Source organism: Qipengyuania profundimaris (genome assembly GCF_030717945.1).
Lineage (GTDB): Bacteria > Pseudomonadota > Alphaproteobacteria > Sphingomonadales > Sphingomonadaceae > Qipengyuania > Qipengyuania profundimaris.
In genome coordinates this window covers 1074977-1130094 of sequence record NZ_JAVAIM010000001.1, presented here as the reverse complement: position 1 = coordinate 1130094, position 55118 = coordinate 1074977, and the positions used below count along the sequence as shown (strand labels likewise).

Genomic DNA, 55118 nt, shown 5'->3' with positions numbered 1-55118 from the left:
GCCTCGTAGAGCGTCGTCAGCGCGATGCCGACGATCGACAGCGCAAACGACCACACCGCAAACCGGCTGCGCATCAGCAATAGCACCGATCCGATTACTGCGCCCCAGACACCCAGCGCCCAGCCGCTATGGGCCCAGATCGGAAACGCATCGAGATAGGCGATGCCTTCCGCCGGATAGCCCATGGAATCGAGATAGGCTTGGTTCCGCAGGTTGGTCATGGTGTAATCATACGCGCCGAAGGCGTTCCACAGCAGCGAAACCACGCCGACCAGCCACAAGTGCCACGGTGTCCTGACAGTTTCCGTCATACTTCACTCTCCCCTCTGCCGACCCTCGTCACGCAGCGTAGCGAGGATCGGCCGGGAGGCAAGCGAGACGAAGGTCAGAGGCGCTCGATCTTCTTCGCCAAATCGTCCACCAGATCGACGATTTCGCGCATGGTATTTTCGTCGAGCTGGCCGCTCTTGGCGCGGTTTTTCAGCACTGTGGCGAGATTGCCGACGGCGCGGAACATCTCGGGTGTGGCGAAGGCCTTGCCGGATTTCGCGCGGCGCTGACGCTGGCCTTCGATCCGTTCGATCAGGCTCTCGATCTCATCCTTGCGATCGACCAGCTCGCCACGCCCTTTCTCGGTCGCGCGATAGGCCTTGCGGGCTTCGTCCCCATCGACCTCGCGGATCAGTCCCTCGTCCTCGAGCAGCGAGAGCGTCGGATAGACCGTGCCCGGGCTCGGCGAATAATTGCCGCCGGTCATGTCCTCCACCGCCTTTATGAGCTCGTAGCCGTGGCGCGGTTCCTCCGCGATCAGGTGCAGCAGCAACAGGCGTAATTCGCCTGCGGCGAACATGCGACGCCGGCGCGCGCGGTGCTTCCTGCCGGACCTGCCGGAGCCGCTACCGAAGGGACCGTTCGGGCCGAAGGGGCCACCCGGTCCGAAAGGCCCATCGGGGCCGAAGGGGCCCTTGGGTCCGAACACGCCATCGGGTCCGAAGAAGCCCGAGGCGCTATATGTGCGGCTATACGAGCCGTCGCGGTCGGGATCGACGTCCACCTCGATATCTACATCGACATCGAAGTCCTCGCCTTCGGGATGATCGGGGATATTGCCTTCCAGCGGTTCGTCTCGGTCGTCTTTGCCAGTCATATCGTAACTCCTTTTAGATATGCCTAAGATATATCTTTCATCGTCTCTCGCAAGGACCCCCTGCAAAAGCTCGACGAAACCCCTATGTCAGCCGACCAATGGCCGACCTCTTCCCCGACAGCCTCCCGGCGACCGCCGATACCGATCCGCCTCGCGAGGACGCGCCGCTGGCCGACCGCCTGAGGCCAAGAGCGCTCGACGAGGTGGTCGGGCAGGATCATTTGACCGGCCCCGAAGGCGCCATCGGACGGATGGTGGCGGCGGGCCGCCTGTCCAGCATTATATTGTGGGGCCCGCCCGGCACCGGGAAGACGACGATCGCGCGGCTGCTGGCAGACAGCGTCGGAATGCGCTTCGAAAGCGTCAGCGCCGTGTTCAGCGGCGTCGCCGATCTAAAGAAAGCCTTCGCCGCCGCCGACAAGGCCGCCGCAGCCGGACAGCGCACGCTGTTGTTCGTGGACGAAATCCATCGCTTCAACCGTGCACAACAGGACGGCTTCCTGCCTTTCGTCGAGCGCGGTACCGTCACGCTGGTCGGTGCGACGACCGAGAACCCGAGTTTCGCGCTCAACGCCGCGTTGCTCAGCCGCGCACAGGTGCTCATCCTCCAGCGGCTGGACCACGACGCGCTGGGTTCGCTGCTCGACAAGGCCGAGGAGCTGGAAGGCCCCCTCCCCCTTGCTCCAGAGGCCCGCGATGCACTGGTCGCCAGTGCCGATGGCGACGGGCGGTTCCTGCTCAACCAGGCCGAGACGCTCTACAATGCCAAAATCGATGAGCCGCTCGATCCGGCCGCACTGGGCCAGTTCCTGCAACGCCGCGTCGCCGTCTACGACAAGGACCGTGAAGGGCATTACAATCTCATCTCCGCACTTCATAAAGCAGTGCGTGGCAGCGACGTACAGGCGAGCCTCTATTACCTCGCGCGCATGCTGACCGCGGGCGAAGAACCGCGCTTCCTTGCCCGCCGCCTGATCCGCATGGCAGTGGAGGACATCGGTATGGCCGATCCGCACGCGCTGGTGCAATGCATGGCGGCGAAAGACGCCTACGAATTCCTCGGCAGCCCCGAAGGCGAGCTCGCCCTAGTTCAGGCCTGCACCTATCTCGCCACCGCGCCGAAATCGAACGCGGTGTACAAGGCGCAGAAGGCCTCGTTCAAATCGGCCAGGGAAACGGGCAGCCTGATGCCGCCGCAGAACATCCTCAACGCGCCGACCAAGCTGATGAAGGATATCGGTTACGGCGCCGGCTACAGCTACGATCACAATTCCGACGAGGGCTTCTCCGGCGACAATTACTGGCCCGAAGAAATGGAGCCGCAGGAATACTACGAGCCTGTCGATCGCGGTTTCGAGCGCGAGGTAAAGAAGCGGCTCGATTACTGGGACAAGCTGAGAAACGAGAGGCATTAGTAATTCGCAAGTTCGACAATTTCCTGGCCATCGACTGGTCGGGCGCAAAGGGGCGCAAGCACAGGGGCATCGCGTTGGCGGTGGCGAAAGCCGGAGGCGGCGCGCCCGTGCTGATCGACCATCGCTGGAGCCGGGAGGAAGTGCTCACCGTGCTGCGCGAAGACCTGCCGAAGAACACGCTTGTCGGCCTCGATCTTGGCATAGGCCTGCCCCACGCCGATTGCGGAGCATATTTTCCGAAGAACAAAGTCTCTCTGCCCGACGCTCCGGCGCTGTGGGCGCTGATCGACGACATCTGCCGCAAAGACGAACATTTCGGCGTCCAGTCCTTCGTCGACCATCCGGACTACGCGCCCTATTTCCGCAACGGAACCGATACCGGCGCGCATTTCGGCTGCGACGATGCCGCGCATGGCCGCGGGCGCTTCCGCGTGACCGAAAAGGCGCAGGCAGAGATGGGTTGCAAACCCTATTCCAATTTCAACCTCGTCGGGGCGGCGCAGGTCGGGAAGTCGAGCCTGACGGGCATGCGGATGCTACACCACCTGCGCGGCCTGCTGCCGGTATGGCCGATCGACCCGCTGCCGCGCAAAGGCTCGGTCATCGTCGAAATCTATACCAGCCTCGCTGCGATGGAGGCCGGGCGCAGCGCATCGCGCGCCAAGATGCGGAGCCATGAGGATTTGAACGAGGCCCTCGCCGCGCTCGGCTCGGCCCCGGTGTCGGGCAAAGGGCCGATCGACGACCATTCCTCCGACGCACTGCTCAGCGCCGCCTGGCTGCGCAAGGTCGCTGGTGAAAAGCGACGCTGGCAGCCCACGGCGATGACCCCGCACATCGCGCGCACTGAGGGCTGGACTTTCGGCGCGTTATGTCGCAGTGGCGCGCCACGTTACGACGCTTGTCATTGACCTCTTGCAGGGCACCAACGCCCTCATGTGGCGAAGCGCTAGGGGGAAAGACGTGCCGGCTTAGCTCAGCTGGTAGAGCACCTGATTTGTAATCAGGGGGCCGCGGGTTCGACTCCTGCAGCCGGCACCAAATTTAACTAAAAGCAACATCAAGCATTTTGCCTTGGCCATCGGCCACTTGCCACCTAGGTAAATGCGCGATGGATACCTTCTTCACCAGCGCCGAACTCCCTGAAGGTCTGCGCAGTGCTTTCGCCGAAAGCCGCATTTCGCTCAGCCTGGCGGATGCGAAGGCTGAAGACATGCCGTTGATCGCAGTGAACCAGCCGTTCTGCGATATGTCCGGCTATGGCCCGGACGAGGTTCTGGATCGCAACTGCCGCTTCCTTCAGCCGAACGAATCCCCCGACGCTGTTCGCAAGGATATGCGGGAATTCCTCTACGATTCCGACAAGCCCGATGGCCGTTTCGTCATTCCGAACGTGACCAAGGACGGGCGGAAATTCCTAAACCTGGTGTATATGGCCAAGCTCAAGAAAGACGATGAGGTCACCTTCGTGCTCGGCTCGCAGTTTCCGGTCGACCCGGAGAAGGCGTCCGAGCCCGATCTCTACGACCGCGCGCTCAAGGAGAGCCTCAAGCAGCTCAATTTGCTGAGCGGCGACGACAACTGGGCCCTGCTCGGCAGTTTCGACGCGCTCGCATCGAGCCACTCCATCATTGCAAGGGCACGGATGGAATGAAGGAGGGCGCACCTGCAGGCAAGCCCGCACGGTCGGGCAAATTCGCGATCGTCGGCGTCGGCGCATCGGCCGGCGGGCTGGAAGCCTTGCGCGAGATGTTCAGCGGGTTCGACGGCCAGAGCGGCATGGCCTTCGTGGTCGTCCAGCATCTCGATCCGACGCACGAATCGCTGATGGCGCAGTTGCTCGAACGCTACACGCCGATGGCCGTGAAGCAGGCGGAAGGCGGCGAGCGGCTCGAACCCGACCACATTTACGTCATTCCGCCGGCCCATGGCCTCGCCGTGAAAGACGGCGTGCTCGAGCTGACCGAGTTCACCGAACAGAGGGGCATGCGCCGCCCGATCGACGATTTCTTCGAAAGCCTCGCGAAGGACCAGGGCGAGCGCGCGGCTTGCGTGATCCTCTCTGGCACCGGCGCAGACGGCAGCCGGGGCCTGCGAGCGATCAAGGAGCATTCGGGCATCTGTATCGCTCAGGATCCCGACACGGCCGCCTATGACGGCATGCCCACCGCCGCCATCGGCACCGGGCTGGTCGATATCACCTGCGACCCGCGCGACACGGTCGAGCACCTGTCGAAATTTTTCCAGCGCGCCGGCCTCGCCGACGTTGTCGAGAGCGATCTCGAAGATGCCGATACGCTGCTCGATATATGCGACGTCTTGCGCGAAGCGGTCGGCCACGATTTCTCCAACTACAAGCGCAGCACGCTCAACCGCCGGGTTGCCCGCCGGATGCAGGTCCTCGGGATCGATGACACCAAGGCGTACCTCAAGCACCTGCAGGAGAACGGCAACGAGTGCAGCGCCTTGTTCAGCGATCTGCTGATCAATGTCACTCGCTTCTTCCGCGATTCCGAACACTTCGAACAGCTCAACGAGCTCGTCATTACGCCAATGGTCAAGGAGGCCAAGAACGGCGAGGAGCTGCGGATCTGGGTGCCGGGCTGCTCCAGCGGCGAAGAGGCTTACAGCATAGCGATGCTGTTTGCGGATGCTGCCAAACGTTTCGACAAGCGCCCTTACGTGCAAGTGTTCGCCACCGACATCGACGACAAGATGCTCGATATCGGGCGATCGGGGGTCTACCCGCTGTCATCGCTTCAGGACATCCCCAAGCAATTCCAGGATGAGTACATTTATGGTAGCAAGGAGAAGTTCACCATCGCGCCGCAGATCAGGGACATGGTGCGCTTCAGCGTCCACAACCTCGTGCGCGATCCGCCCTACTCCAAGATCGATCTCGTCGCCTGCCGCAACGTCCTGATCTATTTCGACGATTCCCTGCAGAAGCTGGTGTTCCCGCTGTTCCATTTCGCCACGCGCGAAAGTGGTTACCTGTTCCTCGGGTCGTCCGAGACGATCGGGCGGCATGAAGACCTGTTCGAGTCCGTGGAACAGACGGCGCGCATTTTCCGGCGCAAGAATGTAAAGGGCAACTACACGCTCAATCTGGCCAGCGATGTGTCTCGGCAGATCAATCGCAGCCGGCAAAGGTCGAACCGGGAGGAAACGACGCGGCGTGGCGGCGTGGAGTTGCGCGCATTGGAAAAACTTGCGCAACGCTATTCGCCCGTCAGCCTGCTGCTCGATCGCGAGGCCATGCTGCTGGAACGGTGGGGATCGGCCGGGCGCTATCTCGATTTCCCCGAGCGACTCGAACGTTCGATCCACGTGCCTTCGCTCGCCCGACCGGGCCTGCGCGAACTGTTCGCTCCGATGATCCGCCAAGTGTCGAACACCGGGCGTCGGGCCATCGTGAAAGAGGTAGAGATCGTCACCGACTTCGGCACGCTGGAGGCGACCGTCGTCTGCGAACCGATCGACAATCAGACCTTCCTGTTCGTCGTCAACGAGACCCGCGGCCTCGAACCCGACACTGGCGACGATTACGACGAATTCGATCCCGAGGACGGCCAGCGCCAGTTCCTCGAAGAAGAGTTGCAGGCCACCCGGCATCGCCTGCGTTCGACGGTCGAGGAACTTGAGACGACGAACGAGGAGCTGAAAAGCTCCAACGAAGAAATGATGTCGATGAACGAGGAGCTCCAGTCCACCAACGAGGAGCTGACGACGGTCAACGACGAGCTGAAAAACAAGGTCGATCAGCTGACCACGGCCAATGCCGATCTGAAAAACTTCTTCGACAGCACCAAGCTGGCGGTTGTCGTCGTCGATTCCGAGCTGAAGCTACGCAGCTTTACCGATGCAGCCGAAGATCTCTTCCCGCTGACGAAGGAGAATATCGGGCAACCGCTCGCCACCCTGCCGCACAATCTCGACAATGATCACTTTGTGGACATGGCGAAGAGCGCCGCCAAGCAGGGAATGCAGGTCGAAGAAGGTATGCATTCCCGTGCTTTGGATCGCGAGCTGGTGCTGCAGGCAATCCCCTACCGCTTGCTCGACGGGCAGCTGGATGGCGCTACGCTGATCTTTACCGACGTCTCTGAGACCCTTTCGCTGGAACGGGATTTGCGTGAAGAGCGCGAAAGGCTGCGCCTCGCCCTCGAAGTCGCCAAGATCGGGATCTGGGAATACGAACCCTCGACCGACAAGACGGTTCTGGATCCGACCGAACGTAACCTGCTCGACCTCGACGAGGACGATCCTGGCGATACGCTCGAACCCATCATGGCATCGCTCCCGCCCGAGGATCGTGATCGTATCAACCGGGCGCTGCGCATGGCGATGGAAGGTGAAAGCGATTTCGACGAAGTCTTCCGCTTGCCACTGGACGATGGCGAGACACGCTATCTCCATGGGCTCGGCAAGGTTATCGACGTGTCGGGCACGCGCAAATTCATCGGCGTGACCTTCGACGTGTCGGCCGAACGCCGCCTGCTCGATCAGCGCGAATTGATGATCCGCGAGATGAACCACCGGGTGAAGAACCTGTTCTCGGTCATCTCGGCCATGGTCTCGATCGCCGCGCGCGACGCTGACGATGTCGCTACCTTCGCCGAGGGCCTGCGCGATCGCATCCATGCGCTCGGCCGCTCGCATTCGCTGACCAACGAGGCTGGCGACGCGGCCGATGGCGGCATTGCGCTATCGAAGCTCGTCGATACGGTCCTGCGGCCTAATCTCGCCGGTCAAAACGTCGACATGTCCGGACCCGACACGACGATAAGCAACGACAAGATTACCTCGATTGCGCTGATCCTGCATGAGTGGGCAACCAATTCGACCAAGTACGGGGCGCTGGCCACCCGCGACGGGTCGATCGACATCGGTTGGACCCATCAGGATGGCGAAGTCGCAATCGATTGGCGGGAAGACGGTCAGGCAGCGGGTGACACGGTCGACAGCAGTCCGGGTTTCGGCACCAAGCTCGTTCAAACGGCAGCGCGCCAGCTTCGCGGGGAAGCCAGCGGCAATGCGATCGAAGGCGGTTATCGCCGGACCTTGAAGTTCCCGACCTAGTCGGGCGAAAGCGTCAGGCGGCGCAGCTCTTGATTTCGCCAGCCATTTCGAGAGCCTTCCCGATATCGGCTGGCGACGCCGGCTTTTCGAGCTTCGGGCAGTCGGAAAACTCTTGGCACAACTCTTTGTGCGAAAGGTTCGCGCTGACGAAAATCACCGGAACGCCCTTCGCAGTCAGTTCACGGGCGACCGGCCAGACCGGCACTCCTGCGACATCGATATCCAGCAGGGCGAGGTCGGGGGCTTCGCTATCCAGAGAGGCCAGCGCGCCCTCCACGCTCGTCGATTCCGAGTGGATCGCGTAGCCGAGATCTTCGACGGTATGGACGAGGTCGAGCAGCACCAGTGCCTCGTCGTCTACAATCATAACATTCTGCATCGGGGCGACTTTTAACCTTATCCCGCCTTAATCGTGTGGACCGAACGGCCCAATCCCGAAAACTGTTCCACGCTTCGTCGATTTTCGTGAAGTTTCGTTAACCATTGGGTAACCCATCATATCGGCGCATTGCGATCTCGCCTTGCCAAGCAAAACCGACTAGGGGCCGCGGCATGCATTTTCTCGATCAGGCCAAGATCTATCTCAAGTCCGGGGCAGGCGGCCCCGGTGCCGTCAGCTTCCGGCGCGAGAAGTATATCGAATATGGCGGTCCCGACGGCGGCAACGGCGGCAAGGGCGGCGATATCGTGTTCGAAGCCGTGCAGGGTCTCAATACGCTGATCGACTTCCGCTATGCCCAGCACTTCAAGGCGAAGCGCGGCACGCATGGCCAGGGCAAGGACCGCACCGGCGCCGGCGCGCCCGATCTCGTGATCGAGGTTCCCGTCGGCACGCAGGTGCTGAGCGAGGACAAGGAAGAGGTGCTCGCCGATTTCACCGAAGTCGGCCAGCGCGTTGTCTTTCTCGAAGGCGGCATGGGCGGGCGCGGCAATGCCAGCTACAAGTCCAGCACCAATCGCGCCCCGCGCCAGCACCAGCCGGGCGAGCCGGGCGAGGAGATGTGGGTCTGGCTGCGGCTGAAGCTGCTCGCCGACGTCGGCCTGCTGGGCCTGCCCAATGCGGGCAAGAGCACCTTCATCAATCAGGTCTCCAATGCGAAGGCCAAGGTCGGCCACTACGCGTTCACCACGCTGGTGCCCAAGCTGGGCGTGGTCAGCCACAAGGGCCGCGAGTTCGTGCTGGCGGACATTCCGGGCCTGATCGCGGGCGCGGCCGACGGCGCGGGGATCGGCGACCGGTTCCTCGGCCATATCGAGCGCTGCCGCGTGCTGATCCACCTGATCGACATTTCGGGCGACGACCCGGCTGCGGCCTATCGCACGGTAAACGACGAACTCGAAGCCTATGGCGCAGGTTTGGATGACAAGGCGCAGCTCGTTGCGCTGAACAAGCTCGACCTTGCCGACCAGGAGCTGGGTGAGGGGTTCGCCGAAGAATTGCTAGCGGCGGGGGCCGACAAGGTGTTCACCGTTTCGGGTGCGACAGGGGCCGGCATTCCTGAGCTGCTCGATGCCGTGCTCGGCTATCTGCCCGACCGGACGGCGACCGAAACGCATGCCGAAGAGGTCGAGGACGATGACCAGACGCCCGACTGGTCGCCGATCTAGACGGAAGACTTGCAGGCACATGGTACGGGCTGTCCCTCTCGATCTCACCGCGAGCCGCCGCCTTGTCGTCAAGGTCGGCTCGGCGTTGCTGGTCGAGAACGGTGCTCCTCGCGCGGACTGGCTGGCAACGCTGGCACACGACCTCGCAGCCCTCCGCAGCGGAGGCACCGAGATCATCGTGGTGTCCTCGGGGGCCATTGCGCTCGGCGCGGCGAAGCTCGGCATGGCGAAGGGCGGACGCGGAAGCCTGGCGGATGCGCAGGCGGCAGCGAGTGTCGGCCAGGTCGAGCTTGCGCGGCTGTGGGCGGAGAACCTCGGTCGCCACGATGTTACTGCCGCGCAAATGCTCGTCACGCTCGGCGATCTGGAGGACCGGCGGCGCTACCTCAACGCCTCGGCCACGCTGCAGCGTCTGATCGAAGCCGGCGCGGTGCCGGTAGTGAACGAGAACGACAGCGTCGCCACCGAGGAAATCCGCTTTGGAGACAACGACCGGCTGGCCGCGCGCGTGGCGCAGGCTGCGGGTGCCGATGCAGTGATACTGCTGTCCGATGTCGACGGTCTCTACGACCGCGATCCGCGCGAAGACGGCGCGGTTCGTCTGGAGCGTGTCGAGGGCGTTACGCCGGAGATCATCGCCATGGCGGACACCTCCTCTACTTCGGGACTCGGCTCGGGCGGGATGCTCGCCAAGCTGCAAGCAGCGCGCATTGCGGAGCGGGCTGGAATCTCGCTGGTCATCGCCAATGGCACCCACCTCTCGCCGCTGACACGGTATCGAGATACCGGCATCGGGACTGTGTTCGTCCCGCAAGCCGATGCCAGCGCGCGGAAGGCATGGTTGGCCGGACGGCTCGCGCCTGCAGGGGTGCTGACCGTCGATGATGGCTGTGCCGAAGCGCTGGCCAAGGGTGCCAGCCTTCTCGCCGCCGGCCTCGCGGAGATCGAAGGCGAATTCGCGCGAGGCGACCTCGTCGCGATCTTCGGGCCGAAGGGCGAACGGCTCGGCCAGGGGCTCGTCGAATACAGCGCCGCCGAATGCCGTGCGATTCTTGGCTTGCGCGAAGATCAGCAGGAAGCGAAGCTCGGCTACGCCCCTCGCGCCGCCGTCATTCATCGCGACCACATGGTGCAGGCATGACGATAGCACTGACCGGTGCGACCGGCTTTGTCGGGCAAGCCGTGCTCGATGAGGCGGCACAGCGCGAGGTCGCGATGTGCGCCCTCACCCGCCGCGCGCAACAGCATCGCGCCGGAGTCGAATGGTTCGAGGGAACCCTGGCCGACACTGCGTCGCTCGAAACGCTCGTGCGCGGAGCCGACGCGATGATCCACGTCGCTGGCCTCACCAATTCGTCCGATCCCGCCGCGTTCGACGCGCCCAATGTCGACGGCACGGCCCATGTCATCGCCGCAATGAAGGCGGCGAAATGCAAGCGGCTGGTCTTCGTCTCCTCGCTCTCCGCACGCGAACCGGACCTGTCCGCCTATGGCGCGTCCAAGGCGCGCGCCGAGGAGCTGGTGCAGGCCAGCGGTCTCGACTGGACGATCGTGCGCCCGCCGGGCGTCTACGGCCCGCGCGATATAGACTATCTCGAGATGTTCCGCAGCGCGAAATGGGGCTTCGTGCCCCTGCCCCCGCGAGGCGCAAGCTCAATCATTCATGTAAGCGATCTCGCTCGCCTCCTGCTCGACCTCGTCGATGCCTCGCCTGCTTTGGTGAGACGCAAGATATTCGAGCCGGACGACGGACGTGAGGGCGGCTGGGGCCATGACGAACTGGCGAAGGCCATCGGGCAGGCCGTGGGTCGCAGGGTCTTTGCGCCCCATCTCCCCAAGAGCGTGCTGGAACTGGGCGCGAAGGCCGACAAGATGCTGCGCGGGGACAAGGCCCGCCTCACAGCGGACCGGGTCGGCTACATGACCTACCCAAACTGGGTTTCGCGATCCGCGTTGAAAGTGCCTGCAGCCGTATGGCAACCCTATATCGCAAGCCGCGAAGGCCTGAAACTGACTGCCCAGTGGTACCGCGAGGAAGGCTGGCTCTAGTCTTGCCAGGGCTTAATTGCCCTTACCGCTTCTCACCCTTAGTCTCGCGTCAGGGTTGCGAGTCGTGAGCGGAGATATCCGCTTTCATTCACGGGTCGCTGTGGAGGTTTTCATGCAAAAACTGATACTCGTCGCAAGCGCGACGATACTGGCAGGCTGTTCGCAGGCTGCCGAAGAAGGAGTCGTAGACGAACCGGTGGAACAAGCGGCAATGGCGGACGAGTCCGGTATCGCAGCTGACGGCCAGGCCACCCCGGGCATGTATCGCATTACGTCTTCGGACGGCAATATATACGACGAAGATGTTCGCGCGGATGGCACCTATACTCAGTCGCTCAATGGCGAAGTCGTCGAGACCGGTATGTGGGACCAGAAATCGCCGAGCCAGTACTGCTACACAGTCGACGAAGCCTATGTCGACGAGGACACCCCCGCCGGGGAGCAGTGCAACACCGAACAGATCGGCGAGGACGGCGTCTGGACGTCGACCAATCCCGCCGGAGAGACGGCTGTGGTCGAACGCGTACAAAGCTAAGTTAAACCGATCATGGGCGCGGAGATCCAAGCTTCGCGCCCTTTCTCTTCAAAGGAACGGTTCCTCGCCCGGCTTGTGGATGCCGCATTCGACCTTGTCCCAACCGGCCCAGCGCCCGGCGCGCGGATCTTCACCCTCGCCCACCTGGCGGGTGCAGGGCGAGCAGCCGATCGAGGGAAAACCGCGCTCTACCAGCGGGTGGCGCGGCAGGTCGTGCGTTTCGAAATAGGTGGCGATGTCCTCCGCCGACCAGTCGATGAGCGGATTGATCTTCAGGCGACCCTGCGCATCCGATGTGTCCAGCTCGAACCGCGGCAGGTTGGCGCGCGTCGAGGATTGGAATGCCTTGCGCCCGGTGAAACTGGCGTCGAAATCGGCGAGCGCCTTGGCCAGCGGCTTGACCTTGCGCAGCTCGCAGCAGCCATCGGGGTCGTATGACCACCGCAGCCCGCTTTCGTCGCGCGTTTCGAGGTCGCCAAGGTCAGGATAGAGATCGATGCGGTTGAGGCCCAAGCGCTCGGTCAGCTCGTCGCGATAGGCCAAGGTCTCAGGAAAATGCTTGCCCGTCTCCAGGAACAGCACGGGCACTTTCGGATCGATCTGCGAAATCAGGTGTAGCAGGGCCGCGCTCTCCGCGCCGAAGCTTGACACGATCGCCGCATCGCCAACCAGATTGCCTTCGATCACCGCGCGCAGCCATTCGTCCGTTTCCGAGCCGCGAAACATGCGGTTGAGGCGGATGGCATCGTGCTCCGAGAACCGTGGAGCGGTGTCGAGGCGATCGATGGCGCGAAGTTCATTCATGAGTGGCGCTTCGTCCAGATCGGTGTGCGATCATCTGCTGCCGGCTGATAGACCTCCGGCCAACGATCGAACGCGGCCTGCACGTCGCCCTTGTCGAGCTGCTGATCGGGTTCGAATGCATCGAAGCCGCAGCGGCGCATGTAAGCGAGCTGGTCGACCAGCACGTCTCCGACGGCACGCAGTTCGCCGTCGTATCCGGCCTCGCGCAGGATGCGGGCCGAAGAATAACCACGCCCGTCGCCGAATGCGGGGAAGTTGACCTCCACCAAGGCCAACCGTTCGAGGTGCGGCAAAAGATCGCGGGCATCGTCGCCCGGCTCGATCCGCACCGCACTGGCATTCGACTGGTCGAGGAAGGCATCGACCGTCACTGCGGGATGGTCGACCGTCTCGTCGTCGCGATAGCGCAGAAGCTCAGCCATAGAGCGCCTCCTTGAAGGGGTTCATGCCGATGCGGCGGTAGGTATCGAGGAAACGTTCGCCATCCTCGCGTTCGCGTTCGTAAACGGTCGTGACCGTCTCGACCGCATCGACGATACCATGCTCGTCGAAGCCCGGGCCGGTGATCTTGGCGAGGCTGACGTCCTCCGCCTCGCTGCCGCCGAGCAGGAGCTGGTAGTTTTCCACCCCCTTACGATCGACGCCAAGGATGCCGATGTGGCCAGCGTGGTGATGCCCGCAGGCATTGATGCAGCCCGAAATCTTGAGCTTGAGCTGGCCGAGCGTTTCGGTCTTGCCGGTCTTGGCGAACCGCTCCGAAATCCGCTGCGCGACCGGGATCGAGCGGGCATTGGCGAGGCTGCAATAGTCGAGACCGGGGCAGGCGATGATGTCCTCAACCGTGTCGAGGTTGGGCGCGCCCAGCCCCGCTTCGTCCAGCGCGGTCCACAACGCGTGGAGATCGGCCTTGCGGACGTGCGGCAGGACGATGTTCTGCGTGTGCATGACGCGCAGTTCGTCGAAGCTGTAGTCCTTGGCGAGATCGGCCATCAGGCGCATCTGCTCGGCCGTCGCGTCGCCCGGAATGCCGCCGACCGGCTTGAGGCTGATCACGGCAGAGACATAGCCGTCCGCCTTATGCGCGACGGTATTGCGATCGACCCACAGTGCGAAGTCGGGGTCAGACCGGTCGATGTCAGGAGATGCGTCCGCTTCGAACAGCGGGTCCTCAAAGAAGGTGCGGATACGCTCCAGCTCGGCAAAGGGCGGCTCAACGCCCTGCTCGAGCAGATGGGCGAATTCCTCTTCGACCTGGCGGGTGTATTCCTCTGCGCCCAGTTCGTGGACGAGGATCTTGATCCGCGCCTTGTACTTGTTGTCGCGCCGGCCGTAGCGATTGTAGACCCGCAGGCATGCCTCGGCATAGGTCACCAGCCGGTCGAGCGGGACGAAATCGTTGATGCAGGGCGCGATCATCGGCGTGCGGCCCATACCGCCACCGACATAGAAGGCCGCGCCAAGTTCGCCCGCGTCGTTCTGCAAGATCTGGATACCGATATCGTGCAACCGCATGGCTGCACGATCGGTATCGCTGGCGATCACCGCGATCTTGAACTTGCGCGGCAGATAGCTGAATTCGGGATGGAAGCTCGACCACTGGCGGAGCAGCTCCGCATAGGGGCGCGGGTCGACGACCTCGTCGGCCGCGGCGCCTGCAAAATGGTCGGAGCTGATGTTGCGGATGCAATTGCCGCTGGTCTGGATGGCATGCATCTCGACCTTAGAAAGGTCGGCAAGGATGTCAGCAGCATCTTCCAGTTTGATCCAGTTGTACTGGATGTTCTGGCGCGTGGTGAAGTGGCCGTACCCGCGGTCGTATTTCTCCGCGATGTCGGCCAGCGCGTGCATCTGGCGGCTGTCGAGCGTGCCATAGGGGATGGCGACGCGCAGCATATAGGCATGAAGCTGGAGGTAGAGGCCGTTCATCAGCCGCAGCGGCTTGAACTGGTCCTCGGTCAGCTTGCCTTCGAGGCGGCGGCGAGCCTGGTCGCGGAATTCCTCCACGCGGGCATCGACCATCGCTTGGTCGTATTGATCGTATTTATACATCAGATCACCCAGTTGCCGAGATCGGGCTCGGCGGGTTTGAGGGTCAGGTCGGGGCGCACGGTGGGCCCGAGCGTGCGGACGCGCTCCTTGATATGCGTCGGGCGGGGAACGCCGTCCTGCATCTCCGCATCGATGGCATAGGGCGCATTGACGCGGCGCGCGGCTTCTTCGCGGCGTGCGGTCTCGTCCTCGCTGCCGGTGACGTCGACGGCGTCTTCAACGTGGATCGACCAGTCGCTGCCGGTCCACCAGGTGACCGCGCCGGTCTTGAGATCGTTTCCGGTCAGCAACCTCATCGTGCAGCCTCCTGTGCCTGCTTCGCCAGCGTCGCGGCATCGCGGGCGGTAACCTCGCCGATAACAATCAGCGCAGGGCTGACGACGCTCTCGCGCTCGACCAAGTCGGGCAGCCCGGCGAGCAATCCGCGCAATACGCGCATCTCTGGCCGCGTCCCGTTCTCGATCACCGCAACCGGCATGTCGGGAGCGAGCCCCTCTTCCATCAGCTTCTCGGCGATCTGCGGCGCGGTCTTCACGCCCATGTAAATCACCAGCGTGCGGCCCTTGCCGGCGAGCCCCGCCCAGTCCTGATCCTTCAGCCCTTTGCACTGGCCCGCGACGAAGCTGACGATGCTGGAAGCATCGCGATGGGTCAGCGGGATCTGCGCCGCAGCCGCTGCGCCATTCGCAGCGCTGATGCCGGGCACGATCTCGACGGGAACACCGGCGGCGCGAGCAACTTCGGCTTCCTCGCCGCCGCGACCGAACACGAAGGGATCGCCGCCCTTGAGGCGCACGACATCCTCGCCCGAGCGCGCGAGGCGCACCAGCAAATCACTGATGTCGCTCTGCGGCATGGTGTGGTGCGAGCGGCGCTTGGCCACACAGATCAATTCCGAATCCTCGCGCGCGATGGCAAGGATTGCAGGATCGACGAGGCCATCATGCACGATCACGCGCGCACGTTCGATCAGCCTTGCGGCGCGGATCGTCAGGAGGTCGGGATCACCCGGCCCCGCGCCGACGAGATAAATGGTTCCGGTCTGTGCCATGGTGCCAAGATGCGGGGCATCGCGACATCGCGCCAATCAGAATGGGTGTCCGGCACGGTAGGCGAGATTTTGAAATCGGACCTTCCGGCGCGGCAATCTATTCTTTCGCAACCGATGAGGCGTTGGATTTCTGATCGGCAAACTGCGCGAAAATGCGGTCGAGCTGGTCGCTGCTGCGCAAATGGATGTCGCGCTGCGGGAACGGGATTTCGACGCCGTTCTCCTTGAACAGCCACCACAGCTTCTTCAACACGGCCGAGCGGACGTTGCCCACCCCTTCCTCGGGATCGTCGATCCAGCAGTGGATCACGAAATTGACAGAATTATCGCCGTATTCGCTCATCCACACCGTCGGCGGCGGAGCTTTTAGCACGCGATCGCATTGCGAGGCCGCTTCGAGCATCAGCTTTTCGGCAAGGTCCATATCGGCCTCGTAGCTGACACCGACAGCAACCTGCATGCGCACGTTCTTGCTGGAGTAGGACCAGTTTTCGACCTGATTGATCATCAGGTTCTCGTTAGGGATCAGATATTCGCGCTGGTCGCGGGTCGTCACGGAAACGGCGCGCACCCCGATCTTGCGGATCTGCCCGAAGGTTTCGTTGCCCGCCATATCCGCCACGGCGATAACGTCGCCGGGCTTGATGGACTTGTCCATCAACAGGATGATCCCGGCGATCAGGTTACCGAAGGTCTTCTGCAGGCCGAAACCGATCGCGAGGCCGAAGGCGCCGGAGAACACCGCCAGCGCGGTAAGGTCGATGCCCAGAAGGTCGATCCCGAGGAAGAACGCCGCCGCCCAGACCACGATGGTGACGATCTTCTCGACCAGTAATTGCTGCGTATCGTCGAGCCTGGTGATCCGGCGCACGCCGCGCTTGGCCAGCTTGCTGATGAACCACGCCAGCGCGAGGACGCCGAAGATCACCGTGACGACGATCAGGATGTCGAACACCGACACGCGGAAATCACCGAAGCTCAGCGCGAATGCGTCGAGCGTATCGAGGATCGTACCTGCGGTTTCGCTTTTCGAGCTGACCGCTTCGCGAATGCCCTCGGCAGCGGCGACGGAGGTTTCTTCCGGCGCGTCTTCGGCCAGGCTCCACGCCTGTTCGACCGGGGTAGGCTCTGGCGAGGGCGTCGCTGTCGGGGCGGCTGTGCCTTGCACGTCTATCCTTCGTTCATCGCCGCAAAGCCGCGTTCTAGGTCGGCGATGAGGTCGGCTGGGTCTTCGAGACCGATCGATAGCCGCACTGCGTGGCGATCCTCAAGCCCCCAACCCGCTTTCGGCCAGTCCATGCAGCTGCGCACGGGTTCGACGTCGAACGGCAGGGCGAGGCTCTCGTAGCCGCCCCAGCTATAGCCGATGCCGAACAGATCGAGCGTATCGACGAGTCGGCAGCGCGCGGCATCGTCGCGGCCAGCAATCACGAAGCTCAGCAGGCCGCAGCCGCCGGTGAAGTCGCGCTGCCAGAGCTCATGGCCTGGCGCGCCCGGCAGCATGGGGCACAGGACATGGGCCACCTCGTCACGCGCCGCGAGCCATTCGGCAATCATGAGCGCACTGGCACTTTCCTGATCCAACCGCAGTTTCATCGTCCGGAGGCCTCGCAGCGCGAGCGCCGCATCGTCGGGCGAGACGACATGGCCCAGCTGCTGAGCGGTGATCCGCAGGCGGCGATACCAGCGCTCGCCCGCACTGGCAGCGCCCATCATCAGGTCCGAATGGCCGCCGACATGCTTGGTCAGCGAGGTGATGGCGATGTCGCAGCCATGCTGCAGCGCCGGGAAGCCGAGCGAGGTGGCCCAGGTGTTGTCGATCAGGCTGACCGCGCCCTGCTCGCGCGCGATCGCGGCAAGCGCCGGGATGTCGCAAATCTCCATGGTGAGGCTGCCGGGCACTTCCAGCATGACCGCGCGGGTCTTGTCGCAGAACGCGGCGCGAAAACCGTCGAGGTCGAGCGGGTCGAAGAAGCGGTGCTCCACGCCGAACTGCTTCAAAACACCCATCGCCGTGCTGCGCGTGGGATCGTAGGCATTGTCCGTCACCAGCAGCACGTCGCCGGTGCGCAGCACCGCCATCAGCGCGCCGACAATCGCCGCGACGCCGCTGGGATAGAGCACCGTTCCGGCCGCGCCCGGCTCGAGCTCGGTCAGCGCCTCGCTCAGCGCCCATTGCGTGGGTGCGCCGCGGCGGCCGTAGAAGAATTTTCCGTCGGCATTGCTCTTCGGCCCGGCCCGCAGCGCTGCGCAGTTTTCGTATAGATGCGTGCTGGCGCGCCAGACGGGCGGGTTGACGACCCGGTCCGCAAACTCGCCCGAGCGGCCTGCCGTGACCAGTCGCGTGGCAGGCTTAGCATCGTTGCGACTATTCGCCATGAGCACCGCTTTCCTTCGGGGTGGCGGGATCGCTGCCCCACTCCATCCAGCTGCCGTCGTAGAGCGCGGCGTCGTTCTTCCCCGCAAGCCCCATGCCGAACAGCAGGACGCAGGCGGTCATGCCGCTGTTGCAGCTAGCGACAACCGATCGATCCAGGTCTAGACCTGCCTCTTCGAACTCGGCGCGGAGGGCTGGCGCGCCTTTCCACGTGCCGTCCTCACGAAACAGTCGCGGGAAGTGCAGGTTTGCCGCACCGGGAATGTGCCCCTCCGAACCACTGTCCAGTGAACCGGCAAAGCGCGCAGCATCGCGGGCATCGACGACTTGCTCCTCGCGGGTGGCGCAATTGGCGAGCATTTCCGCCTTGCTCCGTACCGACCGTCGCGGCGTCGTAAGTGGGAAGTCGACCGGGTCGCATGCTTCGTCACCTTCGGAGGTGGCGCGATCCTCCGCCCTCCATTTCGCCAAGCCGCCATCGAGGATCGCGATCTGTTCCATGCCGTAGTGGTCGAAGATGAACCACGCGCGCGCTGCGCTTTTAATCGCGCTGTCGTCATATAAGACGATGCGGCTTCCGGGCTCGATACCCAGTACGCTCATGCGCGCGGCGAACTGATCGGCGGTAGGCAGCGCTTTCGGCACCTCGGAGCTCTCGTCGATAAAGCTCGCAAGGCCGAGGAAACGCGCGCTCGGAATGTGCGCTGCAAGATATTCGGCCCGCGCATCGCGGCCGCTGTCCGGCAGGTGCATTGTCGCATCCAGCACGACGAGGTCCGCGTCCTTGCGGTGCTGGGCTAACCAGTCGGTCGAAACGAGGCGATCCATCCGCTGCGGGTAGCTGGGCTCGGCGCGCAAGTCGAGCCAAGGGTCGCAGCGTCAGGCCAGTTCGCGCTGGGCGATCGGGGCATAACTGCGCGGCGGCTCGTCGAGGCGGAAGGGCTGGACCCGGCCGCCATCGGGCTGGCCCTGGCCGACCACGAAGGTCTTAACCAGCGCCCCCTCGCCCGCGCCATCGACCCGCACGCGCATAAGCGGCACGAGCAGAGGGTGGCGGCCCTGCATGATGACCTGCGCGGTCGACAGCGGCAGCTGGACCTGACCTTGGACCGCTACATTCTGGCGCGGCGCGATGCGGGCCAGCGTGTGTTTCGGCTCGAGGCTGGTTTCGGCGGTCGCCACCTGCTGCTCCATAGGGCTTGCCGCGCTGGCGGACACCAAATCGACGCCCACAGTCACATCGCTCAGCGCCGCATCGGTGCGATTGACCAGCGTCAGGCGATATTTGAGTGTCGCGAACATGGCACTGCGCGTGAGCTTTTCCGCGGTCAGCCGGACGGTCAGAGCATCGGCTGCCGTGGCCGCATTGGCTTTCGGCACCGACGCAACGACGGGCCGCTCGATCTGCGGAGCAGGCGCGCTTGTCTGGCGGCGCTTCCAGAAAAACAATCCGGCGCCAATCGCGGCAAGCGCAGCGGCAAGGATCGCCAGCCACGTCCAGTCGGTGTCTTCGGCTGCGATTTCTTCAGCACCTGCAATCTCCGCCTCGTCCGACGGCTGCTGGACATCCTGCGCGGCGGGCGGCGCGGGAATGGGCGACGTGCCGTCCGTGGGCTGGACCGGCGGGAAATCCTGCACCGGCTCTTCCGGCGCCGGGATACGCGGCGATACCGGAACCGTCTCGACCGGGCGTGGCATCGGCGTGGGTCGCGGGCTCGTCACGCTACGCGGCGGCGTCGCTGTGCCGCTCGACGTGGGGGTTGGGGTCGGCGTCGGCGTCGGAGTAGCAGTCGCCCTCGGTGTCGGGCGCGCCGTATTTATCACCCGAGGGGCGACCGGAACCACGCTGCTCTCTTCATCGACCGGGCCCTGCGCGCGCGGGCTCGCCGTCGGTGTCGGCCCCGGCGGGAGCGAGAAATCCTGCGCCGATTGCGCCATCGCAGGCGCGGAAAGGCTCAGCATCAGGGCAGTCAGGGGCAGGCGAAAAGTCGGCATGTTTCGGGCGCGTTCGTGAAAAGCAGGCACATGCGCTGCGCCGCGCTGAATAGGTACTGAAGCGCGCGCTTCCAAGCCCCGCCTTGCGCCGGGCGGCCTTTCACGGCAGATGCGCGGCATGAGCGACACACATAGCCCCCGGTTCCTCGGCGAGAACAGCCCGCTGCCGGGTTCGCCCGAAGAAGCGGACCTCGACTACGTGCCGAACCCGCGCGCCGGTGAGCTCTACCTCGTACGGTTCGCCGCGCCCGAGTTCACCTCACTGTGCCCGGTGACCGGCCAGCCGGATTTCGCACATTTGGTGATCGATTATGCGCCGGGCGAAACGATCGTGGAATCGAAGAGCCTGAAGCTTTTCCTCGGCTCCTTCCGCAATCACAACGGTTTTCACGAGGATGTCACCGTGGGGATCGGCAAGCGCCTGTTCGACGAGATGCGCCCCAAGTGGCTGCGGATCGGCGGCTACTGGTATCCGCGCGGCGGCATTCCGATCGATGTATTCTGGCAGAGCGGCGCGCCGCCTGCCGACCTTTGGCTGCCCGACCAGGGCGTCGCATCCTACAGGGGGAGAGGCTGAGCATGGCCGAGCATAACGAGACCGACGCGACCACTCACGACGACACCGCGACCACCACCTCAAGCGAGACAGCCGCGACGCAGAAGCCGCGCCGCGTCTGGCGCAAGAGCCTGCCGAAATGGTCGCTGTGGCTATCGCTGGCGGTGCTCGTGTGGTTCGCCCTCGCCGCTTTCGGACCGAAGATCGGGATCATCCCCTGGCAGACCGGCCTCGGCTTCATGATCCGCGAGGCGGGCGTGATCCTGCTACTCGTCGCGTCGATCTTCGCGATCGTCGCGCTGGCATTCGCCTTCTTCAAAACGCCGCGCGGCCCGTGGTGGAAGGCCGCCATCGGCCTCGCCATTCCGGCAATCCTGTTCATGGGTCTCGCCACTATCCGCAGTCAGGCGGAGAGCGTTCCGCCGATCCACGACGTCTCCACCGACTTGCGCGACCCGCCCGAATTCTCGCCCCGCACCATGACCCTGCGCGGCGAAATGGGTGCCAATCCGATCAATGATTACGGTACTCCCCTCGGCGAGCTGGAGATGTGGGCGGACAGCGATGACGCAGCGCTCAAGGCGAAGAACCACGCCGACCTGATTGCCGAGAATTACGACAATCTCGATCCCATCGTAATCGGCAACCGCACGGACGAGGAAGCCTTCGATGCGATCGTGGCCGCTATGGGCGAGATCGGCCTGACGGACGTGCGCCGCGTGTCGGGTATGAACTCGGTCGAAGGCGTGGCGGAGACCTTCGCCTTCGGTTTCAAGGACGATGTGGTCGCACGCGTGCAGGACGGCCAGATCGACCTGCGCTCGGTCAGCCGAGTCGGGGTCTCCGATCTCGGCTACAATGCCGACCGGCTGGAGGATTTGCGCGAAGCGATCATCGACCGGCTGGGCGCGTAAATCGCCTGATCCAGCGGGTGTCGAGCCAGTCCTTCACCCGCCGCATCCAGCGTGATTGCAGGCCGAACCACCGGTAGCTGGCGATCGCTTCGCCGCGACAGGTGTTGAGCAGGTAGAAGTCCATGAAACGCGGGCTGTAGCTGCGGCGCGGCGGCTTGCCGCCCAGCAGGCGCCGAAGGTTTTTGGCCAGCACCGGCCCGGTGTAAACGGCATGGACGCCCGAATGCGGCACGCTCCTGTCGGTCCTTCGTGCGACATCGCCTGCGGCAAGGATATGTTCGAATCCGCAGACCCGCTGATGTTCGTCGACCTGCACGAAGCCGTCCTCATCGACCGGCAAGCCGCTGGCGGTGGGCCAGTCAGGCGCGCCGCTGCCGATTGCGGCTGCGATCAGGTCGAGCGGCTCGAGCGAACGGTCGCCTGCCATCAGCGCGCCATCGCGGATCACCGCATCTTCGCGCATCACCGCGACGCCCTGTGCTTCCAGTTCCCGAGCTACGCGCTCGCGCACAGCAGTAGCGTGATCGGGCAATAAACCTCCGACCCCGGTCACGAGAGTGACGCCGCAATCGCGCCAATGGCTCGAATTGCGAAAGCCGAAGGCCAGCTCCACACCGCCTGCACCCCCGCCGACGACTGCGATCCGGCGCTGGTGCGGCTCGGCCTCACGAAGAGACTGCCAGCGGCCGATGAAACCGCCGAGCGGGCGGATGTCGAGCAGGCGCTCGTCCGCACCCAGAACGTCGCTCGCCTGCCCCGCACCTCCGGTCGCGATGGAGCAGATGTCGAACGCCAGCGTCTCGCCATTGTCGAGGTAGGCGATGCGCTTGCGCGGATCGATCCGGACAAGGCGCGCCCGATGCCATTTCAGGCCCGCCTCTTCGACCAGCGGTGTCAGTGGGATAGCCAGTTCACTGGCGCGATATTCGCCCGCGATCCAACCCGGCACCATGCCCGAATAGAGCATCGCGTCGAGCGGCTCGACCAGCAGCGTGCGTGCGCGTGGTGGGCCGTGCTTGCGCCAGTCGTCGATTACCCCGAGATGCGCGTGGCCCGCGCCGACGAGCAGGAGAACGGGATCGGCGCGCGAAATCATGTCGCGGCCCTAACGGTTCGAGCACGACTTGTCGCGTGATTGGCAAGCTTGGTGGAGCCGAGCGGAATCGAACCGCTGACCTCGTCATTGCGAACGACGCGCTCTCCCAACTGAGCTACGGCCCCGTTCCAGCTTACGCCCCGGCCTGAGCCGGGAAGGCGCGCCAATTAACCCGGCGCGCCGTCTATTTCCAGACCAAATCCGGCGGGCCTGCTCAATCCTGCGGCGTGCCGCTCTCATCTGCATCGCTCGGAACCGGCTGGACGATGGGCGTCGACTCGTTGCGCGTATCGACCGGCACTACAGGAATGCGCGCGCCCGTATCAGGATCGACCACAGTGGTCTCGTTGATATTCGCCTGATTGGTCAGCAGCGCGGGATCGCTTATTCCGGGCTGCGGAGCGACCATCGAAGCACGCGCCTGCTGCACAGCCACATAGCCGGGCTGCGACGAGCCGTAGCGAGACCCATATTGCGCATCCCATGCCGCAGAGTCGCGCTCGTATTGTTCATAGGCGCGGAAGAAGCTTTCGAACGGCTGTTCGAAGGTGCTGAAATTCGTCAGGGCGAAGGCAGTCGGGTCGACCGTGTCCATCGCATTGTACTGGTTCGCAAGCTGCAGCGTCGTGTCGCAGAACTCGCCGCGCGCCGGCGGCAGGGCGAAATAGTTGTAGACCATGGTCATCTGTGCCTCGCGCGCCATGATCGCCTCGCGGCGCGTGCTGGCCTCCTTGCGATATTCGGCGTCGATCCGGTCGTTGACCCGCTTGAGCGCGCGCCCGTGGGTGGAGATGTAATCGCTGTAGCCGTCCAGGATCGGCTGATATTGCGGATCGAGGCAATTGAGCGCCGCCACGTTCCAGGCGGAGCGGAAGTGCCACACGCGCTCGTCGTCGCTAATGCCGGTATTGACTGTCTGGCGCACGCCCAGCGGGCCGACGCGGGGAATGTCCATGACATAGGCTGCCTGCTTGGGCGGCACCGGGCGGTATGGCACCGCTTCGACCGGCGGCGGTGGCGGCGGTGGCGGGGGCGGAGGAGGCGGCGTCGCACAGGCGCCGAGGGCAGTGATCGTGCCGATCACGGCGGTAATGCGAAGTATCGGTTGTGCGGCGCTGCTCATGGCTGGCGGACCCTCCTGGAAGTACATCTGTCGTTAATTTGCCCCGCCCCGGATTGACCGGGGATGAAGCATCAATCCTTAGCGGCTGGAAAAGACAAAGAAAATGCCCGGCGCGCGCATTGCGCCCCGGGCACGTTCAAACGAATCCTGTGTGCGATCAGTGGAGCGCGATCACTCGCGGCTGCCCATGAACCGCAGGAGGAACAGGAACATGTTGATGAAGTCGAGATAGAGGCTCAGCGCGCCCATGATGATCGCCTTACCGGCGAACTCGGTACCGCGCAGATACTGGTACTCGCGCTTCAGGCGCTGCGTATCGTAGGCGGTGAGGCCCGCGAAGATCAGCACACCGAGGAAGCTTACTGCCAGTGCCAGCGTGCTCGACTGCAGGAAGATGTTGATGACCATCGCGATCAGTAGGCCGATCACACCCATCACCAGGAACGTACCGAAGCCCGACAGGTCCTTTTTCGTGGTGTAACCGAACAGGCTGAGGCCCGCGAAAGCGCCTGCGGTGGCGAAGAAGGTCGCCGCGATACTCTCCCCGGTATAGACGAGGAAGATCGTCGAGAGCGACAGGCCCATCAGCGTGGCAAAACCCCAGAACATCGCCTGCAGCGTGCCCTGCGAGAACTTGTTCACGCCGAAGCTCATCGCGAAGACGATGGCCAGCGGCGACAGCGCGACGATCCACATCAGCGGGCCGCTCGCAAAGGTCAGAGCGAGGCCCGACTGCGCGGTCAGCAGCGCCACGATGCCGGTCCACAGCACACCCGACGCCATGTAATTGTAAATCGACAGCATGTGCTTGCGCAGCCCTGCGTCGAAGGTTTCCTGCCGGGTAACGGCATCGCCCGCGCGGGGCACGGAGCCGAAGCCCTGCCGCTGCTCGGTGTTGTCGTTCCAATTGGCCATTTCAAAGTACTCCCATAAGCGGCGATCACATGCGCCGCTTCTCATACGCGCAATATCGCCATTCGGGCCCCGAATTTCAAGGGAAACCGACGAACGTCGACCCTTGTTCGATTAACCAAAATAACTGACGATACTCAGGCCTCGCCCGCCGCATCGACCATGGCCGCACTGAGCGCGTCGGAGGGCGATTTGTCGCCCCACAATACGAACTGGAATGCCGGGTAGAAGCGGTCGCACTCGTCGACCGCGATTTCGACCAGCGCCTGTGCCTGTGCGAGGCTGAGTAATCCGTCGTCACCCAGCATCGTACCGTTGCGATAAAGCACGACGCCGCCGTTGGACCATATGTCGAAATGGCCGAGCCAGAGTTGCTCGTTGATCCGCGCGACCAGCTCGTGCGCGGCTTTCTTTTTGCCGTCCGGCACACGAATCTCCGGCAGGCAGATGACCTGCAGGACCATGTCTTCCGGCCGCCAGATCCCGCGTAACTGGTAGTTCGTCCAGCTGCCCTGAATTTCGCCGCTCATCTCGCCCTGCGCGCTTTGGCACGGCCATCCGCGTGCCTCGAACAGGGCCACCAGCATATCAAGCGGAGCTGCGTCCTCGTCCGCTTCGTAGCTTTCGCTTGCCGTTCTCATCGAGCCTGTCCCTCACACGTCATGCACGCTGGATGCCGACAGGACACGGGGCTTGGCAATCCAGCCGATTGTCGCTGCTGGGGAGAACCGTTTTCGCTTGTGCAAACCCTGTGCACAAGGCGCGCGCCATGGGTCAGCCGAGGGGCTCGATCGCTTCGCCTTCGGCACTGCGGAAGGTAAAGCTATCGATATCCAAACCTTTGAGCTCGTTCATCATTTCACGTGCAGTCGCCGCATCGGGATAGGGCCCGGAAAGAAGGCGGTTGGCCTCCCCCCATGGCGTCACAAAGGGCCCCTTGCCGTCGAGCAGCCCGTCCGCCTTGCGAGCGATCCGGCGCCAGTCGAAACCCAGTGCCGACACGTCCTTGCCGGTCGCAACCTGCACCCAGTGCCGCGAAGGATGGGCGGGCGGCGGCGGGGGATCGGGCTCGGCCTTCTCGCGCGGTGCCTCGATGCGCGTGATGTCGACCGCCCCCTGTGCTGCCGGACGTGACGTTGTCGGCTCGAGGGTAAAGCCGGCGAAAGCTTGCTCGAGCGTGGGTGCCGGTTCGCTAGGTGGCGGTGGTGGCGGAGGCGGTAGTGGAGCGGCTGTCGCAGGTACCGGCTCAATGCTGATCGGCGCAGCTGCCGGTTGCCGGGCGATCACCACAGGCGCGGTATCCGCAGGTTCCGGCACCGCCGCCGTCGCCGCCGGATTAGCGGCGGTTCGTGGTGCTTCCTCTGCTGGTCTGGAACTCTGAGCGGCCTGCGCAGGAGCGGGATTTTGCTGCGCCACCGGCTGCGGCGCAGCTTGCTGTTGAGCAACTCGCGTCGTCGCCGGGGAAAGGTCGGGAGCAATCCCCGCATTCTCGCTCGAACGCGGCCCGACGGTCGCCGTCCGGCGCGGTCGCTCCTGGCGCTGGCGTGCGGGAGCCCTGTTCTCGGCCTGGCGAGCTGCCACTCGTCGTTGCGGAGTGGGTTGCGGCTGGCGCGCCGCCGCAGCGGGCGGTCTCGTCGCCGATGTCTGCGACGCCGCTGGCGCAGGAGCGACCGGCACGTAGGCGGCGATTTGCGGGTCGTCTGTGCCGATATTGGCCGCACGCGGAAACACGCCGAGCGTCCCTGCCGCCGCCTGCTGTGCCGGCGTCAAGCGAGGCATGAATTCGAGATAGGGACGAACCCGACCTGCCATCTGCGCGGGCAGCATCGCATCGGAAATGTCAATCGCCTCGCGCGTATCGCCAAGGATCGCCAGACCGAATGCCCGGGTGCGAAACGCCGCGAGATCGCGGGCCTCGAGCAACGGCAGAAGCGTCTGCTCGAAACTCTCGCGCTCTCCCGAGATCGCCAGGCTGAGTGCGAGGCGGCGCTTTACTTCCGATCCGGCACCTTGCGCCAGCGCCAGCCGGAACAGCTCCTGCGCGCTGCGGTTGTCGCCGACCAGCATGAAGGCCATGCCCCGGTCTTCCGCCATGCGATCGTTGGTGACGCCCGCCCGTTCTGCCTCGGCAAACAGGCGCAACGCCTCGATCGGCCGACGCGAGCGGGCATAGGCCTTGCCGAGGCCGAGGCTAATACGGCTGTTGGTGGGTGAAAGCTGCTTTGCCCGGCCAAAAAAGCCGATCGCCGCGTCGATATCGCCGACATCCAGTGCCGCCTCGCCGGCGTCGAGCAGGGCCGACACATCGGCCGCATTGCGCGCTAGCCGCCGCAAGGCGTCGCTCAACCGGTCGGACCCTTTCGGCGGCAAGGGCTGGACGATCTCGCGCTGCGCGTGGGCCGCGGTCGGCACGGCAACTGCAGCGGCCAAGACCGCTGCAACCGTGATCCGCGCTAGTGTTACCATGATCCTGCCCTTACCCGGGCGCGCCTGAACAGGCGCTGGCCCGGGTGGCTGCGTGCCTTACTGGTTGTTCTGGCGACCGAGGAAGCGGGGAATGTTCAGCGAACCGCCCTCGCCATCGTCGTCCTCGTCCTCGTCCTCATCGTCAGGCTTGTTGGCGCCGCGCGACAGGTTGGCCATGCGCTCGAAGAGCGTGCTGCCGGCACCGGTATCGCTGCCGCCGTCGTCTCCGCCCAGAACGGGGCGCTTCTTGCCCGGCTTGCTGGCGAGCGGGCTCTCGCCTTCGCCATAGGAGCTGTCCTGACCGCCTTCTTCCATCGGCTCGGACAGGTCGAGCGGCGAGGGTTGCCCGGCATCTTCCGCCCAGCCGCTGCCGAATTCGCCATCCTCTGCGGGCGGCGGAACTTCGCCGTCCTCGTTGCGCAGGCCGGCGAGCGGATCCACAATGCCGTCGACATCGTCGTAATCTTCTTCCTCGTCGTCGTCCGCAGAGCCGTAGCCGAGGTCGTCGGAGAGGACCGAGGAGCTGTCGCCGCCCGCTTCCGCCGTGAGGTCGAGCGTGTCGGCGTCGCCGGACTCGGTATCCGGCTCGGCGGACAGGCCTTCGGACAATTCGAACGGTTCCTCGTCGTCGATCGTCTCGGTCGGCAGGTCGAGTACGGGACGCTTGGGCGCACGGCTATCGCTCATCGAGAATGCCTGCGGGCTGCTAACCTGCGACGTTCCATCCGTTTCGATGCCGGTCGCAACGACCGAGACGCGGATCTTGCCTTCGAGTTCGGGATTGAAGGCCGAACCCCAGATGATGTTCGCGTCCTCGTCGACCAGCTCGCGAATGTGGTTCGCGGCTTCGTCCACTTCGAGGAGCTTCATGTCCTCGCCGCCGATGATCGAGATGATCACGCCCTTGGCACCCGTCATACTGACACCGTCGAGCAGCGGATTGGCGATGGCCCGTTCGGCGGCCTCGAGCGCGCGATTGTCGCCCTCGCCCTCGCCCGTGCCCATCATGGCCTTGCCCATCTCCTGCATCACCGAGCGGACGTCGGCAAAGTCGAGATTGATGAGGCCCGGCATGACCATGAGGTCGGTGATCGAGCGCACGCCCTGCTGCAGCACCTCGTCGGCCAGCATGAAGGCTTCCTTGAAGGTCGTTTCCGCCTTCGCCACCAGGAACAGGTTCTGGTTCGGGATCACGATCAACGTATCGACGTGCTTCTGCAGCTCTTCGATGCCCGCTTCGGCGGCGCGCATCCGGCGCGTGCCTTCGAACAGGAATGGCTTGGTCACCACGCCGACGGTAAGCACACCCTTCTTGCGGGCTGCCTCGGCGATGACCGGAGCAGCGCCGGTCCCGGTGCCGCCACCCATGCCGGCCGCGATGAACACCATGTTGCAGCCATCGAGCGCGTCTTCGATATCCTCGACCGTTTCCTCGGCAGCAGCCTTGCCCACTTCGGGCCGCGCGCCAGCACCAAGACCGCCGGTGATGTCCGGGCCGAGCTGGATGCGCTTTTCCGCCGGCGAGGAGCTGAGCGCCTGCGCGTCGGTGTTGCTGACGATGAAGTCGACGCCTTCGATGCCGGCGTCCATCATATTGGCGATTGCGTTGCCGCCCGCACCGCCGACGCCGATCACCATGATCTTGGGGCGGAGGTCGTCGCTGGATGCCGGACCGATATTGATGCTCATTGGGTGTCCCCCGGAAAGTCGGAATTCTGAAAAATCACTATGTCACATTACGCGCGCAAAGCGAATCGCGCGAAGACTCGTAGAAGAAGCTTATCCACAAAGGCCTAATGCCCTGTTGTGCATGGGTTTCAACCATCAGAAATACTCGCGCACCGCCTGTACGACACGGTTCACCAGAGCAAAGCCCGAATAGCGGCTGGTCGATTGGTAGTTCGAGCCGACCGAACGAATGTCTACCGGGTCTTCCGCAGCGTAAAGGCACAGGCCCGCAAGCGTCGCAAATCCGGGTGTCGCATGCGCTTCGGGCAGGCCCTGTAGCGCGGGCGGCTTGCCGATCCGCACCGGCTGGCCAAGCGCGCCCTGCATGAAGTCGGCGATGCCGTGCAATTCGGCTCCGCCACCCGTCAGGACGACCTGCCCGCCCTGCGAGCCGCCGAAGCCGAGCGCCTTGAGTGCCTTCGCAATCTCGCCGCTCATCACGCCGAGGCGATCTGTGACCGTGCCGACCAGGTCCGCGCGCGGAATGCGGTTCTGCTCGTCCGCGCCGCGTGCCAGCCGCCCGTCGGGCTTGTCGCCCGGGCCATCGACCGGGATCATCTCGCGGTGATCGGTCGGCGTGGCTATCGCCGAACCCGATACGCACTTCAGCCGCTCCGCCTGGCTCCGGCGGATGCCGAGCGAAGATGCGAGCGCATCGGTAATGTCGTTCGAGCCGACCGGAATCGAACGCAAACCGAGCAGCATGCCTGCTGCATGGACGGAGACATTGGTCACCTGTGCGCCGATCTCCACCAGCGCCACTCCGAGGTCGCGCTCTTCGGCGGAGAGGCAAGCATAGGCGGTCGCGAGCGGGCTGGCGACGACCCCCTCGACCTCGAGATGCGCGCCCTGCACCGCCTCGATCAGGTTCCGCACCGGTGCACCTTCGGCGAAGGTTACATGCACGTCAACGCCCAGCGCCTCGGCGTGCAGACCCTTGGGATTGGCGACGCCATGCGCGCCGTCGAGCATGTAATGCGCGGGCTGGGCGTGCAGCACCATGCGCCCGTCGGGATGCAGGTGATCGCGCGCCGCATGGAGGAGATGCTCGATATCGTCTTCCTCGATGCGCCGCCCACCAATGGCGATCTCGACGCTGGAGATGCGGCTCGACAACCCTGCCCCGGCGCAGCCGATCCAGACGCTGGAGATCGAGGTATTCGCATTCGCCTCGGCCTTTTCGACCGCAGTGCGGATCGAGTGGCTTGCGGCGCGCATATCGGTGACATAGCCGCGCTTGATGCCCTCGCTGGCGCGGTGGCTGGAGCCGAGCACGACCATCTCGCCGCCTTCGGCCTCGCCCATGATCATGGCCGATACCCGGAAGGATCCGACGTTCACGGCACCATAGACGCGGGTTATGCGCGGCGTCGGGGCGGCCATCACTCGGCCCGCCCGTTGCGCGCAAGCTGGGTCGGGCAGGGGCCGTCCTTACAGCGCAGATAAACACGGTCCGGCACGCGCATGTCCACCGCGATGGGCTTGCCGCCGATCAGCCGGTGCATGCCGTCGAGCTGGGCGAACTTGACCAGCGCGGGCGCGCCCGCATCGCCTTCAGGCAGGGCGAGCAACTGCCCGCTGGTGAAGGTGAGGTTCCAGCGCCGGTTACCCACCCATTCGGCTTCGGCGATATGCGGTTTCAGCGCCGGCGCGGCGTCCAGCAGGCGGCCAAGTTCCTCGACCTGCTTCTGGGCGCCGGGACCTTCGATCAGCAGCTTGCCCTTGGCCGCCTCGCGCGCGATCGGCTCGAGTTCGTGCCCGTGCCCGTCGACCAGCATCAGCCGGTCGGGCTTGCGTAGCACGGCATGCGGCTCGCGCTCGACGATATCGATCTTCAGCGTATCGGGCAGCTGGCGCGAGACCCGCGCATCGGCGACCCAGGGAAGCTCGAGCAGGTTGTCACGCACATCTTCCAACTCGACCAGGGGCATCGGCCGGTCGCGCTGGGCAAGCACGCGTTCGTAGACCAGCTGTTCGTTCATCCGCTCGACACCGGAGACGCGGACCTTGCTGACCTCGAAGCCGGAGCGCGAGGCCGACTTCGCCAGCTCGTCGCGGGCCATTTCCGGCACGCCCGCATAGCTGGCGACCGTCCACGCAATGGCGAGCCCGACGACGATGATCGAAGTCAGGAAGAACTTGTGCCACTGCTCCTCGGTGAAAGGCAGCGCGGCCATGATGCCGTCGAGAATACCGCTGGTATGCTTGCGCGCGGCCCGAGCTTTCTGGCTGCGGCTGCGCGCAGCGGCCGAGCGGCGGACGCCCTGGGGCTTGCGGCTAACCCTGGCCATTGCCCCCACCCTTACCTGCATGGCCCCTACCAGCATGGTCGCGCAAGGCCGCGGCGATTACGGTTTCTACCAGCTCGCCATATTCCATGCCGACATGCTTGGCCTGCTCGGGCACGAGGCTGAGCGGGGTCATGCCGGGCTGGGTGTTGGTTTCGAGGATGAACAGTCCATCCTCGCCCTGTTCCTCGTCCCAGCGGAAATCGGTCCGGCTGGTGCCCCGGCAGCCGAGGACCTGGTGTGCGCGCAGTGCATATTCGAGGCACAGCCTTGCAATGTTCCGGGGAATGTCGGCCGGGCAGATGTGATCGGTCATGCCGTCGGTATATTTGGCGTCGAAATCGTAGAAGCCGCTCTTGGGCTTCAGTTCGGTTACCGCGAGCGCGCGCGGCCCGTCCTCAAAATCGACCACCGCCGTCGTCATCTCGCGGCCCTTGATGTAAGGCTCGGCAAGCAATTCGGCGAATTCCTGCCACGGCCCCTTGGCATCGCGCGCGATGGGATTGCCGTAGTCGCTTTCGTGGGTGACGATCGCCACGCCGACACTGCTGCCTTCGTTGACGGGCTTAAGCACATAGGGGCGCGGCAGCGGATCGCGCTCGTGCAGGTCGGCGCTCTTGATGATCCGCCCGCCGGGCATGGGGATGCCGTGCGGCACCAGCGCCTGCTTTGTCAGCTGCTTGTCGATCGCGACGACCGACGTGGCGAGGCCCGAATGCGTATAGGGCACGCCCATCAGGTCGAGCATGCCCTGCACCGTGCCATCCTCGCCCGGAACGCCGTGGAGCGCGTTGAACACGACATCGGGCGCTACTTCTGCAATGCGCGCGGCAACCTGCCGGTCCATATCGATGCGTGTCACACGATGCCCGCGCTCTTCCAATGCTTTCGCGACGCCCTCGCCCGACATAAGGCTGACGGGCCGCTCATTCGCCCAGCCGCCCATGAGGACGGCGATATGCAAGTCTTTGGGAAGGTCGGTCATGTCAGTTCCTAAGGCCGCCCCACACGCTGGATTTCCCATTCGAGTTCGACGCCCGAATGCTCGTAGACGCGGCGTTTTACTTCCTCGCCCAGGCCTTCGATATCGGCGCTTGTCGCGTCGTCGACGTTGATCAGGAAGTTGGTGTGCTTTTCGCTCACCTGCGCGCCGCCCATCTGCAATCCGCGGCACCCCGCCGCATCGACCAGTTCCCAGGCCTTGCGACCGGGCGGATTCTTGAAAGTCGAGCCGCCGGTCTTGGTGCGCAGCGGCTGCGAGTTCTCGCGGGCTTCGGCGATCTCGTCCATCTTCGCACCGATCGCTTCCGGGTCGCCGGGCTCGCCCTGGAAGCGTGCTGCGACCACCACCGCGCCGTCCGGCAAGGCCGAGTGGCGATAGGTATATTGCAGGTCGGCCTTGGGCAGCGTCACCAGATTGCCGCCCGGCAGGATGACGTCGCATTCGATCAGCACGTCGCTGACCTCTCGCCCGTATGCACCGCCGTTCATGCGCACGAAGCCGCCGACCGTGCCGGGGATGCCGCGCATGAATTCGAGGCCGGCGATCCCGGCGTCGCGCGCCGTCGAGGCGACGAGGATGCCATGCGCCCCCGCCCCGCAGGCGACCACATGATCGTCACGCGTTTCGATTTTCGCGAAGGGTTTGCCGAGCTTGATGACCACGCCCGGCACCCCGCCATCGCGCACGATCAGATTGGAGCCGAGGCCCAGCGCCATCACCGGCAGCTTGCCGCCCAGCCGTTCGAGGAACACGCGCAGATCGTCGAGGTCTTCCGGCTCGAACAGCCAATCGGCACGGCCGCCGCTCTTGAACCACACCAGCTTGGCAAGCGGTGCATCGTGGGTGAGCCTGCCGCGCAAGTCGTCGATCGCCACGGGCGCGGAAACGCCGCCATCGACTTCGCAATCGGGCGCCATGCCGCTGTCCCAGTTCCACACGTCGTCGGGTTGGTCCATCTCCATCGCTCAGCTCGCCAGCGCGATCTGGTTCTGCAGGCCGGCCGCCCAGCGGGTGATGTCGCCCGCGCCGAGGCAGATCACGAAATCGCCTTCCTGCAATTCGGCTGCGAGCGTTTCGGCAAGGTCCTGCTCGTCCTCGATGGTCGCGGCGGCGCGGTGTCCGCGCGCCTTGAGGCCATCGACCAACGCCTGCGCGTCGACGCCGGGGATCGGGTCTTCGCCCGCCGCGTAAACCGGGGTGACATAGACGAGGTCGGCTTCGTTGAAGCAGCTCTGGAATTCATCCATCAGATCGTTGAGACGCGTATAGCGGTGCGGCTGCACGACCGCGATCACGCGGCCCCGTCCCGCACTTTCGCGGGCCGCACCGAGCACCGCCTTGATCTCGACCGGGTGGTGGCCATAATCGTCGATGATCGTCGCGACGCCGCTACCGGTCGGGACTTCGCCAACTTTGGTGAAGCGCCGCCGGACGCCGCCGAACTGGCTGAACCCGTTGCAGATCACCTCGTCCGGGCAACCCATCTCGATCGAGACGGCAATCGCGGCGAGCGCGTTTTGGACATTGTGGCGACCGGGCATCGGCAGGCGCACGCCTTCGATCCGGCGATCCTCCTGCCCGCGTCGGCGCACGATGACGTCGAAGCAATTGCCGCCCGCATCGGGCCGCACGTTCACCCCGCAAATGTCGGCCTGAAGGTTGAAGCCATAGGTTACCACATTGCGATCGCGCACCTTGGCGATCACGGCCTGCACCTCGGGATGGTCGATGCACAGCACCGCCGCGCCATAGAAGGGCACGTTGTGGATGAACTCCACGAAGGCGTCCTTCACGCCGTCGAAATCGCCGTAATGGTCGAGGTGTTCGGGATCGATGTTGGTGACCACCGCGATCGTGCCGTCGAGCCGCAGGAAGCTGCCGTCGCTCTCGTCGGCTTCGACAACCATCCAGTCGCTGTCGCCCAGCCGCGCGTTGGAGCCGTATTGCTCGATGATGCCACCATTGATCACGGTCGGGTCGATCTTGCCCGCGTCGAGCAGGGCGGCGATCATGCTGGTCGTGGTCGTCTTGCCATGCGTGCCGGCGACCGCGACGGTCGACTTGAGGCGCATGAGTTCGGCCAGCATTTCCGCGCGGCGCACCACGGGAATGCGGTTTTCCAGCGCGAAAGCGACTTCGGGATTAGTCCGCTTCACTGCGGTGGAGGTCACCACCACTGCCGCGCCTTCGACGTTCTCCGGCGCGTGGCCGATGGCCACCGTCACGCCGCGGCTGCGCAGCCGCTCGATCACCGGGCTTTCCTTGATGTCGGAGCCCTGCACGCTGTAGCCGAGATTGTTCATCACCTCGGCGATGCCGGACATTCCGATCCCGCCGATGCCGACGAAATGGATGGTTCCGATATCGGTCGGCACACCCCTCATTCGGCCGCCTCCTTCGCAGCGCCCTGGCCCGCAGGCGCACCCTGGGTTGCGCCGCGCGCATTGTTTCCGCCGACGCGGATGACATCCATCATGTCGGCCCCGCCGAAGCTTTCGACGAGGTCGGCCAGATCCTCGACTGCCTTGGGCCGACCGCAGTTCCATGCGGCATGGGCGGCCCTGTTCAAACCTTGCGGGTTCTCGGCAAGCGCCTTGATCTGCTTGGCGAGTTCCTTAGCCGTAAAGCGCTCCTGCCGGATCATCCGTGCGCCGCCGGACTTCGCCATTTCGCGCGTGTTCGATGCCTGATGGTCGTCGGTCGCGATCGGCAGCGGGACGAGGATGGCCGGGCGGCCCACGGCGGTGAGTTCGGCAATGGTCGAGGCCCCTGCGCGGCCGATGAACAGATGTGCATCGGCAAGGCGCGTGGCCATGTCCTCGAAATAGGTCGCTAGTTCTGCCGGAATCTCGTGATTGCGATAGCGCTCGCGGACGGCCTCCAGATCCTCGGCGCGGCACTGCTGCGTTACCTGCAAGCGCTGGCGCAGCGCGGGCGGCAGCATGGCGAGCCCGTCGGGCACGACTTCGGACAGCACGCGGGCGCCCTGGCTGCCGCCGGTCACGAGTACGCGCAGCAGTCCGTCTTCGGTGAACTCGGGGAATGGCTCCTCACGCAACGATAGCACACCCGCCCGCACAGGATTGCCGACGAGGTGGACCTTGTCCGACTGCTTGTCCGCCAGCCGCTCGACGTCGGGATAGGCTGTCGCAATCGCCTGCACGCGGCCTGCCAGCAGGCGATTGACGCGGCCCAGCACGGCGTTCTGTTCGTGCAGGATCGTCGGGATATCGGCAGAGGTCGAGGCGAGCACTGCCGGGGCGGAGGGATAGCCGCCGAAGCCGATCACCGCGCTCGGCTCGAAACTTTCGTAGAGCCGCAGCGCCATGCGCCGACCTTCCAGCACGGCGCGTATGCCCTTGATCCACTGCAGCGGGTTCTTGCCGAAGCGGCCTGCGGGAATGACATGCGCGGGCATGAAGTCGGGCTTGCCGGGGATCTCCGCCCCGCGCTCGTCCGTGATCAGCGCGACGTGATGCCCGCGCCGGTCGAGCTCGGTCGCCAGCGCGAAGGCTGGCAGCAAGTGCCCGCCGGTGCCGCCGGCGGCGAGGACATAGTGGCGGCTGGAGCGAGTCATGGCTGGATCTCGCGCACGGGGCGAGCGGAAGGGGAATTCATCGCGTCCGCCTGCCCTATTCCCATCCACTCGCCAAGCCCCTTGGTCCGGCTTTTCAGGAAGGGATTTCGCCGGGTCACTGCCAGCAACAGCCCCACGCCGATACCGATGGCGATGGTCGAGGAGCCGCCGTAACTCACCAGCGGCAGGGTCATGCCCTTGGACGGGAACAGCTGGAGGTTCACCAGCATGTTGATGAATGCCTGCCCGCCGAGCAGCGAGACCAGGCCCGCCCCGGCCAGCAGCGCGAAAAGATCCTCTTCGTCAACCAGCCGCATCAGCACGCGGCCGACGATGGCGAGGTAGAGGATCACGATGACCGCGCAGGCGAGCAGGCCGAACTCCTCACCGATCACGCTGAAGATATAGTCGGTATGCGCTTCGGGCAGGCTCATCTTGCGAATGCCGAGGCCGTAGCCCGCACCGGTCCAGCCGCCTGCCAGCAGCGTGCGGCTGGCGAGGTCCACCTGGTCGTAGGCCGTGCCGCCGCCGAGGAAGCTGTCGATGCGGTGGCGGGCGTTGTCATAGAGGAAATAGGCTGCGGTGATGCCGGCGATCCCGCCGCCGATGACGAAACCGATACGCTTGGCGTCCACACCGGACAGCACGACCATCACGAACCACACGCCGGCAAACAGGATGGTGCCGCCGAAGTCGGGCTGCGCCATCATCAGCGCAGCGATCAGGCCTAGGGTTCCGGTCGCGATGCCGAGGACGGGCAGGTTCGGGTCGCGCAGGCGCCAGGCGAAGATCCATGCCATGGCGATGGCGAAGCCGGGTTTCAGGAATTCGGACGGCTGGAACTGCATGCCGATCCTGATCCAGCGCCTTGCGCCATTGATCTCGACGCCGATCAGCGGGGTGAGGAAGAGGAAGAACAGCATCGTCGCCGCAAGGACGATGCCGAGCCGCCGCGCATTGTCGCGGGTCAGCATCGACACGCCGAGCATCGTACCGAGGCCGACCACCTGCCAGGCGATATGGCGGTAGAAGAAATACAGCGGGTCGAGCGTCTCGCTGCTGGTCGACAGGCGATTGGCGGTGGCCGGGCTGGCGGCGGCGACGGCGATGGTGCCGAAGCTCATCAGCAGCAGGATCAGGAACAGCAGCACGCGGTCGATCTCGCGCCACCAGATCTTCAGCTCCGACCAGCGCGAGAGACGCCCCTTGGGCATATGCGCAGGCTGGCGCTTGCCGGGGACATAGGGCTGCATGGTGGTGCTCATTTCAGCGCCTCCACCAGCTCGCGGAAATGGTCGCCGCGCGCTTCGAAATCGCGATACTGGTCGAAACTGGCGCATGCGGGAGAGAGGAGGACGGTGTCGCCGCTGACGGCGCGACTTGCGGCGCGAGTCACGGCGTGATCGAGCGTTTCGCACGGCGTGACCGGCACGCGGCCTTCGAGCAGCGTCGCGAAGTCCGGTCCGGCCTGACCGATCGTATAGGCGGCTTTCACATGGGCCAGTTCGGCCTCGCATTCGCCCAGTCCCGGCTCCTTGGCGAGCCCGCCGAGGATCCAGTGGATGTTGTCGAAGGCAGCCAACGCAGGTGCCGAGGCGGCGGTGTTGGTGCCCTTGCTGTCGTTGACGTAGGCAACGCCGGAGATTTCGGCGACCCGCTCCATGCGGTGCGGGAGGCCGGGGTAGGTGCGGAGGCCTTGAAGGACCTGATCGCTCGACAAGCCGAGGTCCTCACAAACTGCCTTCGCCGCAGATGCGTTTTGGCGGTTGTGTGGTCCTCGCAGCACAAGCCACGTTTCTTGGTCGCCCACTTCGACGTCATCGATGAACTGGATGAGTGGGTCCTCGGCGTCTTCGAGCACGTCCTCGTCTGCCTCAGCGCGATAATCGACGACAGCGATCCGATGAGGAGACTGCATCGAAAAAAGCCGCGCCTTGCTCGCCGCATACTTCCCGAAATCCCCATCATACCGATCCAGATGATCCGGCGTCACATTCAGCAGCACCGCCACATCGCAGTCGAGCGAATAGGTCAGGTCGATCTGGTAGCTCGACAGCTCCAGCACATAGACCCCGCCCTCCGGCAAAGGCTCCTGTTCGAGGATCGGCAGGCCGATATTGCCGCCCATGGTGGTCGGCACGCCAGCCTCTTTCAGGATGTGGTGGACCAGCGCGGTGGTCGTCGATTTGCCATTGGTGCCGGTGATGCCGACGACCTTGTGCGGCGGCAGTTCCGCCCTCGCCTGCGCGAAGAGTTCGATATCGCCGATCACCAGCACGCCGAAGCTGTCGGCATGCGGCTTGATCTGGTGGGTGTTGAGCGGAACGCCGGGGCTGACGACCACGCCTGCGAAGCCAGTCAGATCCGCCTCGACCGGATCGGCCAGTTCGACGCGGCCCTCGAACTCGCTGCGCGCTTCCTCGCTTCTGTCCCACGCCATGACCTCCGCGCCGCTCGCCAGCAGCGCCTCGACCGTCGCCCGGCCGGACCGCGCGAGGCCGAGCACCGCGTAGCGTTTGTCCTTCCAGGCGGTCGACGTGATCATCGCAGCTTCAGCGTCGCCAGGCCCATCAGCGCGAGGATGATCGAGACGATCCAGAAGCGGATCACCACCTTGCTTTCCGACCAGCCGAGCTGTTCGAAATGGTGGTGGATGGGCGCCATGCGGAACACGCGCTTGCCGGTCCGCTTGAACCAGAAGACCTGGATGATGACCGAAAGCGCCTCGAACACGAACAGTCCGCCGACGATCGCCAGCACGACCTCGTGATGCGTTGCCACGGCTATCGCGCCGAGCGCGCCGCCCAGCGCCAGCGACCCGGTATCGCCCATGAACACCGCAGCCGGCGGCGCGTTGAACCACAGGAAGGCGAGCCCCGCCCCCATGATCGCTGCGCAGAAGATAGCCAGTTCGCCCGCGCCTTCGACATGCGGGATGCCGAGATATTCGGAATAGTCCACGCGCCCGACGAGATAGGCGATCAGCGCGAAGGTGCCCGCCGCGATGATGACGGGCATGGTCGCAAGCCCGTCCAGCCCGTCGGTCAGGTTCACGGCGTTGCCCGCGCCCACGATCACAACGGCAGCAAACAGGTAATAGAACGGCCCCAGCTCGACCCCGAAATCGTTCACGAAGGGGACGTAGACGAAAGTGTTGATCTGGCTGACGACGATGTAGCTCGCCGCGCCTGCGACGAGAAATTCCGCCAGCAGGCGCGTTCGGGCGGAGACGCCCTTATGGCTCGATTTCGAAACCTTGTCGTAATCGTCGAGGAAGCCGATCAGGCCGAAGCCCAGCGTCACGGCGAGGCAGGCCCAGATGAACGGATTCTTGAGGTCCATCCAGATCAGCACTGCCAGCGACAGGCTGATCAGGATCATCAGACCGCCCATGGTCGGGGTGCCGACCTTGGCGAGGTGGGTCTGCGGACCGTCGGTGCGGATCGGCTGGCCCTTGCCCTGGCGCACGCGCAGCATGGCGATGAAGCGCGGGCCGATCAGCAGGCCGATCACCAGCGCCGTCATCAGCGTCGCCCCGGCGCGGAACGTCTGATAGCGCACGAGGTTGGCGACGCCTTCGAAGTTCAGCCATTCGGCAAGAAGGTAAAGCAAATGCGCCTCTTGTCGCGCCTATCCGGCGCGGGTGAAGTGATCCACGAGCCGACCGAGGCCGACCGAATTGGAGCCTTTGACCAGCACGGCATCGCCAGCGACGACGCCGAAATTCTCGAGCAGTTCGATGGCCTCTTCGGCAGTTCGGCAATGCGCCCACGTAATGGGCTTGCCAAGCACGTCGCTCTGCGGTTTCCCCAGTTCGCGCGCAAGCGCGCCCATCTCGTCGCCGACCAGCACCGCATAGTCGATGTCGGCAGCGAGCAGCGGCTCGGCGAGGCCGGCGTGGAACTTCGGGCCGAAATCGCCCAGCTCCTTCATCGAGCCGAGCACGGCGATGCGGCGACCCGAGGGCGTCTGGCCGAGCTGCGCCAACGTGGCACGCATGCTGGCGGGATTGGCGTTATAGCTTTCGTCGATCAGCAGCGCCTTGCCGCCCGGCGCGGGAATGCCGTGGCGCGCACCGCGGCCCTTCAGCCCGCCCATCTCGGCCAGCGCGAGGCCCGCCGCGGCAAGATCGCCGCCTGCCGCGCGCACCGCCGCCATGACAGCGAGCGAATTGGCGACCCAGTGTTCGCCCGGCTCGGCCACCGTGTAGCACAGTCGGCCTTCGGGAAATTCGCAAGTCACCAGGCTGCCGCCATTGGCGCTGGGGATCGCGTCGAGCAGCCGCATGTCGGCATGGCGCGCCGTGCCGAAGCTCATCACCCTGGCGCCGACTTTCTCGGCAGCGGACTTCAGCTGTTCGTAATAGGGCGTGTCGGTCGGGATGACGGCAGTGCCGCCGGGCTCCAGCCCCGCGAAGATCTCCGCCTTCGCGGCGGCAATGGCCTCCATCGAACCGAGATTCTCGATATGCGCCGGTGCGATGGTGGTGATGACTGCGACATGCGGGCGGACCTGCGTCGTCAGCCCCTCGATCTCACGGGCGTTGTTCATGCCCATTTCGAAGATGCCGAAGCGGCTGCGCGCGGGCATGCGGGCGAGGCTGAGCGGCACGCCGACATGGTTGTTGTAGCTGCGGATGGAACGATGTGCCGCGCCGCGGCTGGCGCGCTCGAGCGCGGCGAAAATCGCTTCTTTGACGCCGGTCTTGCCGACCGAACCGGTGACGCCGATGATCCTGGCTTCGGTGCGGGCGCGCGCTGCGCGGGCGAGCGCCTTCAGCGCTTCGGTCGTGTCTTCGACGAGGATGTGCGGCCAGTCGACCGGGCGGTCGACGATGGCCCCGGCAGCGCCATTGGCGAAGGCTTTCTCGAGGAAGCGATGCCCGTCCATCGCTTCGCCCTTGAGCGCAACGAAGAGATCGCCGTTCACCACATCGCGGCTGTCCATCTCGACGCCTGCGACCTGGAAATCATGGCTCGCCGTACCGCCAACCGCTTCGGCAATGCTCTTTGCGTCCCACAGCGTCAGCGGCAGGCGATCGCGCGGATCGGCAGGCCATTCGACATAGGCCGGATGGCGCAGGATGGCGGCGCTCATGCGCGCTCTCCCGCGATTTCGGCAGCGCATTCGCGCGCGACTTCCACGTCGTCGAAGGGCAGCACCCGCATGTTTTCTCCCGACCCGATAATCTGACCCGTTTCATGTCCCTTGCCGGCGACGAGGACGATATCCTCGGCGCCCGCTTCGGCGATGGCTGCTTTGATGGCTTCGCGACGACCACCTATTTCGCGTGCTCGCGGCGCTCCCTCAAGCACCGCCGCACGGATATCCGCAGCAGTTTCACCGCGGGGGTTGTCATCCGTTACGATCACGACATCGCTGGCCTTGGCCGCGGCCTCGCCCATCGGCGCGCGCTTGCCGTGGTCGCGGTCTCCGCCCGCGCCGAACACGGTGATCAGCCTGCCCGTGACGTGCGGCCGCAGCGCCGCGATGGCGGCTTCGAGCGCGTCGGGCGTATGGGCATAATCGATATAGACCGGCGCGCCGCTCGGCGAGATCACGGCGCGTTCGAGCCGCCCGCGCACCGGCTGCAGGCGCGATACCGCATCCCAGACGCCCGAGGCACTCGTGCCCGTAGCAAGAGCAAGGCCCGCAGCGCACAGTGCGTTGGAGACCTGGTAGGCACCGATCAGCGGCAGTGTGATCTTACGCTCCTGCCCGTCATGTTCGACCGTCAGTACTTGGCCGAGCTGGGTCGGCGCGCGCGAGGTCAGGCGGATGTCGCTTCCCTGCTCGCCGACGGTCATGACGGTCAGGCCGCGCTTCCCGGCGTGGTCGACGACCCGCGCGTTCCAGCCGCTTTCGCCGGACCCCATCCAGACGACCGCAGTCGCACCGTCGGAAACGACCTCGTCGAACAGCCGCATCTTGGCGGCGAAATAGTCTTCCATGTCGGCGTGGTAATCGAGGTGGTCGCGGCTGAAATTGGTGAAGGCGGCGGCTTCGACCGGGATGCCTTCGTTGCGGAATTGCGAGAGACCGTGGCTGGACGCTTCGTAGGCGACATGCGTCACGCCTTCGCGCGCCAGGCCGCTGAGGTTGGAGAGGAAGGTCACGATATCGGGTGTCGTCAGCCCGGTGGAGACGCTCTCGTCCGGCGTGGTGACACCTAGCGTACCGATGCTGGCCGCCCGTTCGCCGGTCATGCGCCAGATCTGGCGCGTCATCTCGACGGTCGAGGTCTTGCCGTTGGTGCCGGTCACCGCGACGATGTGCTCCGGCACCGGCGTGAAATAGCGCGAGGCGAGGCGGGCAAAGGCGCGGCGCGGTTCGGGCTCGGCGATGTGTACCGCGCCCTCGACTGTGGCCTCGGGCCGCGCGACCACGGCGATGGCACCGGCCTCGATGGCGGCGGGAATGAAGTCCTCGCCATTGACCTGCGTGCCCTGGAACGCACCGAACACCGTGCCGGGCGCTACCTTGCGATTGTCGATCGCGAAGCCGGTGACTTCGGCATCGCTGCCGCCGCAATCGAGGCCCGCCGCCGCACAGAGTCTCGCCAGCTTCATGACGTCTTCCCCGGAATGAGAGGGCGAATATCGGAAATGTCGACATCGCGGGTCTCGTCGGGCCGCACGCCGATCAGCGGGCCGATGCGCGGCACCAGACGGCCGACGATCGGCGCGGCGGTCCAGCCGGCCGTGCGCTGATAGCTCGAAGCCACAGTGCCGCGCGGCTCGTCGAGCATGGCGATGACGACGTAACGCGGGCGATCCATCGGGAAGGCGGCTGCGAAGGTGGAGACCAGCGCCGTACGGCGATAGCCTGCGCTGCCGCCCGGCTTTTCCGCCGAACCGGTCTTGCCACCCACGCGATAGCCATGAGCATCGGCGTTCTTGCCCGTTCCGAACACTGTGATTGCACGCAGCAGCTGACGCATGCGGCTGGAGGTAGAAGCCTTGAATACCCGGCGCCCCTTCGGCGCTGCCCCCGGTTCGACCTTGTGAAGAGTCGCAGGGCGCCAGATGCCGCCGTTGACCATCGCCGCATAAGCGCTGGCGAGATGCAGCGGTGTCACCGCGATACCGTGGCCGTAACTCACGGTCATGTTCCGCAGGCGCGGCCAGTTGTCGCCCGGCCAGATCGGGAAGCCCTTGGCCGGAAGTTCGATATAGGGTCGCTCGTTCAGCCCCATGTCGATCATGTAGCGGCGCATCCGTTCGGGGCCGAGATCGTCGGCGATCCGCGCGGTGACGGTGTTCGACGAATAGACCAGCGTCTCGACCACGTTGAGCGTGTTGCCCTTCGAATGCAGGTCCTTGATCGCGAAACGGCCGACCTTGACCGGCGTCGCGTCGTAGCGCCGGGAAAAGTCCCGCACCACGCCGGCATCGATGGCGGCGGCGACCGAGAGCGGCTTGAAGGTCGAGCCGAGTTCGTAGACCTGGTTGGTCACGCGGTTGAACATCAGGCTTTGCCCGCGCTCGTCGATCTTGTTCGGATCGAACTCCGGAAGAGAGGCGAGCGCCAGCACTTCGCCGGTGTCGACATCCAGCACGATCCCCGCACCGCCCTGCGCATCGACCAGCTTCATGCCGCGCCGCAATTCGTCTTCCAGCGCGCCCTGCACCCGCACATCGATCGACAGGGCGGCAGGCGTCCCGCGGGTCACCGGATCGTTCAGCTGCTTGTCGAGCACCTGTTCCATGCCGACGCGGCCCTTGCCGTCGGCAGCGACGTAACCCAGCACATGCGCCGCCATCGACCCTTGCGGATAGTGGCGGTCGTTCTCCATCGGCATTTCGAGCGCGAGCTCGCCGATCTCCTGCACGCGGTTGGCGTCTTCCGGCAGCACGCGGCGGCGCAGGTAGCCCTGCTGGCCGCTGGCTAGCTGCCTGGCGACACGGCTCTCGTCCATATCGGGAAAGATCGCTTTGAGTTTGGCAGCGACCTCTGCCGGATCGCGAACCAGCGGGTCGCCATCCTCGCCCAATGCCTTGGGATTGAACCACAGCGCATAGGCCGGGAAAGCACGCGCCATCGGAATGCCGTTGCGATCGACTATCTCGCCGCGCGGGGGCAGCAGCGCCTCCTCCAGCGAGGTCGCGCGCGAAGCGCTGTCGGACATGCCGAGATAGCCGAGCCGCAGCAGCGCCATCAGCGCAATGAAGGCGAAGCCGAGCGCGATCCACAGGACCCGCCAGCGGGCGACCGTCAACGATCGCTGGCGCAGCGTAACGAGTTGCACGCGGCCGGAAGCGACGGCCATGCTGACCGCCCCGTGACCCGTGCGCCCTGCCGCGATCGCGGGACCATAGCCCGCGAAGGCGTTCACCGGGCCACCTCGGAAACTCCGGCAGCTGCCACCGGCCGGGTCAGCCGCTGCGCGAGATCGGTGGAGGCGAACTCACGCGTCGACGGGCGACCGGTCCGCGCACCGGCTTCGGGATCGTCGCCGAGCCAGTCGGCCAGCAAGCCCTGCTCTTCGCGCGGCGGCCGGTTCAGCGCGACGCGCACCGGCGAGGGCGCATCGAGGCCCCGGGGCGTGCCGAGCGCGGCAAGCTGGCGCTCGCTTTCGAGATACTGGTCGGCGCGCGGCGGACCATAGCCGAACTCGATCGCATTCCAGTTGGCCAGCTGCTGCTGGCTGGCGCGGGTCTGGAATTCGGTTTCCAGCATCAGCTTGTCGTGCTGGGCCGCGATGATGTGGCGTTCGGTCAGGCGCACCTGGCTCTTCACCGCGTTCACCTTGAAGGTCAGCGCGAGGAGCAGGCCGAAGCATACGGCCAGCACAAGCGCCCAACCGATCTGGCGCAGCCGGGAGCCACCGGCGATCATACCGCTTCCCTCGCCGGTGTGGCGGTGCGCACCGCATGGCGCAGGACGGACGAGCGCGCACGCGGATTGCGCTCGATTTCCGCCGCGCCCGGCTTGATCGCCTTGCTGACGGGAGAGAAGACCGGATCGCCAAGCGCCGCCAGTGGGACGTGACGCGAGGCGCTCGGGGTCGAGGATGCCTCGCGCAGGAAGCGCTTGACGATCCGGTCTTCGAGGCTGTGGAAGCTGACCACCGCAAGGCGGCCCCCTTCGCGCAGCAGGTGTTCGGCAGCCGACAGGCCTTGGGACAGTTCGTCGAGCTCGCCGTTCACGTGAATTCTGATGGCCTGGAAAGTGCGGGTGGCCGGGTCCTTCTTGTCGTGGGGCTTGTGGCCAAGCGCCTTGCGCACGACGCGGGCGAGATCGCCGGTCGTCTCCAGCGGGCGGGCCGCCACGATCGCACGCGCGACACGCCGCGACTGGCGCTCCTCGCCATACTGGTAGATGACATCGGCAATCGCGCTCTCGTCGGCGCTGTTGAGGAAATCGGCGGCGCTTTCGCCTTCCTGGCTCATCCGCATGTCGAGCGGACCGTCGGCCGAAAAGGCAAAGCCGCGTTCGGCCTGGTCAAGCTGCATGGACGACACGCCGATATCCATCACGATCCCGTCGACTCGCGCCACACCGGCCGATGTCATGACGTCGAGCATTTCGGAGAAACGGTGCGGGTGGAGAATAAGGCGCGGCGGGTTTTCCCCCGTCTCGCGCCAGTTGCGACCCGAAGCGATTGCATCGGGATCCCGGTCGAAAGCATGTACCGTCGCGCCGCGCTCCAGCAGCGCACGCGTATAGCCGCCAGCGCCGAAGGTCGCATCGATCACGACATCGCCCGGCTGCGGGTCGAGCGCGTCGATCACCTCGTCGAGGAGGACGGGAATGTGCGGGGCGCGGGTCATTTGCCTTTCGCCTTCGCATCGGCGAGCAGGCTGTCACAGGCTGCCTTGGCGCTGGCCCAGTCGTCGCCCATCTTGGCGAGCTCGTCCGGGTTCCACAGCGTGAAGAAGCGTCCGCCACCCTGGAAATAGAGACCTTCCTCGATCCCGGCGAGGCTGCGCAGGTGATCCGGCATGACGAAACGGCCACTGTCGTCGAAGGGCATTTCGAGGAAGCCGAACAGCTGGCTGGCCCGAGTGTCGCGATCGAAATCCTTGCCGACACGAACGGCGATTTCTTCCTCGCGGTCGAGCTGGGCGTCGAGCTCTTCCTTGCGGCTGAGGCCGAAACCGACGAGGCAATTCCACGTGGGGTGTTTCATGAGGCAGAGAACGCGGCCGTCGCTGCTTTCCTTGACGGCTTTGCGGAACAGCGGCGGAAGCACAAAGCGGCCCTTATCGCCCGCAGGCGAATAGGCTTGTCCGCTGTACCCTCCGAAAGTCACTTGCCCCAATTCCCGAATGCGCGTTCAACATCTCCCCCGGGCAAGACTTCCTCCCCCTCGCCCACGTGAATGGGCGAGCTGCACCGCTCGCGAGCGGTACGCGCATAGACAGCCTTGTCCGATGTCCTGAGGATTTATCGCGGGACGGGCGGGGATGGAAGGGAAAATTGCGGGATTTCACGGGATAAGCCCGCATATATTTGTTTTTATTATGTTATTTTTCCAGCCGCACTCTCGAAACCCTTACTGCTTTGCTAACAAGGTTCTTGGAAACACACGTAATTCCGTTGGGCTGCGCGCAGTTTCCCGCGCCCTCCCCGACTCGCTCCCGCAATTTCCCGTGATCAGAAGTCGAGTGCAGCCGCCACCAGGTTGTCCAGCGCCGCCCTGCGCCGCGAGGGCAGATCGCCCTCACCTTCCCAATCGAGGATGGCGGCATCGGCCAGCAGCGTCACGCGGCCTTCGCCGACCTCGCACTGGGCGAGCAGGCCGCCGTCCGACACAGTGCATTGCGACGGCGCGCTCGCATCGACCTGTACGAACTTGCCGGGGAGATTCACCGGAAACTCCCCGTCATAGGCATCGGTCCAGCGTTCACCGACAGGCTGCGTCTCGTCGAATTGCAGTTCCAGCCCCCACCGCTTCAGGATCGGCGAAATCAGCACGACGTCCTGCGACCGTCTGCGGTCGCCGATGGAAAACTCGCTATGCCGCGTTAGCAGCGGGTCCGCGAAAATGAGCAGGCGTCCACCACCGCGCAGCCAATCGTCGAGCGCGACGTTTTCCGATGGAGCAAGAGGCCGTGGCTGCGCCAGCAGCAAGCGATCGACATTCGCGAGGTTTTCGGGCTCCAGCGCGTCGAGCGGTGCGAGTTCGAACCTGCGCTCCAGCGACTCGCGAACCCAGTCCTTTTCCTGGGCGGTATCGAGGAGCGTGGCCACATCCCCGCCGCTTCCCCAATAGATGGGCAGCGTGGAGAACAGGCCAAGTTGCTCTTTGTCGGCGGCGCTATCCGACGGCGCAACGCTCTGGCCGCAGGCGGCAAGTGCCAGCCCCAAACCGAAAAGCGCAGCCTTAAGGCTGTTGCGGCTGCGGCGCACTGAGATCCTGCTCCGGTGCGGCGGGCGAAGGCGTTCCGGTCACCACGGTAGAGGGCTCTGCGGGCAGTTCCGGCACCACGCCAGCCTCGGCCAGCGGGTCGTTCTGCGGCATCGCCTGCGTCGGTTCGGTGGTCGGTGCCGCTTCCGGTACGGCGGTCGCATCGGTCTGCGCCGCGCGATTGCTCACCACACTGGCCAGCGCGACCAGCAGGACCATCATGACGATGCCCGTCCCGCCGATCTGCAGGCGCTGGAGATTGCGCTCGCGCCGGGCGCGGTTGCCGGGAATGTCCGACACCTCGCCCGTATCCGGCTTGCGGCTCATATCGAAGAATTGCGCCATCGACCGCAGCGATACGCCGCAAGCGCCCGTGCGGTCAATCGTCGGTCTGCAACCAATCGAACACGGGAAGATCCTTAAACGCCAGCCATTCGGGATCGTAGAGCGTCGAGAGATAGCGGAAGCCGGTGTCGCACAGGATCGTGGCCACGCGCGGGTTGTCCCGCCCCTCGGCCACTAGCTGCTTGCCCAGCGCGATGGCGCCCGCGACGTTTATGCCGGACGAAAGGCCGAGGCACAGCCCCTCTTCGCGCAGCAGGCGGGCGACCCAGTGAAGGCCCTCTTCGTCCGACACGCGGAACTGCGTATCGATCGGCGCGCCTTCGAGATTGCCGGTGATCCGCCCCTGCCCGATCCCCTCGGCGACCGAGGAGCCTTCGGCTTTCAGCTCGCCATTGGCGAAGTAATTGTAAAGCGCCGCGCCATGCGGGTCGGTCAGGGCGATCTGCACGGTCTCGTCGAATTCCTTGAGGCCCATGCCGACCCCGGCGATCGTCCCGCCGGTGCCCGCCGCGCAGGTGAAGCCGTCGATCCGCCCGTCGAGCTGCTGCCACAGCTCCTTCGCGGTGCCTTCGATATGCGCCTTGCGATTGGCGGTATTGTCGAACTGGCCCGCCCAGATCGCACCTTCCGTCTCCTCGGCCATGCGGCGCGAGACGTGCTGGAAGTGGTTGGGATCGGCATATTTCGTCGGCGGAACCGTGACCAGCTCCGCGCCCAGCGCGCGGATGGTCTGCATCTTCTCGCGGCTCTGGTTGTCCGGCATCACGATGATCGTGCGATAGCCCAGCGCATTGGCGACCAGCGCGATGCCGATTCCGGTGTTGCCGGCCGTGCCCTCGACCACCGTGCCGCCGGGTTTCAACTCGCCGCGCGCTTCCGCATCGCGGATGATGTAGAGCGCGGCGCGATCCTTTACGGAGGCGCCAGGATTGGCGAATTCGCATTTGCCGAAAATGTCGCAACCGGCTTCGGCGCTTGGTCCTTCCAAGCGGACCAGCGGGGTGTTGCCGATGAGGTCGAGCGTATGCTCGCATACGGGAATTGCTGTCATGTCGGGTGAGGTAGGCGCGCGGGGTGAGCTGCGCAAACTACAAGCGCTTGCACGTCGGAAAGGGAGAGTCTTTGTGGGGTACGCCTTCGACATCCGTCGAAGGCTTGCGGCACCAGCCCACGCCCCCACCCGGCCACCCATAGAATACCGTGCCGTGGGTGGCCGGGTGGGGGCGTGGGATGGAACAGGGCGCAGCGCGGGACGCAGTCACGCGCGAATAGACGCCATCAATCTTCAGGCGCGATAGTAACCTTCAGCCCGTCCAGTTCCGCCGTGAACGGGATCTGGCAGCCCAGGCGCGAGCCGTCGGTGCGGTGATCGGTGGACTCGAGCAGATCGTCCTCGTCCTCGCTCATTTCCGGCAGCTTGTCGGCAAAGGCCTGGTCGACATGCACATGGCAGGTCGCGCAGCTGCAGCAGCCGCCGCACAGCGCCAGCAATTCGTCGAAGCCGTTGTCGCGGATGGCTTCCATCACGGTCAGGCCGTCCTCGACCTCGATTTCGGAGGTTTCGCCTTCGCGAGTGGTGACGATCAGCTTGGGCATGAATGCTTCCTCGGTTGCAATGGGCCACTGGCCCGACCTATGCGGGCGGCTGCTATTCAATCGAACGCGGGAAGGCAAGCACGCGCCGCCATGGGCCTGACGAATGCACAATTGCGCGAGCATCTCGATGCGGTTGCGCGCGACGATGCGACCGTCGCAGCGGCGCTGGAGCGTTGCGGCTATCCCGAAGAGCGGATCAGGCCGACCGGCTATCGCACGCTGCTCCGCACCATCGTTGGCCAGCAGGTCAGCGTGGCGGCGGCTGCCTCTGTGTGGAACAAGCTGGAGGCCGAGCTGGGCGAGGATATGCATCCACAGGATCTGCTAGAGCGCGATTTCGACACGCTACGGGCCTGTGGGCTCTCTCGGCAAAAGCAAGGCTATGCCCGGTCTTTGTGCGAACTGGTGGCCAGCGGCGAACTGAGCCTCGACGACCTGCCGGAAGACGACGAGGCGGCGATTGCCGAACTCATCCGGATCAAGGGCATCGGCCGCTGGTCGGCGGAAATCTACCTGCTGTTCGCGGAAGGCCGCTCCGACATCTGGCCTGCTGGCGACCTCGCCGTACAGGAAGCGGTCGGGCGCTTGCTGGACCTGCCTGCGCGACCGAGCGAGAAAGAGACGCGCATGCTGGGCGAACGATGGCGACCCTATCGCGGAGCCATGGCGATTTTCACCTGGCACACCTACAACAATGCCGCGCTGTAGCGCGTTCGAGGAGAGAAACATGGCGGACCGTAAAGCGATCTTCATCACCGGCGGCGGGTCGGGCATCGGCCGTGCGGTCGCGACCTACTTCGGATCGCGCGACTGGTTCGTCGGCGTCGGGGATATCGACCAGGCCGGCATGGACGAGACGCTCGGCATGATCGGCCACGGCTTCACCTATGCGCACAAATTCGATGTCCGCGACCGCTCTGCCTGGGACGAGGCGCTGGAAAGCTTCGCCACCGCGGCAGGCGGACGCATCGATGTGGTATTCAACAATGCCGGCATTCCCATCGGCGGCTCGCTGGTCGAGAATTCGACCGAGGAAATCGAACGCTGCCTCGACATCAATTTGAAGGGCGTGTTGTTCGGCGCGCAGGCGGCCTATCCGCATCTCAAGAAGACCGCGCCCGGTTCGTGCCTGCTCAACACGGCGAGCGCGGCCGGGATCTACGGCACGCCGGGCGCCAGCGTCTATTCCGCGACCAAGTTCGGCGTCCGCGCCATCACCGAAAGCCTCGACGGCGAATGGGCGGAGGACGGGATCAACGTGCGCTCGCTAATGCCCAGCTTCATCGACACGCCGCTGCTCGACCACACGCCCAATGCGCAGACCAACGAGGGCATTCGCCAGCGGGTAACCGAGGCCGGGCTGGAGATCACCCCCGTGCTGGAGGTTGCACAGGCCGCGTGGGACGCCGTGCATGGCGAGAAGCTGCACACGACTGTCGGCAAGACTGCCAAGCAGATGGCCTTTGCCGCGCGGTGGCTGCCGGGCCGGGTCCGCAAGCAGACTCGCGCCAGTGCACGGCCGCTGGGTCGCTAGCCGAGCAGCGCGTCGATCTTGCGCGCCATCTTCACGTCGCGCAGGCTCAAGCCGCCGGCGTCATGCGTGGTGAGCGTGATCTCGACCTTGTTGTAGACGTTGAACCACTCGGGATGGTGGTCGCGCTTCTCCGCGATCAGGGCGACGCGGGCCATGAATCCGAAGGCTTCAGAGAAATCGTCGAATTCGAACTTGCGCTCGATCGCATCACCGTCGCGGGCCAGCGACCATTTCGGCAAGGCGCTCAGCCAGGTCTTGCGTTCTTCCTCGCTCAGCTTTTCGACCGACATCCTGTTCATCCTTCGAAGACCTCGTCACCTCGCTTGTGACAACGGCGGCTTTTGCCTATCGCTGCGCGCCATGCAAGCCCGCCTCGCCGCGAAAGACCTCGCCTGCCGCCGCGGCGACCGCCTGCTGTTCAGGGCGCTAAGTTTCGAATGTGACAGCGGTGCGGCAGTCCACGTGACCGGCGCGAACGGGATCGGCAAGTCGAGCCTGATCCGCATCCTTGCGGGGCTGCTCCGCCCTTTCGCGGGCGACATCGAAACGGTCGGCGATATCGGTTTGGTAGACGAGCGGCTGGCGCTGGACCAGGCGCTGCCACTGGGCAAGGCGCTGGCGTTCTGGGAAACGCTCGACGGCTGCCGCGATGCGGGCCGGGCGATGGAATTGCTCGATCTCGCCGACCTGCTGGACGTGCCGGTGCGCTTCCTGTCGACCGGCCAGCGCAAACGCGCCGCGCTCGCCCGGTTGCTCAATCGCAATTGCCCGGTCTGGCTGCTGGACGAGCCGCTGAACGGGTTGGACACGCAGGCGCAGAAAGCCTTCGAGGCACTGATCGCGCAGCACTGCGAAGGCGGCGGGATTGCCATCGTCGCCTCGCACCAGCCCATTGTCCTGCCCTCCCCGCGCACCATCGCGCTGGCGGAATTCGCGGCATGATCGGCCCCCTGCTGCGGCGCGATCTCGGCCTGCTGCTACCCGGCGGGCGTGGCGGTGCAGGCGTGCTGCCGCTGCTGTTCTTCCTCGCCGTCGCTATGCTCTACCCTTTCGCGGTCGGGCCCGACGCGCAATTGCTGGCGCAGACCGGCGGCGGCGTGATCTGGGTCGCGGCGCTGCTCGCGGCGGTCCTCCCACTGGAAAAGCTTGTCACCGCGGATCTCGATGCAGGCGTTTTCGACCAGCTGCACCTGCGCGGCGCGAGCGAGGAGCTTGCCATGGCCTCGCGCCTGCTCGCCCACTGGCTCGCCTTCGCGCCGTTGCTGTTGCTGGCAACCTTGCCCGCTGCGGCCCTACTCCGCCTGAGCGGAGAAACGCTGCGGACCGTACTGCTCGGCCTGCTGGCCGGCACGCCCGGCCTCGCCGCCGTCGGCCTGATCGTCGCAGCACTTACCGCATCGCTGCGCGGCGGCGCGGCGCTCGCGGGGCTGATGGTGATTCCGCTGGCCGTGCCGATCCTAATCTTCGGCGCAGGTGCACTATCGCGTCCCGAAAGCAGCGGGCTGCTCTTCACCGCGGCCATCAGCCTCGGCCTCTGCGCCATCGCGCCTTTTTCGGCAGGGGCGGCAATCAGGTCGGCGCGAGAAGGATGAAGTTGCGCGTGCCCTTCGACAGGCTCAGGGCGAGCGGACTTAGCGAATTCGGCCCCGAGCCCGCTCATCCTGAGCTTGTCGAAGGATAGGCACCGCGCCCGAAACCCTACTCAGTACGGCGGCTTGTGCAGCCCCTTCGGGCTTTCGGTGAAAATCTCCACCCCGTCGTCGGTAATCGCGATCGAGTGTTCGAACTGCGCGGAGAGCGACTTGTCACGCGTCACCGCGGTCCAGCCGTCGCGCAGGATCTTCGCATGCGGGCGACCGAGATTGATCATGGGTTCGATCGTGAAGAACATGCCGGGCTTCAGCTGCGGGCCGGTCCCCGCCTTCGCTGCGTGGATGACTTCCGGCGCATCGTGGAACAAGCGGCCGAGGCCGTGGCCGCAGAACTCCTGCACCACGCCATAGCGGAACTGCCGCGCATGCGCCTCGATCGCGGCACCGATATCGCCGAGCCGCGCGCCGGGCTTCGCAGCGGCCTCGATCCCCAGCATCAGGCATTCGTAAGTCACATCGACCAGCTTCGTGGCCTTGAGCGCGGGCTCCCCGGCATAGAACATGCGGCTGGTGTCGCCGTGCCAGCCGTCCAGCAGCGGCGTCACGTCAATATTGACTATGTCGCCGTCCTTCAGCGCCTTTTCGCTAGGGATGCCATGGCAGATCACATGGTTGATCGAGGTGCAGCAGCTATGTGCATAGCCGCGATAGCCCATGGTCGCCGGAACCGCGCCCGCATCCAGCGTCATCCCGCGCACGAGGTCGTCGATCTCGCCGGTCGTCACGCCGGGCTTCACGAACGTGGTCAGCTCGTCGAGAATTTCTGCTGCCAGCCGGCCGGCCTTGCGCATGCCTTCGAAACCATCCTCGCCATGCAGCTTGATGGTCCCGTCGCGATAGACGGTCTGGTCGCCTTCGATCACCTGATATTCTGTCATCCGCGCGACATAGCGATTGCCGCGATGGATTGCGAGCCAATCAGCGCTTCACGCTGAAGGCATCGGCATATTCGGGCTTCACCGCATCGATAACGCTGGCCGTCACCGGGAAATCGAGTTCGTAATCGCCTTCGGCATAGGGACCGGCCACGTAGGGCCCGAAATAGACCGCGATCCGGTCGAAGGTCTTTCCATTCGAGGAGCCGACGAGGATCGATGCCTCGTCCAGTCCCGGGCAATCGTTCGGCCATTCACCATCTTGCCCGACCGGCCCGCCGCGACGCTTTGCTCGGGCCTCGTTCAGCGCGGTGCAGAGCTTCGCCCCGAGGGCTTGCTCGAGATCGACCGGCGAATTGAACAGTTCGACACCCGGCATCCCTCGCCCGGCGGACTTGTCCCACACCAGCGAGCTCTTGCCATAGGTGCCATGCGCCCCGCCGGTGTAGGCATAGAGATCGGCGCTCAGGCTCAGCCAGTCGGGCAGATCGGCGACGACCAGCCATTTCTTCTCGTAACCGCGATTGCGGCAGGACACGCAGTCGGGCGGCGAGTCCGCAAGGGCGCTCTGCCACTCGTCCTTCTGCTCGGCGAGCTGCTCGTCGCGCTCCGCCTGCAATCGCTCGGCAAGCGCCGGAATGGCGGAGGCTGCGGCAGGCCAGCTGTAGGCGAAGGCGCGGGTGTCGCCGTTGTTATCCGAATTGTCTTCGAAGTTGACGGCCTGCGCCTCGCTCGCCGGAGTTGAGGCAGTCGCAGTGGCCGTTGCCGCCGGACGCTGCGCGACGCCCGCCCGCTCGGCATACTCGGCGCCGTCGGAACAGGCCGCACTCGACAGGGCGAGGGAAATCAGGAACAGGTGCGCTCGCATCGCGCTTCCTTTGCGTCAGACGAAATGAACGGGGACTTGCCACTTATGGCCGACACGACACCGCTTATCCAGCCCGATCGGGGCCAAGGCGCAATTGCCATCCATCTGGTCAACAAAGACGGTTTTGCCGAGTGGGCGAAGTCGCTCTCCGCCGGGCAGCGTGCTGCGCTGGAGGCGCAGAAGTTCGACGGCAGTGGATACCAGGTCGGCATCATACCCGATGGCGACAGCTGGTTTGCAGTCGGCGGCGTGGCCAATCCCGACGAGCTGTCGAGCTGGTGTATGGCCAAGCTGGCCGAGGCGCTGCCCGAGGGCACCTATCGCCGCGCGTCAGGCGAGCCCGGCCCGGCCCTGCATGGCTGGCAGACCGCGCAATATACGTTCGAGAAGTACAAGAAGCCCGAGAAGCCCGTCGGCCCGCGCGTCCTCCTGACAAAGGACGCCGGCAAGATCGACGCCGCGATCGCCGAGGCCAAGGCTGTGTGCCTCGTCCGCGATCTGGTGAATACGCCTGCCGAAGATATGGGCCCGGCAGCACTTGAGGAAGCGTGCGAAGCGCTCGCCAAGACGCATTCGGCCAAGCTTTCGGTCACCCGCGGCGATACGCTGGAGCAGGAATATCCGATGGTTCATGCCGTGGGCCGCGCCGCCGCGCGCCACCATGCCCCGCGCATCATGCACCTCACCTGGGGCAATGAAGGCGACACCACCATCGCAATTGTCGGCAAGGGTGTGTGTTTCGATTCCGGCGGACTCGATGTGAAGAGTTCGTCCGGCATGCTGCTGATGAAGAAGGATATGGGCGGCGCGGCCCATGCCATCGCACTTGCGGGCCTGATCATGCAGGCAGGGCTTAAAGTTCGTCTGCATCTGCTGGTCCCGGCGGTCGAGAATGCGATTTCCGGCAACAGCTTCCGCCCCGGCGACGTGCTGAAGACACGCAAGGGCCTGACGGTGGAAATCGGCAATACCGATGCCGAGGGCCGCCTGATCCTCGGCGACGCGCTGACCCGCGCGAGTGAGGAAAAGCCCGACCTCATCATCGATTTCGCGACCCTGACCGGTGCAGCGCGCGTCGCCCTCGGCCCCGAGTTCCCGGCCCTGATGACGCGCCGCGACG

At 65.0% G+C, this 55118-nt stretch carries 55 protein-coding genes and 2 tRNA genes (2 of these 57 running past the window's edge); 16 read left to right on the top strand and 41 right to left on the bottom strand.

Features of this window, described 5'->3' with window-relative positions; all coding sequences use genetic code 11:
• A protein-coding gene (locus tag Q9K02_RS05540; RefSeq protein WP_305931988.1) for a hypothetical protein crosses the window boundary here: on the bottom strand, positions 1–311 show its 5' portion. The gene continues 127 nt to the left of window position 1, outside the view; only the first 311 of its 438 coding nucleotides appear in the window; it begins with the start codon at positions 309–311; the stop codon falls past the left edge of the window.
• 74 nt (positions 312–385) lie between these two features.
• The gene (locus Q9K02_RS05535) at positions 386–1147 is read right to left on the bottom strand and encodes a PadR family transcriptional regulator (RefSeq protein WP_305931987.1); all 762 of its coding nucleotides are present in this window, start codon (positions 1145–1147) and stop codon (positions 386–388) included.
• 98 nt (positions 1148–1245) lie between these two features.
• Here Q9K02_RS05535 and Q9K02_RS05530 point away from each other — a divergent pair, with 98 nt between their 5' ends.
• The 5 genes from Q9K02_RS05530 to Q9K02_RS05510 all read left to right on the top strand — a co-directional run bounded on the left by Q9K02_RS05530 (position 1246) and on the right by Q9K02_RS05510 (position 7644).
• Entirely contained in the window at positions 1246–2562 is a 1317-nt protein-coding gene (locus tag Q9K02_RS05530) for a replication-associated recombination protein A (protein ID WP_305931986.1), read from the top strand.
• Between the two features lie 2 nt (positions 2563–2564).
• Positions 2565–3473, top strand: a complete 909-nt coding sequence (locus Q9K02_RS05525; protein WP_305933458.1) for a hypothetical protein — start codon at positions 2565–2567, stop codon at positions 3471–3473.
• Between the two features lie 54 nt (positions 3474–3527).
• Positions 3528–3603: transfer RNA gene (locus tag Q9K02_RS05520), tRNA-Thr, on the top strand.
• 70 nt (positions 3604–3673) lie between these two features.
• Positions 3674–4216: a PAS domain-containing protein gene (locus Q9K02_RS05515; protein ID WP_305931985.1), complete on the top strand. Its 543-nt coding sequence runs from the start codon at positions 3674–3676 to the stop codon at positions 4214–4216.
• Positions 4213–7644 carry a CheR family methyltransferase gene (locus Q9K02_RS05510; protein WP_305931984.1) on the top strand — a complete coding sequence of 1144 codons (3432 nt, stop codon included), beginning with the start codon at positions 4213–4215 and terminating at the stop codon, positions 7642–7644. The genes Q9K02_RS05515 and Q9K02_RS05510 overlap by 4 nt, the downstream gene beginning before the upstream one ends.
• A 13-nt stretch (positions 7645–7657) precedes the next feature.
• Here Q9K02_RS05510 and Q9K02_RS05505 read toward each other — a convergent pair whose 3' ends face one another.
• Positions 7658–8011 carry a response regulator gene (locus Q9K02_RS05505; protein ID WP_305931983.1) on the bottom strand — a complete coding sequence of 118 codons (354 nt, stop codon included), beginning with the start codon at positions 8009–8011 and terminating at the stop codon, positions 7658–7660.
• A gap of 185 nt (positions 8012–8196) precedes the next feature.
• Here Q9K02_RS05505 and obgE point away from each other — a divergent pair, with 185 nt between their 5' ends.
• The 4 genes from obgE to Q9K02_RS05485 all read left to right on the top strand — a co-directional run bounded on the left by obgE (position 8197) and on the right by Q9K02_RS05485 (position 11836).
• The gene (gene obgE, locus Q9K02_RS05500; RefSeq protein ID WP_305931982.1) at positions 8197–9252 is read left to right on the top strand and encodes a GTPase ObgE; all 1056 of its coding nucleotides are present in this window, start codon (positions 8197–8199) and stop codon (positions 9250–9252) included.
• Between the two features lie 19 nt (positions 9253–9271).
• Positions 9272–10393, top strand: a complete 1122-nt coding sequence (proB, locus tag Q9K02_RS05495; protein WP_305931981.1) for a glutamate 5-kinase — start codon at positions 9272–9274, stop codon at positions 10391–10393.
• Positions 10390–11301, top strand: a complete 912-nt coding sequence (locus tag Q9K02_RS05490; RefSeq protein ID WP_305931980.1) for an NAD-dependent epimerase/dehydratase family protein — start codon at positions 10390–10392, stop codon at positions 11299–11301. Before proB ends, Q9K02_RS05490 begins: the two co-directional genes overlap by 4 nt.
• A 112-nt stretch (positions 11302–11413) precedes the next feature.
• Positions 11414–11836, top strand: coding sequence for a hypothetical protein (locus tag Q9K02_RS05485; protein ID WP_305931979.1), 423 nt, complete (start codon positions 11414–11416; stop codon positions 11834–11836).
• Positions 11837–11884: 48 nt separating this feature from the next.
• On the opposite strand, the gene Q9K02_RS05480 is transcribed toward Q9K02_RS05485, so the two are convergent.
• The 9 genes from Q9K02_RS05480 to Q9K02_RS05440 form a co-directional block, all read right to left on the bottom strand.
• Entirely contained in the window at positions 11885–12640 is a 756-nt protein-coding gene (locus tag Q9K02_RS05480) for a phosphoadenylyl-sulfate reductase (protein WP_305931978.1), read from the bottom strand.
• Positions 12637–13062 (bottom strand): DUF934 domain-containing protein, encoded by a 426-nt coding sequence (locus tag Q9K02_RS05475; RefSeq protein ID WP_305931977.1) that lies wholly within the window; start codon positions 13060–13062, stop codon positions 12637–12639. Before Q9K02_RS05475 ends, Q9K02_RS05480 begins: the two co-directional genes overlap by 4 nt.
• Positions 13055–14689, bottom strand: coding sequence for a nitrite/sulfite reductase (locus tag Q9K02_RS05470; protein WP_305931976.1), 1635 nt, complete (start codon positions 14687–14689; stop codon positions 13055–13057). The genes Q9K02_RS05475 and Q9K02_RS05470 overlap by 8 nt, the downstream gene beginning before the upstream one ends.
• Positions 14689–14985 (bottom strand): DUF2849 domain-containing protein, encoded by a 297-nt coding sequence (locus Q9K02_RS05465; protein ID WP_305931975.1) that lies wholly within the window; start codon positions 14983–14985, stop codon positions 14689–14691. Before Q9K02_RS05465 ends, Q9K02_RS05470 begins: the two co-directional genes overlap by 1 nt.
• Entirely contained in the window at positions 14982–15740 is a 759-nt protein-coding gene (gene cobA, locus Q9K02_RS05460) for a uroporphyrinogen-III C-methyltransferase (RefSeq protein ID WP_305931974.1), read from the bottom strand. The genes Q9K02_RS05465 and cobA overlap by 4 nt, the downstream gene beginning before the upstream one ends.
• Before the next feature lie 97 nt (positions 15741–15837).
• On the bottom strand, positions 15838–16914 hold the full coding sequence (locus Q9K02_RS05455; protein WP_422785445.1) for a mechanosensitive ion channel family protein: 1077 nt from the start codon (positions 16912–16914) through the stop codon (positions 15838–15840).
• Positions 16911–18119, bottom strand: coding sequence for a cystathionine beta-lyase (metC, locus tag Q9K02_RS05450; protein ID WP_305931973.1), 1209 nt, complete (start codon positions 18117–18119; stop codon positions 16911–16913). Before metC ends, Q9K02_RS05455 begins: the two co-directional genes overlap by 4 nt.
• Positions 18109–18945, bottom strand: coding sequence for a sulfurtransferase (locus tag Q9K02_RS05445; RefSeq protein WP_305931972.1), 837 nt, complete (start codon positions 18943–18945; stop codon positions 18109–18111). The genes metC and Q9K02_RS05445 overlap by 11 nt, the downstream gene beginning before the upstream one ends.
• A 51-nt stretch (positions 18946–18996) precedes the next feature.
• A complete protein-coding gene (locus tag Q9K02_RS05440; RefSeq protein ID WP_305931971.1) occupies positions 18997–20112 on the bottom strand; it encodes an LPXTG cell wall anchor domain-containing protein in 1116 nt (371 codons plus the stop codon).
• Between the two features lie 109 nt (positions 20113–20221).
• Here Q9K02_RS05440 and queF point away from each other — a divergent pair, with 109 nt between their 5' ends.
• Together queF and Q9K02_RS05430 are read left to right on the top strand one after the other, a co-directional pair.
• Positions 20222–20689, top strand: a complete 468-nt coding sequence (gene queF / locus Q9K02_RS05435) for a preQ(1) synthase (RefSeq protein ID WP_422785412.1) — start codon at positions 20222–20224, stop codon at positions 20687–20689.
• Positions 20690–20691: 2 nt separating this feature from the next.
• On the top strand, positions 20692–21582 hold the full coding sequence (locus Q9K02_RS05430; protein WP_305931970.1) for a DUF1499 domain-containing protein: 891 nt from the start codon (positions 20692–20694) through the stop codon (positions 21580–21582).
• Here Q9K02_RS05430 and Q9K02_RS05425 read toward each other — a convergent pair.
• The 26 genes from Q9K02_RS05425 to Q9K02_RS05300 all read right to left on the bottom strand — a co-directional run bounded on the left by Q9K02_RS05425 (position 21560) and on the right by Q9K02_RS05300 (position 49069).
• Complete coding sequence (locus tag Q9K02_RS05425; protein ID WP_305931969.1) at positions 21560–22678, bottom strand: NAD(P)/FAD-dependent oxidoreductase; 1119 nt, start codon at positions 22676–22678, stop codon at positions 21560–21562. The two genes, Q9K02_RS05430 and Q9K02_RS05425, sit on opposite strands and share 23 nt — an antisense overlap.
• 49 nt (positions 22679–22727) lie before the next feature.
• Positions 22728–22803: transfer RNA gene (locus tag Q9K02_RS05420), tRNA-Ala, on the bottom strand.
• 89 nt (positions 22804–22892) lie between these two features.
• Positions 22893–23801 carry a hypothetical protein gene (locus Q9K02_RS05415; RefSeq protein WP_305931968.1) on the bottom strand — a complete coding sequence of 303 codons (909 nt, stop codon included), beginning with the start codon at positions 23799–23801 and terminating at the stop codon, positions 22893–22895.
• A gap of 171 nt (positions 23802–23972) precedes the next feature.
• Entirely contained in the window at positions 23973–24716 is a 744-nt protein-coding gene (locus tag Q9K02_RS05410; RefSeq protein ID WP_305931967.1) for a Bax inhibitor-1/YccA family protein, read from the bottom strand.
• 134 nt (positions 24717–24850) lie between these two features.
• Complete coding sequence (locus tag Q9K02_RS05405; RefSeq protein ID WP_305931966.1) at positions 24851–25354, bottom strand: type III secretion system chaperone family protein; 504 nt, start codon at positions 25352–25354, stop codon at positions 24851–24853.
• A 133-nt stretch (positions 25355–25487) separates the two neighbouring features.
• Entirely contained in the window at positions 25488–27179 is a 1692-nt protein-coding gene (locus Q9K02_RS05400) for a tetratricopeptide repeat protein (RefSeq protein ID WP_305931965.1), read from the bottom strand.
• A gap of 57 nt (positions 27180–27236) precedes the next feature.
• Positions 27237–28868: a cell division protein FtsZ gene (ftsZ, locus tag Q9K02_RS05395; protein ID WP_305931964.1), complete on the bottom strand. Its 1632-nt coding sequence runs from the start codon at positions 28866–28868 to the stop codon at positions 27237–27239.
• 135 nt (positions 28869–29003) lie between these two features.
• Entirely contained in the window at positions 29004–30290 is a 1287-nt protein-coding gene (gene ftsA / locus Q9K02_RS05390) for a cell division protein FtsA (protein WP_305931963.1), read from the bottom strand.
• On the bottom strand, positions 30290–31198 hold the full coding sequence (locus Q9K02_RS05385; protein WP_305931962.1) for a cell division protein FtsQ/DivIB: 909 nt from the start codon (positions 31196–31198) through the stop codon (positions 30290–30292). The genes ftsA and Q9K02_RS05385 overlap by 1 nt, the downstream gene beginning before the upstream one ends.
• Positions 31185–32180, bottom strand: coding sequence for a D-alanine--D-alanine ligase (locus Q9K02_RS05380; protein WP_305931961.1), 996 nt, complete (start codon positions 32178–32180; stop codon positions 31185–31187). Before Q9K02_RS05380 ends, Q9K02_RS05385 begins: the two co-directional genes overlap by 14 nt.
• A gap of 8 nt (positions 32181–32188) precedes the next feature.
• On the bottom strand, positions 32189–33115 hold the full coding sequence (murB, locus tag Q9K02_RS05375; protein ID WP_305933456.1) for a UDP-N-acetylmuramate dehydrogenase: 927 nt from the start codon (positions 33113–33115) through the stop codon (positions 32189–32191).
• Between the two features lie 48 nt (positions 33116–33163).
• Entirely contained in the window at positions 33164–34582 is a 1419-nt protein-coding gene (gene murC / locus Q9K02_RS05370) for a UDP-N-acetylmuramate--L-alanine ligase (protein WP_305931960.1), read from the bottom strand.
• Positions 34579–35775: an undecaprenyldiphospho-muramoylpentapeptide beta-N-acetylglucosaminyltransferase gene (gene murG, locus Q9K02_RS05365; RefSeq protein WP_305931959.1), complete on the bottom strand. Its 1197-nt coding sequence runs from the start codon at positions 35773–35775 to the stop codon at positions 34579–34581. The genes murC and murG overlap by 4 nt, the downstream gene beginning before the upstream one ends.
• On the bottom strand, positions 35772–37040 hold the full coding sequence (locus Q9K02_RS05360; protein WP_422785411.1) for an FtsW/RodA/SpoVE family cell cycle protein: 1269 nt from the start codon (positions 37038–37040) through the stop codon (positions 35772–35774). The genes murG and Q9K02_RS05360 overlap by 4 nt, the downstream gene beginning before the upstream one ends.
• Positions 37037–38320: a UDP-N-acetylmuramoyl-L-alanine--D-glutamate ligase gene (murD, locus tag Q9K02_RS05355; protein ID WP_305931958.1), complete on the bottom strand. Its 1284-nt coding sequence runs from the start codon at positions 38318–38320 to the stop codon at positions 37037–37039. Before murD ends, Q9K02_RS05360 begins: the two co-directional genes overlap by 4 nt.
• Positions 38317–39387, bottom strand: a complete 1071-nt coding sequence (gene mraY / locus Q9K02_RS05350; RefSeq protein ID WP_305931957.1) for a phospho-N-acetylmuramoyl-pentapeptide-transferase — start codon at positions 39385–39387, stop codon at positions 38317–38319. The genes murD and mraY overlap by 4 nt, the downstream gene beginning before the upstream one ends.
• 18 nt (positions 39388–39405) lie before the next feature.
• The gene (locus Q9K02_RS05345) at positions 39406–40872 is read right to left on the bottom strand and encodes a UDP-N-acetylmuramoyl-tripeptide--D-alanyl-D-alanine ligase (protein WP_305931956.1); all 1467 of its coding nucleotides are present in this window, start codon (positions 40870–40872) and stop codon (positions 39406–39408) included.
• Positions 40869–42344, bottom strand: coding sequence for a UDP-N-acetylmuramoyl-L-alanyl-D-glutamate--2,6-diaminopimelate ligase (locus tag Q9K02_RS05340; RefSeq protein WP_305931955.1), 1476 nt, complete (start codon positions 42342–42344; stop codon positions 40869–40871). Before Q9K02_RS05340 ends, Q9K02_RS05345 begins: the two co-directional genes overlap by 4 nt.
• Positions 42341–44044, bottom strand: coding sequence for a peptidoglycan D,D-transpeptidase FtsI family protein (locus tag Q9K02_RS05335; RefSeq protein WP_305933454.1), 1704 nt, complete (start codon positions 44042–44044; stop codon positions 42341–42343). Before Q9K02_RS05335 ends, Q9K02_RS05340 begins: the two co-directional genes overlap by 4 nt.
• Positions 44045–44106: 62 nt before the next feature.
• Positions 44107–44613, bottom strand: coding sequence for a hypothetical protein (locus Q9K02_RS05330; protein WP_305931954.1), 507 nt, complete (start codon positions 44611–44613; stop codon positions 44107–44109).
• Positions 44610–45548: a 16S rRNA (cytosine(1402)-N(4))-methyltransferase RsmH gene (gene rsmH, locus Q9K02_RS05325; protein WP_305931953.1), complete on the bottom strand. Its 939-nt coding sequence runs from the start codon at positions 45546–45548 to the stop codon at positions 44610–44612. Before rsmH ends, Q9K02_RS05330 begins: the two co-directional genes overlap by 4 nt.
• The gene (locus Q9K02_RS05320; RefSeq protein WP_340310323.1) at positions 45545–46030 is read right to left on the bottom strand and encodes a division/cell wall cluster transcriptional repressor MraZ; all 486 of its coding nucleotides are present in this window, start codon (positions 46028–46030) and stop codon (positions 45545–45547) included. The genes rsmH and Q9K02_RS05320 overlap by 4 nt, the downstream gene beginning before the upstream one ends.
• A 344-nt stretch (positions 46031–46374) precedes the next feature.
• Entirely contained in the window at positions 46375–47130 is a 756-nt protein-coding gene (locus Q9K02_RS05315) for a Gldg family protein (RefSeq protein WP_305931951.1), read from the bottom strand.
• Entirely contained in the window at positions 47105–47473 is a 369-nt protein-coding gene (locus tag Q9K02_RS05310) for a hypothetical protein (protein ID WP_305931950.1), read from the bottom strand. The genes Q9K02_RS05315 and Q9K02_RS05310 overlap by 26 nt, the downstream gene beginning before the upstream one ends.
• Positions 47474–47507: 34 nt before the next feature.
• Entirely contained in the window at positions 47508–48524 is a 1017-nt protein-coding gene (locus Q9K02_RS05305; RefSeq protein ID WP_305931949.1) for a cysteine synthase A, read from the bottom strand.
• A 227-nt stretch (positions 48525–48751) separates the two neighbouring features.
• The gene (locus tag Q9K02_RS05300; RefSeq protein WP_305931948.1) at positions 48752–49069 is read right to left on the bottom strand and encodes a 2Fe-2S iron-sulfur cluster-binding protein; all 318 of its coding nucleotides are present in this window, start codon (positions 49067–49069) and stop codon (positions 48752–48754) included.
• Positions 49070–49159: 90 nt separating this feature from the next.
• Between Q9K02_RS05300 and Q9K02_RS05295 the strand changes: the two genes are divergently transcribed.
• Both Q9K02_RS05295 and Q9K02_RS05290 read left to right on the top strand, forming a co-directional pair.
• Positions 49160–49777 (top strand): DNA-3-methyladenine glycosylase family protein, encoded by a 618-nt coding sequence (locus Q9K02_RS05295; protein ID WP_305931947.1) that lies wholly within the window; start codon positions 49160–49162, stop codon positions 49775–49777.
• 19 nt (positions 49778–49796) lie between these two features.
• Positions 49797–50603 (top strand): SDR family oxidoreductase, encoded by an 807-nt coding sequence (locus Q9K02_RS05290; protein WP_305931946.1) that lies wholly within the window; start codon positions 49797–49799, stop codon positions 50601–50603.
• On the opposite strand, the gene Q9K02_RS05285 is transcribed toward Q9K02_RS05290, so the two are convergent.
• Positions 50600–50893, bottom strand: a complete 294-nt coding sequence (locus Q9K02_RS05285) for a 4a-hydroxytetrahydrobiopterin dehydratase (RefSeq protein ID WP_278327406.1) — start codon at positions 50891–50893, stop codon at positions 50600–50602. The two genes, Q9K02_RS05290 and Q9K02_RS05285, sit on opposite strands and share 4 nt — an antisense overlap.
• A gap of 70 nt (positions 50894–50963) precedes the next feature.
• Here Q9K02_RS05285 and ccmA point away from each other — a divergent pair, with 70 nt between their 5' ends.
• Together ccmA and Q9K02_RS05275 are read left to right on the top strand one after the other, a co-directional pair.
• A complete protein-coding gene (gene ccmA / locus Q9K02_RS05280) occupies positions 50964–51545 on the top strand; it encodes a heme ABC exporter ATP-binding protein CcmA (protein ID WP_305931945.1) in 582 nt (193 codons plus the stop codon).
• Positions 51542–52195 (top strand): heme exporter protein CcmB, encoded by a 654-nt coding sequence (locus Q9K02_RS05275; protein WP_305931944.1) that lies wholly within the window; start codon positions 51542–51544, stop codon positions 52193–52195. Before ccmA ends, Q9K02_RS05275 begins: the two co-directional genes overlap by 4 nt.
• Before the next feature lie 110 nt (positions 52196–52305).
• On the opposite strand, the gene map is transcribed toward Q9K02_RS05275, so the two are convergent.
• Both map and Q9K02_RS05265 read right to left on the bottom strand, forming a co-directional pair.
• Positions 52306–53133, bottom strand: coding sequence for a type I methionyl aminopeptidase (gene map / locus Q9K02_RS05270; RefSeq protein ID WP_278327409.1), 828 nt, complete (start codon positions 53131–53133; stop codon positions 52306–52308).
• A gap of 40 nt (positions 53134–53173) precedes the next feature.
• Positions 53174–53998: a DUF3298 and DUF4163 domain-containing protein gene (locus Q9K02_RS05265; protein ID WP_305931943.1), complete on the bottom strand. Its 825-nt coding sequence runs from the start codon at positions 53996–53998 to the stop codon at positions 53174–53176.
• Between the two features lie 45 nt (positions 53999–54043).
• On the opposite strand from Q9K02_RS05265, the gene Q9K02_RS05260 reads away from it, so the two are divergent.
• A protein-coding gene (locus Q9K02_RS05260; RefSeq protein ID WP_305931942.1) for a leucyl aminopeptidase family protein crosses the window boundary here: on the top strand, positions 54044–55118 show its 5' portion. The gene runs 314 nt beyond the window's last position; only the first 1075 of its 1389 coding nucleotides appear in the window; the start codon lies at positions 54044–54046; its stop codon lies beyond the right edge, outside the window.

Excerpts from the sequence above, each read along its gene's own strand:
- Q9K02_RS05480 (WP_305931978.1), bottom strand. The coding sequence starts at position 12,640 with ATGAATGAACTTCGCGCCATCGATCGCCTCGACACCGCTCCACGGTTC.
- cobA (WP_305931974.1), bottom strand. The coding sequence starts at position 15,740 with ATGGCACAGACCGGAACCATTTATCTCGTCGGCGCGGGGCCGGGTGAT.
- Q9K02_RS05305 (WP_305931949.1), bottom strand. The coding sequence starts at position 48,524 with ATGACAGCAATTCCCGTATGCGAGCATACGCTCGACCTCATCGGCAAC.
- Q9K02_RS05430 (WP_305931970.1), top strand. The coding sequence starts at position 20,692 with ATGGCCGAGCATAACGAGACCGACGCGACCACTCACGACGACACCGCG.
- Q9K02_RS05415 (WP_305931968.1), bottom strand. The coding sequence starts at position 23,801 with ATGAGCAGCGCCGCACAACCGATACTTCGCATTACCGCCGTGATCGGC.
- Q9K02_RS05470 (WP_305931976.1), bottom strand. The coding sequence starts at position 14,689 with ATGTATAAATACGATCAATACGACCAAGCGATGGTCGATGCCCGCGTG.
- metC (WP_305931973.1), bottom strand. The coding sequence starts at position 18,119 with ATGGCGAATAGTCGCAACGATGCTAAGCCTGCCACGCGACTGGTCACG.
- Q9K02_RS05530 (WP_305931986.1), top strand. The coding sequence starts at position 1,246 with ATGGCCGACCTCTTCCCCGACAGCCTCCCGGCGACCGCCGATACCGAT.
- murB (WP_305933456.1), bottom strand. The coding sequence starts at position 33,115 with ATGGCGCCCGATTGCGAAGTCGATGGCGGCGTTTCCGCGCCCGTGGCG.
- Q9K02_RS05485 (WP_305931979.1), top strand. The coding sequence starts at position 11,414 with ATGCAAAAACTGATACTCGTCGCAAGCGCGACGATACTGGCAGGCTGT.
- Q9K02_RS05445 (WP_305931972.1), bottom strand. The coding sequence starts at position 18,945 with ATGGATCGCCTCGTTTCGACCGACTGGTTAGCCCAGCACCGCAAGGAC.
- Q9K02_RS05335 (WP_305933454.1), bottom strand. The coding sequence starts at position 44,044 with ATGGCCGTCGCTTCCGGCCGCGTGCAACTCGTTACGCTGCGCCAGCGA.
- Q9K02_RS05290 (WP_305931946.1), top strand. The coding sequence starts at position 49,797 with ATGGCGGACCGTAAAGCGATCTTCATCACCGGCGGCGGGTCGGGCATC.
- Q9K02_RS05400 (WP_305931965.1), bottom strand. The coding sequence starts at position 27,179 with ATGGTAACACTAGCGCGGATCACGGTTGCAGCGGTCTTGGCCGCTGCA.
- Q9K02_RS05380 (WP_305931961.1), bottom strand. The coding sequence starts at position 32,180 with ATGACCGACCTTCCCAAAGACTTGCATATCGCCGTCCTCATGGGCGGC.
- Q9K02_RS05475 (WP_305931977.1), bottom strand. The coding sequence starts at position 13,062 with ATGGCTGAGCTTCTGCGCTATCGCGACGACGAGACGGTCGACCATCCC.
- Q9K02_RS05300 (WP_305931948.1), bottom strand. The coding sequence starts at position 49,069 with ATGCCCAAGCTGATCGTCACCACTCGCGAAGGCGAAACCTCCGAAATC.
- Q9K02_RS05285 (WP_278327406.1), bottom strand. The coding sequence starts at position 50,893 with ATGTCGGTCGAAAAGCTGAGCGAGGAAGAACGCAAGACCTGGCTGAGC.
- Q9K02_RS05295 (WP_305931947.1), top strand. The coding sequence starts at position 49,160 with ATGGGCCTGACGAATGCACAATTGCGCGAGCATCTCGATGCGGTTGCG.
- Q9K02_RS05440 (WP_305931971.1), bottom strand. The coding sequence starts at position 20,112 with ATGCCGACTTTTCGCCTGCCCCTGACTGCCCTGATGCTGAGCCTTTCC.
- ftsA (WP_305931963.1), bottom strand. The coding sequence starts at position 30,290 with ATGGCCGCCCCGACGCCGCGCATAACCCGCGTCTATGGTGCCGTGAAC.
- Q9K02_RS05405 (WP_305931966.1), bottom strand. The coding sequence starts at position 25,354 with ATGAGAACGGCAAGCGAAAGCTACGAAGCGGACGAGGACGCAGCTCCG.
- murG (WP_305931959.1), bottom strand. The coding sequence starts at position 35,775 with ATGACTCGCTCCAGCCGCCACTATGTCCTCGCCGCCGGCGGCACCGGC.
- murC (WP_305931960.1), bottom strand. The coding sequence starts at position 34,582 with ATGAGGGGTGTGCCGACCGATATCGGAACCATCCATTTCGTCGGCATC.
- obgE (WP_305931982.1), top strand. The coding sequence starts at position 8,197 with ATGCATTTTCTCGATCAGGCCAAGATCTATCTCAAGTCCGGGGCAGGC.
- Q9K02_RS05490 (WP_305931980.1), top strand. The coding sequence starts at position 10,390 with ATGACGATAGCACTGACCGGTGCGACCGGCTTTGTCGGGCAAGCCGTG.
- rsmH (WP_305931953.1), bottom strand. The coding sequence starts at position 45,548 with ATGACCCGCGCCCCGCACATTCCCGTCCTCCTCGACGAGGTGATCGAC.
- Q9K02_RS05275 (WP_305931944.1), top strand. The coding sequence starts at position 51,542 with ATGATCGGCCCCCTGCTGCGGCGCGATCTCGGCCTGCTGCTACCCGGC.
- Q9K02_RS05535 (WP_305931987.1), bottom strand. The coding sequence starts at position 1,147 with ATGACTGGCAAAGACGACCGAGACGAACCGCTGGAAGGCAATATCCCC.
- proB (WP_305931981.1), top strand. The coding sequence starts at position 9,272 with ATGGTACGGGCTGTCCCTCTCGATCTCACCGCGAGCCGCCGCCTTGTC.
- Q9K02_RS05360 (WP_422785411.1), bottom strand. The coding sequence starts at position 37,040 with ATGAGCACCACCATGCAGCCCTATGTCCCCGGCAAGCGCCAGCCTGCG.
- ftsZ (WP_305931964.1), bottom strand. The coding sequence starts at position 28,868 with ATGAGCATCAATATCGGTCCGGCATCCAGCGACGACCTCCGCCCCAAG.
- queF (WP_422785412.1), top strand. The coding sequence starts at position 20,222 with ATGCGCGGCATGAGCGACACACATAGCCCCCGGTTCCTCGGCGAGAAC.
- map (WP_278327409.1), bottom strand. The coding sequence starts at position 53,133 with ATGACAGAATATCAGGTGATCGAAGGCGACCAGACCGTCTATCGCGAC.
- Q9K02_RS05410 (WP_305931967.1), bottom strand. The coding sequence starts at position 24,716 with ATGGCCAATTGGAACGACAACACCGAGCAGCGGCAGGGCTTCGGCTCC.
- Q9K02_RS05340 (WP_305931955.1), bottom strand. The coding sequence starts at position 42,344 with ATGAAGCTGGCGAGACTCTGTGCGGCGGCGGGCCTCGATTGCGGCGGC.
- Q9K02_RS05510 (WP_305931984.1), top strand. The coding sequence starts at position 4,213 with ATGAAGGAGGGCGCACCTGCAGGCAAGCCCGCACGGTCGGGCAAATTC.
- murD (WP_305931958.1), bottom strand. The coding sequence starts at position 38,320 with ATGATCACGTCGACCGCCTGGAAGGACAAACGCTACGCGGTGCTCGGC.
- Q9K02_RS05310 (WP_305931950.1), bottom strand. The coding sequence starts at position 47,473 with ATGGCGCAATTCTTCGATATGAGCCGCAAGCCGGATACGGGCGAGGTG.
- Q9K02_RS05265 (WP_305931943.1), bottom strand. The coding sequence starts at position 53,998 with ATGCGAGCGCACCTGTTCCTGATTTCCCTCGCCCTGTCGAGTGCGGCC.
- Q9K02_RS05330 (WP_305931954.1), bottom strand. The coding sequence starts at position 44,613 with ATGATCGCCGGTGGCTCCCGGCTGCGCCAGATCGGTTGGGCGCTTGTG.
- Q9K02_RS05505 (WP_305931983.1), bottom strand. The coding sequence starts at position 8,011 with ATGATTGTAGACGACGAGGCACTGGTGCTGCTCGACCTCGTCCATACC.
- Q9K02_RS05425 (WP_305931969.1), bottom strand. The coding sequence starts at position 22,678 with ATGATTTCGCGCGCCGATCCCGTTCTCCTGCTCGTCGGCGCGGGCCAC.
- ccmA (WP_305931945.1), top strand. The coding sequence starts at position 50,964 with ATGCAAGCCCGCCTCGCCGCGAAAGACCTCGCCTGCCGCCGCGGCGAC.
- Q9K02_RS05465 (WP_305931975.1), bottom strand. The coding sequence starts at position 14,985 with ATGAGGTTGCTGACCGGAAACGATCTCAAGACCGGCGCGGTCACCTGG.
- Q9K02_RS05385 (WP_305931962.1), bottom strand. The coding sequence starts at position 31,198 with ATGGCCAGGGTTAGCCGCAAGCCCCAGGGCGTCCGCCGCTCGGCCGCT.
- Q9K02_RS05345 (WP_305931956.1), bottom strand. The coding sequence starts at position 40,872 with ATGAGCGCCGCCATCCTGCGCCATCCGGCCTATGTCGAATGGCCTGCC.
- Q9K02_RS05515 (WP_305931985.1), top strand. The coding sequence starts at position 3,674 with ATGGATACCTTCTTCACCAGCGCCGAACTCCCTGAAGGTCTGCGCAGT.